Raw genomic sequence first — 47,555 nt, 5'->3', positions numbered from 1 at the left:
CTGCCAGGGGGGAGTCAGACCCAGTCCCAGGGCGAAGATATCTTCTGTACGCATTTTGAGCCTCCGAGAGGGTCGCTACCCCTCGCCGGAGGATAAGGTCAATTCCATTTCAAGCGTCGAAGAACCGTACATTGCCGGCCTGCTGGTCGATCTCGAGGGCATGCAGCTCATCTGGATCATTGCCTGCATCGTGGCCTTAAACATCTTCCTCACGGAAGTGACCTCCAACACCGCCGTGGCCACGCTGATGATTCCGGTCATGGGGGCCATTGCCGTGGGCATGAAGATCAACCCCCTTGGTCCCATCGTGGCCGCCTGTATCGCCTGTTCCTATGCCTTCATGCTGCCTGTGGCCACGCCGCCAAACGCCGTGGTTTTCGGCTCCGGTGCGGTGACCATCCGGCAGATGGCCCGCACGGGTCTGTGGCTCAACATCCTGGGAATCATCCAGATCACCCTGGTGGTCTATTTCCTCATGCCCTGGGCCTGGGGCGTGGACCTGTCCGTGCTGCCCGACTGGGCCATTCCGAAGAAATAGTCCCGGTCGCCGTAGTCCCGCCGCCGGCCGGCGGCGGGAGACAAGACATGGCCGGCGCGCCGACTGCAAACCAGTAGCCACCGCGCCGGCCGCATACGGAGTGCGACTATGGGAACGGTGTTCTACCTTTCGTTTCTGTTGCTGATCTATTGCCTGTCCCGCGCCGCCAGGGGGCAGACAGGGGATGACGAGGCCGCGCTGGACCCGGGGTCTGTCCCGGATTCGGTGCGTCGGGCCATTGGCCGGGCGGCCCGGGGCATCGTTGTCACCGACGTGCGCGTGGCCCTGCACGGCACCGCTGGCGTGCGCTATCAGGTCTGCGGCATCATGCCCAATGGTCGGGTGGTGGAATTGGACGTGCACGGCGATGGAACGGTGTACCGGCGTGACCGGGGAGAGGCGTCGCAGCAATTGCCCGCAGCCGTCAGCCAACGGCTGCGCCGCAGCCTGCCGTCATTTCGGCTCAAGGCCGAGACCGTGCGCTTCGTCAGCGACGAGGCCGCCGTCTGGTACGAAATGGACGGGCTGGTGTCCGGGGACCAGCCGGCCAGCCTGAAGATCTCCCCCGATGGCAAAGCCTATCACCTGGAGTTGACCCGCTTTCGGGGACAGATCCTCCCCTGAGGCCTGGAACGCAGCTTTTCCGACCGTGCAGCGTTCCCGGCGTCCCCGTCTTTGCAAAGACCACAAGGAGTATGCTCGTATGAAGGTCTCCACCATCATGCACACGGATCTGGCCACGGTCGGTCCGAATGAAACCTTGATCGGACTGTTGTGCAGCATGCGGGGCAAGGCTTCACGCCTGCTCTACGTGATCGATGCCGCCGGCCGGCTTTTGGGCGTGATCTCCAGCTACGATCTGCTCAAGGTGCTCACGCCCTTTTATCTCGACTCCAACATGGCCCGGGCCATGGGCGAAGATGAAAACTTTGCGGCCCGGATTCTGGAGGAGAACAAAGGAACAGTCGCCAAAGACATCATGGTTTCCCGGTGCGTCACCCTGTTTGAGGACGCCCATTTTGTGGAAGCCGAAGTCCTTTTCACGGAAAAGGGCGTCAACGCCCTGCCTGTCCTGGCAAACGACGGCAGGCTGCTTGGTGAAGTCGATCGCGGGGCCATGGTGGCCGAACTGATATGCCTCTTCGGGCGGATCTGCCCGGAGCTTCGCTAAGGAGTCCCCATGTTCTGGGTAGCTGTCGGCATTTTTTTCACCGCCTATGCGGTCATTGTCTCGGAAAAAATACACAAGACCAAAGTGGCCCTGTTCGGAGCGGCCCTGACCCTTTTGACCAAAGTGCTGACCCAGCATGACGCGCTGCACGACATCGATCTCGGCGTGGACTGGAACGTCATCTTCCTCTTGATCTCCATGATGATCATGGTCAACATCATGACCAAGACCGGGGTGTTTCAGTACGTGGCCATCAAAGCCGCCAAAGTGGCCAAGGGCGACCCGTTCCGGGTCATGCTCATCTTCGCCGTGGTCACTGCCGTGGCCTCGGCCCTGCTTGATAACGTGACCACGGTGCTTTTGCTGGCGCCGGTCACCCTGCTCATCGCCAAGGAGCTGGAGGTGGACCCGGTGCCCTACCTCATCACCGAGGCCCTGGCATCCAACATCGGCGGCACGGCCACGCTCATCGGCGATCCGCCCAACATCATGATCGCCTCCAAAGCCGGCCTCGACTTCATGGCGTTTATCTACAACCTTGCTCCGGCCATCATCATCTCCATGGTGGTGTGGCTGTTTGTCTGGAAGCTCATCTTTGGCAAACGCCTGCAGGTGCGCGAGGATCTCAAGGCCCGCATTATGGCCATGAATGAAAAAGTCCTGATCAAAGATCCGGGACTACTCAAAAAATCCGGGGCGGTCATGGGCCTGACCATCCTCGGCTTCATGTTTCACGGAGTCCTGCATTTTGAGCCGGCCACGGTGGCCCTTGGCGGCGCGGCCCTGCTGCTGCTGCTGTCTGACGAAGATCCGCACCACGTCCTGGCCGAGGTGGAATGGTCCACCATCTTTTTCTTTATCGGCCTTTTCATCATCATCGGCGGCACGGTGAAGGTGGGCTTTATCGAACTGCTTTCAAGCAAAATGATCGCGTTGACCGGCCCCACCCCGGAAAGCATGCTGACACTCACCATGGTCATGGTCTGGTTTGCGGGCATCGCCTCGGCCATTGTGGACAACATTCCGTTTGTCGCCACCATGAATCCGCTGCTGGTGGATATGGCCGAAAAGATTCTCGGCCCCTCCACCGGCCTGAAAGGGTTTGATCTGCTCCAACATCCCACCATGATGCCGGTGTGGTGGTCCCTGGCGCTCGGGGCCTGCCTTGGCGGCAACGGCACGGCCATCGGGGCTTCAGCCAACGTCATCGTGGTTGGCCTGAGCGAGAAGGCCGGCAACAAGATCACGTTTTTGCGCTTCATGAAATACGGCGTGCCGGTCATGTTCATGACCGTGGCCATTTCCATGGCGTATCTGTACCTGCGCTATTATGTGCTGCACTGGTAGCCATCGCCGGGAAGGCGAGGGGTGTTGCCGCGGGTGATGCGCGTTGGGGTGGCGCACAGTCGGCAAAGGAGCAGGCCGCGGCCCTTGTCCAGCCCGCACGGGGGCGCGGGGAGCAGTCGGGCGGCTCAGGCCTGGGGCGGCGAAACGGCCTGATCCGAGGTGTCGGCCAGACGCACGATGTTGCCCAGGGCCACCTTGCCGTCGCCCATGACCAGGGCTGTGGCGTCGCCCGACGCGCAGCGCACCACCGAGGCCATGGCCACCGGCAGGCCGGATTCGTCATGCACAGCCACGGGCGCGCCGGTGGCGAGTCCCTGGTCTGTGCCCAGGCCAAAGGAAATGAGCAGTCCGTCCGGGGTCTTTTTGGTCATGTAGACCACGGCCTTGCCGGCAGCAGTCCACAGGGCTTCCAGGCGGCGGGTGGTCAGGTAGACGCACAGGCCGGCCAGACAGGCAAAGATCAGGCAGTAGGCGGCCACGGCCATGGGCGAGAGGCCGAGCAGGCGGATGCTGTTGGAATTGGAGGCGGCGTTAAGGGCTATCTGGTCCGGGTAGACCTGGATGATAAAGGCCTGGACCGGAGAGGCGCTCTCGCCGGCCGGGCTGCGCAAAATGACGGTGGCCGGGCCGGGTTTGGCGTCCGGGGCGACGGTCAGGACACCCTGCCACATGCGGTTGCCCATCCAGAAGCCTTGCTGCTGGGTGGTGATGTCAAAGGTCAGGCCGGGCCGGTCGATGGTTACGACCATGGACGCGGCGTCGGCCGCTTCGACGGGCAGGGGGCCGGATAAGCTTTCCGTGCCGCCGGCCACGACGGCAAAGGTGTTGGGTCCGGTGCGGAAGCTGTTGACGAAGCTGTCGGCCAGACCCATGGCGGCGCACAGGCAAAAGGCGGCGGCGATCCAGCCAAGGATTTCCCGCAGCCGCAGGAGCCGCAGTTCGCTCACGCTTCGACTCCGGCGTCAGGGGCGCTGCGGTCACGGAAGCGGCGGATGGCGAAAATGCCGGCGGCCAGGGTGGGGATGAGCATGGAGAAAAACACCTTCATGAAAACCGGCGTGAATTCGTCGGGTTGCTTGGAGGCTAAATAGACGGAAACGGTGACTTCGGCAAGCATGGCCACATCCATGGCGACGACGGCCCAGCGCTGGCGGGCGTTGAGTTCCGGGGCAGGGCTGGAAGAGCGTTCGAAGATCATGGCAGGCTCCTTTTAAGGGCCGTCCCGGCCCGAGCGGGCGGACCGGAACGGCTTGGCGGGGTGTGGGGTTGCGGATTCCTTACTTCTTAAAGATGTTGGTCTTGGTAACGTTCATCAGGCGCAAAGCCTTGCCGTCTTCCTTGTAGTAGACGCGCACTTCGTCGCCGGAATCCCAGGCCGTGGCGGGCAGGGCGGCGTATTCCTCAGGGACGATGAAGGTGACCAGCAGCTTCTGGCGGCCGGAGTAGATGGTGACGGTCTTCTTATCCTTGTCCAGGGCCGGGAACACCTTGGCCTTGTCAGCGGCTACATCGTAGACAAGCGGGTGCTTGCCATCGATGCCTTCCTGCTTGTCCACGATCTGGATGGCAATGGTCTCGAAGTTCTGCTTTTTGGGATCGTACAGCACGATCTGGCTCTTGTCGGCATCCATCTTCATCCGCAGACCGGCCTTGGGGATTTCGCCCATTTCCGCCGGCACAGTGGGGAAACTGTAGGTCAGGGCCGGCAGATAGGTGTAGTCGGGCTTTTGCCAGTCGTTGGCCTTGTCGCGGATGAAGGTGACGGTCTTTTTGTCCTTGTCCACGGCCACGGTGCGGCCCTGGTCTACCTTGCCGTATTCCACGCAGCCGGCCAGGAAGACGACGGGCAGGGCGGCCAGCAGCATTTTCTTGAGTATGGTACGCATGGCGTTCTCCTTTCCTTTGGCTGTTGCGCGCTTAGGCCTTGGCCTTCTTCATGGCTATTTCCCGCTTCGCTCCCTGGACCATCTTGATCGTAATGTAGAGCGCCATGCCGGACACCAGACCCAGAATGAGGTAGGTGGCGATGATGTCGCAGACGCCGGCGACGGAGGGAATATAGACCCCGAGGAGCTTTAAGAAGATCGAGATGCCGCAGCCGATAACGGCCAGTCCGAAGACGTAGCGGATGCCGTAGCCCTTGATGTACTTGGTGGCCACAGCGCCGACCTGGGCACCCATGGCCGCGCCGATGAGCATGATGATGGCGGCCACGAGTTCGGTGCGTCCCTTGTAGGTGTAGGAGGCAGCGCCATAGAGGCCGGAGATGGCGACTTCAAAGAGGTCGGTGCCGACGGCGACGTGGGTCGGGCAGCCGACAAGGTAGATCAGGGCGGGCATGCGGATCAGACCGCCGCCGATGCCGAGGATACCAGCCAACCAGCCGGTGAAGAAGCTGACGGCAATGGGCAGCCAGGCGGAGCAGTAGATGCCGGCCACGTTTAAGTGCACCATGGGCGGGATCTTGATCTTGTGCAGGGTCTTGTGCCACTCAAGACCCGTGGCATTCTTGTCCACTTCCTGGCCGGAGGCGATGGCAGCGCGGTCCTTGGCCTTGCGGCGGGCGATGTCGGTAAAGACCATCCAGGTGATAAAGGCCAGTAACCCCAGGTAGATCCAGCGCACGACCATATCGACTTTGCCGATACGCTCGAGCCACATAATCATCTGGGCACCGACTTCGAAGCCGACGATGGTTCCGACAAGCATGATGAAGCCGAGCTTGTAATCGACGTTGCCGAACTTGCCGTGGCGCATGGTGGAAATAAGCGATTTTCCGGCCATGTGGGCGATGTCGGTGCCGATGGCAAAGGCCATGGGGAAGCCGAGGATGTTAAGGCCCGGGGTGACCATCCAGGCTCCGCCCATGCCGAAGAAGCCGCCGATGACGCCGACGCCGATGCCCAGGATGATAAGGCCCGGCCAGAAGATTTTAACGCCCGCGATGGGCATGAGGATGTAAAGCCATTCCATGTGGATTCTCCTTTTTGCCTAGCGGTCCGGTTTAATGTTCGGCCAGGTCGCGGGACTTCAAGTCAATGCCGATGAAGTGCATGATGATGTCGGCCAGCACGCCGAAGATCACGCCAATCAGCGGAATGAGAATGACGGTCAGGATGGTGAAGTAGAGGTGGGACTCGTTGTAGAGGTTGGCCCACCAGGCCATAATGCCGGTCAGTTTGCGGGTGTCGGCCACCATGACGATGGGTGCGCCGCCGCCGCCGGCGGCAAAGGCCATTGCCGGAGCCAGGAGCGCAAAAGTTACGACGCAGGCGAACAGAGCCTTGGTTTTCGTGAACATGTCTTCCCCCTTCTTAAGTTAACGAATCACGAGGACCGAGCAGGGCGCATGGGACACGACGCGGGCAGCCACGCTGCCGATCAGATATTTTGACAGGCCTTTTTTCCCTTGGTGGCCCATGACGATCATGTCGATAGCCTTGTTTTCGGCGTGGGCGATGATCAGATCCGCCGGGGAAACCCCCTGTTCAACCACAACCTCGGCATCAATGCCGGAAGCCTTGGCGAGGTCGCCGTACTTTTGGGCGTCGGCCTTGGTCGCCGCAAAAATTTTATCAGTCACGGAAACGACGTCCAGGTAGTCACCCAGATCGAAGAAATCCTCAGCCACGGTCATGATGGACAGGGTCGCGCCTTGGGTTTTGGCCAGAGCGATGGCTTTTTCCAGCACGGTCACCGCAAACGGGGACTGATCGAGAGCTACGAGAATCCGCATCACAACACCTCCTTTTTGAATCGACGCGTTTGGCTGCGTCGCCTTCGCGCTTCTTTTAGCAAGGGGTGTGCCGGCGTGTTTTGTAAGTTGAATTGTATGGATAAATTTAAATAGTGAAAAAAAGCGCTTGACAGAATGGCGGGATATTTGCGCATTGATAGCGCCAGTTGGCCTGGATAGCGCAAAACGCGCCAAAGACTGAAAGCCTTCAGGAGTGCCCATGCTGCGCCTGCTGCGTCGCTCAAGCCACACCGGTCCCTCCCCAGCCTATATCAAGGGTCTCTCTGATTGGAGCATTCGCAAAAAACTGCTGGTTTTTCTCATCCCGCCAGTCATCGCCGTCCTTGGCGTAACGGGCCTCGTTCTCAATATTTTTTCCAATCGCTACATAGACTTGGCCCTGGGGCGCAGTTCCCTGACCCTGACCCTGGCCCAGGCCCACGAGATCGAAACCCTGCTGGAAGGCTGCCGCGAGGACATCGTGGCCCTGGCCCATCGCCCCATGACCCGGGAACGCTTGCGGAACTTCATGGAATCCTCAGCCATTGCCCGGGGGGAGATCTATGCCGAAGCGGCCTATGTGGGCGAGGGGACGGAGAACCAATACGCGTTTCTCAAAGACGGGAACCGGGTGGAGGAAGTGCCGCCGGAGGTGGCCCTGCAAGCCAAAAACAGCCCCTTTGTCGTGTCGCGCAAAGCTGTCGGCCTGGGGCGGGGGCAGGTCACCCTGTCCGATCTGATCGAAGTCTATTATCCGCCCACCGGGTTTGGAGCCCAGCCCCGCCATCGCGATCTGAGCCTGCTGCGCCTGACAACCCCGGTGCTGGAAAGCGACGGCCGTCTGGCCGGGTATCTCGTCCTCTCCGTGGATGCCCGGCAACTGCGCAACGTCTTGTCGCTTTACAATTCACCACGCTCGCCGCTGCTGGGGTATAACCGCACAGCGGAAAACCGGTTGAGCCTGTTCCTGGACGAGCGCGGTTGGATTCTCTTTCAGTCTGAAAACATCGAAGAACCCTTGCACCAGCTTTCAGTGGAAACGGCCAAGACCGGATTTTCCGGCGATCATGGCAAACCCGGCTACGATGACGCCTTTCGCCCCGGACCGCGCCACGAGACCTTCTGGCGCATGGTGTCGGCCCTGCAGCAGGGCCATTCCGGCATGGAGCGTGGCGAACCCGATTTTGGACCGTCCAAACTGGCCTCCAGCGAGGATTTCATCGGCTATGCGCCGGTGCGGTTTCGCAGTTCCGGCAACGGGGAACGAGAGATCATCGGCGGCATCATTTACATTGATCGCAGCCTGCTGCCCCGGGCCGCAGAATTCGGGCAGTTCAACATCCTTTTCGTCACAACCGTTGGCGCGATTTTAACCATGGCGGGATGCATTCTCGTCCTGGCCCGCTTGATCACCAAGCCGATCCTTCGTCTGGCCGAAGAAGTCCGCTCCATGCGAAAAGAAGGCGAACTCCACGAGATTGATCTCCCGGACAGCGACCTGGACACCGCCACCCTCAAACGGGCCATCAACAATCTGGTGGCAGCGCTTTTATCCAAAGAAATGGAAATAAAAGCCAGGGATGAGCGATTGCGCTCGGTTCGCGCCAGAGAAAAAGTGCAACTTGTCGCGCCAACTTCGCGCCAAGGGCTCCAGGCCGAAGCCTTGGAAGATCTCGTCGGCGAAAGCCGGGCCATGGATATGCTGTTGACCCGGATTCAAAAAATAGCCGCCACAGATGCTGACGTCCTGATTATCGGCGAAACCGGCACCGGCAAGGAGCTGACCGCCGACGCCATCCATCGCCTCAGCCGCCGAAAGGCAATGCCCTTTATTTCCATCAATTGCGGCGCACTGGATGAGAATTTACTCATGGATGCCCTGTTCGGCCATGTCAAAGGGGCTTTTTCCGAGGCTAAAAGCGATCGCAAGGGCGCGTTTTTGGCAGCTGATGGCGGCACGCTGTTACTCGACGAAATCGGCAACGCCTCGCCCCGGGTCCAGCAGGCGCTGTTGCGGGCCCTCTCCGTGCGGCGCATCAGTCCCCTGGGGAGCGATGACGAACAACCCTTCGACGCCAGGGTCATTGCCGCCACCAACGTCAATTTAAAGGATCTGGTGGCCTCTGGGGAATTTCGGGAGGATCTCTTTTACCGCTTGCAGGTGTTGGCCGTCACTACACCGGCTTTGCGGGAGCGCCAGGACGACATCCCGGTGCTGGCCGGCTATTTTCTCAAACTGGCCGGCCGGCGGATGGGCAAAGGAGAGCTGGCCTTGTCGCGTGGGGCCTTGGACAAGCTGCTGCAGCATGTCTGGCCCGGCAATGTGCGGGAACTGAAAAACTGCATCATCCGGGCCGCCGCTCTGGCCGAACGGGAGTTGATCCTGGCCGAGGAGATTCATTTTGAAGATGAGGAACCGGGCAGTGCTGTGTCACACCACGGGAGCAGTCCTGTCCCAGCCCTGGACGGCGAAGCGCCGGTGTTGGACAGCCCCCTGTCCAGCCGCCAACGCAAGGCCTTGCGCAGCCTTCTGGACCGGCCGACCTTTACCCGCCAGGACTATCAGGATGCCGGCGGGAGCGATGTGCCCCAGCGAACGGCCCAGCATGATTTGCAGGATTTGGTGACGCGCGGCATTGTGCGCAAGGAAGGGCGGGGGCCGGCCACCCGCTATCGTCTGGCGGGTCAGCGAAACGAGTGACAGCCCGGATCGGTTACGCCCCGGACAAGAAGCGAACCGCGGCCACAAGACCCATGCCAAGAGCCACCGGACCGAAAAAGCCCTTGGTGCGCAGGGCCAGGGCAAAGGCGGCCAAGCCGGCCCAGAGGATGGCATTGTCCAGGCTCATGTCAAACTGGCCTTGCGGGCGCAGCAGGGCCGGTGCTGCCAGGGCGGCCAGGACCGCCGCCGGCACGTGGGCCAGAAAGCGGATGGCTGAGGGTGCCAGGGTGCGCCCGGCCAGAAAAAGCAGCGGTCCCGAGCGGGTGGCGTAGGTCACCGCAGCCATGCCGGCAATGGTTACAAATGTCGTCGCGTCATCCATTTTTCCACTCCAAGACCACAGCCGGCGCCGGCCAACCCGGCCGCCAGCGCGCCAAAGCCGGTGATGCCAAGCCCGCACGCGGCCAATGACAAGCCCGCCCCGACCACAGCCGCCGCCACCTGTGACCGGCTGCCCACCTGTCCGGCAAGCAAAGCCAGAAACATACCCGGCAAAGCAAAATCCAAGGCAAAAGCCCGGCCGTCGCCCAAGACGTCGCCAAGAGCCACGCCAAGGGCCGTTCCGGCCACCCAGGAAGCCTGGGCCAGGACATTGATAGAGAGGGTCAGCTCTTTGCCCCGGTCGCCCCGGCCAAACCGGGCTGCGTGCAGGGCAAAGCTCTCATCCGTCAGTTCAAAGGCAAACGCCGCCAGTTCCCGCTTGCGCCAGCCCGACAGCAGCGGGGCCATGGCCGCTGAAAACAGCACATGGCGCAGATTGACGGCCACGGTCGTGGCCACGATGGCCGCGCCCGAAGCGCCGGCGGCAAACAGGCCAACGGCCACCAGCTGGGCCGAACCGGCATAGACCAGGACGGACATGAGCAGCACATTGACCGCCGACAACCCGGCCTTGCCGGCCAGCACACCGTAGGCCATGCCCACCGGCACATAGCCAAGAGTAATGGGCAGGGTCTGGGACAGGGCTTTGTTCCAAAGTGTGCCGCGAGCGGGCGGCGGCGACTGGGACTGCTGCATGGTGTGTGTGGTGCTGCGTGCGGGCGGGCGGGGCAGGTGCTCGGCTTGGAACAAAAAAACCGGCCGTGGCCGGGAACCAGGACTGCCGCCTCGGATGCGACCGGGCTTAGTCGTCTTCGTCGGCCTCGTCGTTTGAGCCAAGTCGCTCCTGATGCCGGTCGAGGGTGATGGAGAAGGCCACCGAATAGAAATGGTGGAAAAAATCAACGTATTCGACGTAGATATCGGCCGGCACGGTGAGCATGGCCGGAGAATAGTTGATAATCCCTTTGACACCGGCTTCAATCAGGAAATTGGCCGCCCGCTGGGCCCGGTTGACCGGCGTGGTAATCAGCCCGATCTCGATGCCCAGTTCTTTGACCGCGTCTTTGAGCCGACGGGTGCAGACCACTTCCAGACCGGAAATTTCCTCACCGATTTTAAACGGATCGCAGTCGAATGCGCCGACGATGTCAAAGCCGCGAAACTTGAAATCCTGATGCCGCAGCAAGGCTTTGCCCAGGTTGCCAACGCCGACCAGGGCGCATTTCCAGACCCGGTCAACGCCGAGGGAATGTTTGATGGAGTAGATGAGATCCTGGACATGGTAGCCCACGCCACGCACGCCGAATTCACCGAAATAGGCCAGATCTTTACGGATCTGGGAGGGATTGACAGAGCATGTACGGGCAAGGAGTTCCGAGGAGACGACTTGCGAGCCTTCGCGCTTGAGCGTTTCGAGCACTTGCACGTACATGGCCAGGCGCTTAATCGTGGCCTTGGGGATGTGTTCGCTTTTCAAGGCGCGGCATCCTTTGGTGCGTGCAGGGTTTATGGAAAAAAAAAGGAGGCCGGGGCTGCCGGCCTCCTTTCGGGTCAAACCGTCATTAGCCGGTGATGATCTTCGCGAACGGGTGGGCGAAGAGCAGGATCAGGCAGACGACCAGGGCGTAAATGGCCAGGGACTCGATGAAGGCCAGGCCGAGGATCAGGGTGACGGTGATTTTTCCGCCAGCCTCGGGGTTACGGGCGGTGCCTTCGCAGGCAGCCTTGAGGCCCAGACCCTGACCCAGACCGCAGCCGGCAGCAGCCAGGCCCATGCCGATGGCAGTGGCCCAGGAGATGGTGCCGATGGCAGCCATGGCATCGCCAGCGGCGAAGGCAGCGGAAGCCAGGGACAGCAGGGCAGCGGTCGAGAAGATGGTCATAAAAGCTTTACGCATGTCGATCCTCCTGAAAATCAGGTGTTTAAAGTTACGGTCCTAAGGACCATTTCCCCCGAATTCTAGTGCGCGTGTTCCAGCGAGCCCTTGAGGTAGATCATGGCCAGCATGAAGAACACGAAAGCCTGGATGCAGTCGGCCAGCGAGAACAGGAAGTACATCGGGAAGGTGCCGACCACCGGAGCCAGGGCGAACAGGAGCACCAGGACGATTTCCTCACCGCGCACGTTGCCGAACAGACGCAGGGTGAGCGACAGCGGACGGGCCAGGTGCGAAATGATTTCGATGGGCAGCATGAGTGGCACCAGCCACCAGAACGGTCCCATGAAGTGCTTGATGTAGCCGGCACCCCACATGCGGATGCCCCAGAAGTTGTAGTAGGCGAACACGGTCAAGGCCATGGCGGCGTTGGTGTTCACGTTGTTGGTCGGGGAATCGAGGCCGGGAACCAGACCGATCAGGTTGCCGGTGATGATGAACAGGAACAGGGCGCACAGGAACGGAAAAACCTTGCGTCCCTTTTCGCCGATGTTTTCGACGACGAAGGACTCGAGTCCGCCGACGACGACTTCGAAAAAGTTCTGCAACCCGCTCGGCACCATGGCGAGCTTGCGGGTGGCCAGCATGCCCAAAATGATGAGCAGGCCCATGGCAAACCAGGCGTAAATGACGTTGGTGTCGATGACCTGGGCGTGGAAGACGTCGTTGAGCTTATACAGCCCAACGTTCTTCGCGACCTCGTCGACGAGCAGAATCGGATGCGGCAACCCACCAGCCATGTCCTATGCCTCCTTTCCCGTAAGCGTTTGGTGCGTCTTGGAGCCGGCATGGCGCGCGACGCCCCAGACGAGGAAGTTAACCACCACCGTCGTAATGCCGGCCAAAAGCGGCAACGGCGAAGCCCCGAACCAGACAATCAAACCAAAGAGCACGAAACCAGTCAGCGCCAGCCGAAAATAAAACCGGACCAGCACCGCCGCGATGGCCTCGCGCTTGTTCCCATATCCCGTAATCTGCTGGCCGAATTTGGCCAGCGAGCAAAAGTTCAAACTGATAATGAGCGTGCCCGCAGCCAGGGACCAGGCGGCCGTGGAAACAGCGGAAAACGGCAGACAGGCGGCACAGACCAGGGCCGTGAGCACCACCTGGTTGCGCACCAGTTCGCGCACCTCGGGGTGGACGTAGCCACGGCGAAACAGCCACCGCTCCAGTCCGTCCTTAAGGTTTCGCATCAGTGTCGCCATGTTCTTCGTGTTCCTCGGCGTCAGCCTTTTGGATTCTCTTGACCTCAACCACCACGTTTTTAAAACCTGCGGCAATGCCCAAAATCAAAAACGTCAGCAGAAGCCAGGGCTTGGTATCAAGCCAGCGGTCCAACCACCAGCCCATGAGCAGGCCCACAAAGGTGGCTGAAACCAGATTGAGCCCGATCACTGAAGCCGAAGCAATGGCTTCGCGAACGGTTCTGTCCTTGATCAACTTGCCAAGCATGGTCAGGGCTCCTGCCTTGGGAAAGGCGTCGGGCTCCACGGCCCCCAAGGGCCGGCGCTCGTGCACAAGTTCACAAGTCGCGAAGGCCTAGCACGGTCCCTCGAGAAAAGTCAACGGGGACATCCCAATTTCAAGCGGTTTCAATTCCGTCCGGCAACCGGTTTTCTCTACCTGAAAATCATGACAACGACCAGGATTTGTTGTAACACCCAGGATAGCGGAAAACCGTTTCCGCAAGGAGGGAACCCCGTATGAAACGTCTGTGCATCACGTTTTTCGTCCTGGGCCTGCTGCTCGCCACTGCCGCCGTCGCTAGCGCCCAAACCCAGCTCTACTGTGTCAAGCCCGATGGCATGCCTGTGGCCGCCATTGTCATGCCCAACGGGTCCAATCACGACCCCAGTGTGGTCTGTAACGCCGTGGCTCCCCAGTGCTACCTGACCTGCGGCGCGGTCATGCAGATTCAAAACGGCGTGGTTGTGGCCCCCAATCTGCCCACGATCCAGGTGACCCAGCAGATGCTCGCCACGCTCGGCAACCCCGCCCCTGAAACGCCGCAGCAATGCGCCCAGCAGCACCAGGCCTGCGTTGCCAAGTGCCGCGGCGACAAGGCCTGCGTCGCCTACTGCCAGTCGGTGCGTTCCGGCTGCGGCACCGGCGGCCGGTAGACCCGCAGCGTCCCACGCTCGTGCGCCCGGAGAGGCATCGCCTCTCCGGGCTGCCGTCCCCATTCCCCCTCTTTGGGGCTGGGAGCAGCAGCACCGGTGGTATCCCGTCAAGTGTCCTCTTCGGCTGTCCCAGTCCACAGCCGACCACAGTCCCCACCAGCGCCGATAACCCCCTTCCCTACTTCTCCTATCAAGGGGGTCCGGGGGGGATTATCCCCCCCGGCCGCCGGAGGCACTCTTTTCCGTAAATTCCCCTCACTTTTTCTCATTTTCAAACAACCGGCCGCGGATGATGGCCTGGCGGCCGAATTTGTCGCGGATGGTGTCGAGGGCGGCGTCGATTTTGCCGTTGTGTTGGTGTTCGGTCTGGACCGGGTCGGGCAACAGCGAAAGTTGTCGCGGCGGGTCGCCAAAATGGGAGACGCCGACGCCGATCAGGCGCAGGGGGCTGGGGAGCGGTTCGGCGTCGAGCAGTTCCCGGGCGGTCTCAAAAATGGCGGCGTCGGAATCGGTGGCCCGGGGCAGGGTGCGGCTGCGGGTGATTTGTTTGAAGGTATTGAATTTGAGTTTGATGGTGATAGTGCGGCCGCGCAGATTTTCCTGGCGCAGTTCGCGCCCGATGCGTTCGGCCTGGCGCAGAAGCCAGGCGGCGAGGATGTGCCGGTCGGCGGTATCGGTGTGGAAGGTGTTTTCGGCGCTGACGGATTTGGCTTCGCGGTCGGTGACCAGGGTGGCGTTGCCTCTGGCGTGGGCTTTTTCGTAGAGCGCCGGGCCGTAGGAACCGCAGTGCCGGGCCAGGAATTCCGGGGTGTGGCGGCGCAGGTCGGCGATGGTACGGATGCCCAGGCGGCCAAGGATCGCTTCGGCACGTTTGCCGACCCCGGGGATTTTGCCAACGGGCAGGGGGGCGAGGAAATCCAGGGCGTTTTCGGGCGTGACAATGGTCAGGCCGTCGGGTTTGTCATAGTCCGAGGCGATTTTGGCGATAAATTTGACCGGAGCCACGCCGACAGAGCAGGCCAGGCCCGTGGCGGCGCGCACGGCGTCCTTGATGCTCCGGGCCAGAGTTTCGACCGGGCCGAAAAGCGTTTGCGTGCCGGTGATATCAACATAAGCCTCGTCGATGGAGGCGGGTTCAACAAGCGGCGAGAACTGTCCCAGGGTGTGCATGACGACCCGGGAGACTTCACTGTAGCGGCGGCGGTTGCCAGGCAAAAAGACGCCTTGCGGGCAGCGCCGGCGCGCTTCGGACACGGGCATGGCCGAGCGCACACCAAAGGCGCGGGCCTCGTAGGAAGCAGCGGAGACGACACCGCGATGGTCATGCCCGATGATGACGGGCAGCCCTTTGAGGGCGGGGTCGTCGTGTTGTTCGACGGAGGCAAAAAACGCGTCCATGTCGAGGTGGAGGATGGTGGGAATGGGGATGTGATTATGCATTGACAATATATAATTCTATATGTATGAATGTGTCGACGCGGTGAGTTTTAATAATTCTCCCGCGCACAGGTAATGAAAAAAATCTAGGCCGTCTAGGCGGAGGATCTCATGGAGAGCGATGCTTCAAGAGAGGACCGGGGTGTTGCAAGTACAAGTTATGATGATGCAGAAGCGTATTGTAAGGACCATTGCGATGATTGGAGAACATTACTAAATAAAGTTGAGTCGGCAATTATTAAGGCTCGAGATGAAAAAGAAGTGCCAGTCTACTCAACTAAGTGTAGAATAAAAACTCCAGAAAGCGTATATCTCAAAACAAAAAGAAGAGGGGTGTCGCTTGATTCTATCGAAGACTTTTCTGGGCTGCGTATTTTGTGTTTGTTTGAAGAAGACATTGTGAAAGTTCACGATGCTATCCTGGAAATAATATCAACTACAAATATTGAGCTTATAAAGTTTAAAGTATACAATTTTAACGAAGAGTGGTTTTTGAGCGATATTAGAAGCTCTTTTGAGAAGTATTTTAAGCAAAAAAATGATTTTAAACCTGCAACAAAGCTGTCAGGCTATAAGTCGATCCATTATATCGTGCATGGAAATTATAACGGTTATGCGTGCCCACTAGAGATACAGTTGCGAACATTGCTTCAGGATGTCTGGGGTGAACTCGAGCATGCGTTGTCGTATAAAAGAGGCATGATTCATCCCCATATTAAAAAGAGTTTTACTTTGTTGGCGAAGGATATTGAAACAAGTGATATCCTTATGAGTCATTTGAAGAGCATTCATAATAAGGAGACATCGAAGGACCAGTATGGAATTAAAAAAAGTGGCCTTAAGCGCTATTTTCAGTACGAGAATGAAATTTATCCGGAGCCTTTGAAGGCTGACGGTGTAACGGGACTGTGTGAAGCGTATGTTAAAAAATTTAGTTATTTGGTAAAGAATAAACACTCCATTGAGGATTTGAGTTTTGAAGAGGCTCAAAAAAGCTTCGATGCTCTAAAAGATGAAATTTACAGGCTGTTTGGGGCAAAAGTTACTACGGACAGGCGGCTAAATTATTGGCTCGAAATGGAAGAAGCGCTGCTTTTGTCGATGAATAATAATTACGATGAAGCTTTAGCCAAGTATGAGAAGCTTCTGCCAGATCACAATGAGCGGTACGTATTGCATTTTAGAATTGGAGAAATATTTCTTATAAAAGGATCGATTCCGAAGGCGCTTCGATCATTTGACAGAAGCGAATTAATGCTCAAGAAGGCAATGAGTAGTCAAGGTGACTCGTCAGTATTTAGTCAGAATTTAGTGTGGATAAAGCGAAAGCTCGCGTATACGTATTGGATGCTTGGTGAAGAATATATTAATAAGTCAATCGAATTGACTTTTGATGTTGAAGTCCTCTTGAAGGATAAGAAACTTCATTTTGAAAACTATCAAGAGGAGTTTTCGAACCATTGCAATAATGTGTGCTGGTTTATGACAGAGAAGTGGCAGTTGGAGAGGCGGAGGTTTTCTGGCGATGTCACTAAAGATGATATCGATAAAAATGAATGTTATCAGGCGGCGCGTGAAGATGCAAAACGCGCATATGAAGATCTTGTCGCTGCCATGGATCAGAATAAAGCGAAAAAAATTGAAATTCCAAGCAACCTTCTCGATACTGCAGGCTACTATTGCTATTGCGCATATATGGAAAGCCGTGAACCAACGTATAAAGAATTGGCCAAAAAATATGCAGCGGACTGTGATCGAGGAACAAATTACGCTACGCTAAGTCTGACAAGCCTCTCCATTCAGATCAATCACATCACAGATATAATGAGTCTAGGGTAGACCAGTACAATTTGGGGCGAACAATGAAAAAGGGGAGGCTGGACAGCCTCCCCTTTCCCGTTAGTCAATCGGGTCAAAGCTCATAGAAATCTCCCTCTTGCAGTGGACTCATTCCTCGAAAAAACATATACGATTTCATATAAACACTGAATCGACCATGACAGAGATTTTTTAGGAAATCAAAGAAAATTTTATAATGGAATAGCAATAATTTTAACAGCCTGGAAATAACTAATCACTGTGTGCCAAAAAGCAAGAGGCGCAACCGACGCCAATCGGCCGCGCCCCCGCGCTCGTTATCCAACCCGTATCGCTAGACGCCGACGTCAATCTGGGTGCCCTTGCCCATGCCGGCGAGGACTTTGGTCTGAAAATCGTGGTCAGGGTTGACCTTGCCGTTGGAATCCGTGTTCATCTTATTGATGGTTTCCGTCACCACCTGCGCGCCCAACGTCTGATTTTGTATGGCCGAGGCCGCTGCCCCGGCAGTGCTGCCGCCAATCGCGTCCATATGTCCTCCTAAAGGGTGAAAATTCCCTTCTATCGTAACCTATCGGCCAAGGACGCGGCGTAGTTTAGCGCTGCGGTTGGACAGCGGGAATCTTTTTTTGCTAGGGTGCGGCCAGTCTCGCGCCCCGTCCCAAGGAGGTCTTCATGCCTGTTGACAGTTGCCCGTTGCACAGCCTCGACACCGGCGACATTTCCTGTTCCATCCGGGAACACGTCACCCATTCCCTCGGCAAACCTTGTCGGGAGGCCAGCCAACGCGATGTGGCCACGGCGCTCTCCCTGACCCTGCGCGACCGTCTTGTGGACAAAATGCTCGAGACACGCGACCGCTACCGCGAGTCCCGGGCCAAGCGCATGTATTACCTGTCCATCGAATATCTGCTGGGCCGCTGCCTGGGCAATAACATCTATAATCTGAAGATCCAGGGGGAGATGGGCGCGCTGTTGCACGGTTGGGGCTACGAACTGGAGGATATCCGCGAGTTCGAGCGCGACCCGGCCCTTGGCAACGGCGGGCTTGGCCGACTGGCCGCCTGTTTTCTCGATTCCCTGGCCACCCTCGACATGCCCGGCTGCGGCTACGGTATTCATTACGAATACGGACTGTTTAAACAGTCCATCGAAAACGACCGCCAGGTGGAGCGCCCGGACTACTGGATGGCCGAGGGCATGCCCTTGCAACTGGAGCGGCGCGATCAATCCGTTATCGTGCCCCTCTACGGCCGGGTGGAAAACCATCAGACCCCGGACGGCAGCTATCTGCCCTTGTGGGTGGACTGGCAGGATCTGGTGGGCGTTCCCTACGACATCCCCATCGCCGGCTTCGGCGGCCAGACCGTCAATTATCTGCGTCTTTTTGCCGCCCACTCCACCGACAGTTTCAACATGGAGATCTTTGACCAGGGCGACTACATCAAGGCCGTGCATCAAAAAATCTATTCCGAGCTTATCTCCAAAATTCTCTACCCCAACGAGTCCATCTCCTTTGGCAAGGAATTGCGGCTGGTGCAGGAATATTTCCTGGTCTTTTGCTCCCTGCGCGACATCACCCGGCGCTTTCTCAAGCAAAACCGCAACATCGAAGAGCTGCCGGAATATACGGCCATCCAGCTCAACGACACCCATCCGGCATTGACCGTGGCCGAACTCATGCGTCTTTTGGTGGACGAACGCCGCGTGCCCTGGGACCGGGCCTGGAACATCACCACCAGCACCCTGGCCTTTACCAACCATACGCTGATGCCCGAAGCCCTGGAGATGTGGTCGGTGGAGCTGCTGGAAAAGGTGCTGCCGCGCCATTTGCAAATCATCTATGAGATCAACCGGCGGTTTCTGGATTCCATCCGCCAGTCCGGTCCGGTGGATGACGCCAAAATCCGGCGCATGTCGCTGATTGACGAGAACCACGGCAAGCAGGTCCGCATGGCCCATCTGGCCGTGGTCGGCTCCCATTCGGTCAACGGCGTGTCCAAGCTCCATTCCGAACTGGTCAAAACGGTGCTGTTCCCGGATTACGCAGCTCTTTGGCCGGGAAAATTCAACAACAAGACCAACGGCGTCACCCCCAGGCGCTGGCTGTACAAGGCCAACCCCGGTCTGGCCGGCCTCATCACCGAAGCCATCGGCGAAACGTGGATCACCGATCTCGACGAACTGCAAAAGCTCGTCCCCCTGGCCGAGGACGCCGCCTTCCGGGAGCGCTTCGCCGCCGTCAAACGCAATGCCAAGGTCCGTTTGGCCGGCTTCGTGGCCAAAACCACGGGCATCGTCATCTCCCCCGATGCACTCTACGACATGCAGGCCAAGCGCATCCACGAATACAAGCGCCAGCTTTTAAACGTCATGCACGTCATCCACGACTATCTGCGCATCACCGAGGACGGCTATCTGCCGCCGACCCCGCGCGTCTATGTGTTCGCCGGCAAGGCCGCGCCCGGCTATTTCGAAGCCAAGGAGATCATCCATCTCATCTGCCGCCTGGCCCGGGTCATTAACGCCGACAAGCGGGCCAGCGAGCATCTCAAGGTGGTCTTTGCCGCCGACTACCGCGTGTCCCTGGCGGAAAAACTCATTCCGGCAGCGGATGTCAGCGAACAAATCTCCACCGCCGGCACCGAAGCCTCGGGCACGGGCAACATGAAGTTCTCCCTCAACGGCGCGCTGACCATCGGCACCCTGGACGGAGCCAATATCGAAATCCGCGAGGCCGTGGGCGAGGAAAACTTCTACCTCTTCGGCCTGACCACCCCCGAAGTGGAACGGCATCTGGCCGAAGGCAGCTACGATCCCTGGGAATACTACCGCAAACACCCGGAAATCCGCCGGGTGCTGGACAGCATCTCCGCCGGGCGCTTCAGCCCCGACGAACCCACCGCCTTCCACTGGATTTTCGAGAAGCTGCTGGCCAAAAACGAACGCTACCTCCACTTGGCCGATTTCATGTCCTACATCGAGGCCCACGAACGCATCGGCATGGAATACGCGCGGCCCGACGTCTGGATGCGCAAAGCCGTGCTCAATACCGCCCGCATGGGCTATTTCTCCTCAGACCGCACCATCCGCGAATACGCCAAGGATATCTGGGGCATAAAGCCCATTCCGCCCCGAGGGGCGTGAGAAGAAAAGGCAGAAGATGCCTCCGGCGGCCGGGGGGGATAATCCCCCCCGGACCCCCTTGATGGGAGAAGTATTTCAAGGGGGGCTGGGCCTTGGCAGGCAATCTGATCGGCAGCGGACCGGGGCAAGCAGGAGATGGCGCTTGACGGGAACCGCCGTCGCTGCGGCGGCCGGAGGGAGCGAGAGAGGCAAGAGAGACGAGCCCCCGGCCCCTTGCGACAGAATTCCTCCTTCAAACGATCTCTTCTCGGAGACTTCCTGTTTGGGGGGCCTTGTCCGGGGCAGTGCTCTGACTGCCCCGGACAAGGCCCCCCAGACTGGGAGGGTCCGGGAGGGGGCAACCCCCTCCCGGCCGCCGGAGGCATTCTTCTCTTCTCTTTTCTTTCTTCTTTTTCATTTCTCCACGGCGCGGGGGCGGAACCGGCCGGTTTTTTCTCGCTGCCGGCCCCTACCGCCTGCCGGCAAAATGTATTATAGGCCCTTCCCACCCATCGAACAAAGGACCTGCAATGATCGGCATATCCAAGCTTTACTGCGGCGGGGTGGAAGCTTCCGACGCCCTGCGTTACGGTCGCCATTCCGGGAAACTCCCGTCGCATTTGCTGCAATTTTCCAAGGACAAAAAGCCCGTTGTGGTCTGGAACATGACCCGGCGGTGCAATTTGAAGTGTGTGCACTGCTACGCCAAGGCCGTGGACCCCGAAGGCAAGGACGACATCGGCACGGTCGAGGCCAAGGCCATGATCGACGATCTGGCCGCTTACGGCGCGCCGGTGATGCTGTTTTCCGGCGGCGAACCGCTGGTGCGCAAGGATTTGACCGAGCTGGCCTCCCATGCCGTGTCGCGCGGCATGCGGGCGGTCATCTCCACCAATGGCACGCTCATCACGCGCGACAAGGCCCGGGAGCTCAAGTCCGTGGGTCTGTCCTACGTCGGCATCTCGTTGGATGGCGGCGAAGCGGTCCACGACCTCTTTCGCGGCGTGCCCGGCTCGTATCAAAAGGCTTTGCAAGGCATTGAGAACTGCCAGAACGAAGGCCTCAAGGTCGGGCTGCGCTTTACCATTAACAAGCGCAATATCTCGGAAGTGCCGCTGCTTTTTGAGTTGCTGCGCGAACGCGAAGTGCCGCGCATCTGCTTTTACCATCTGGTCTATTCCGGCCGCGGTTCGGAACTCATCAATGAGGATCTGGACCACGCCGGCACCAGGGCTGTTGTGGATCTCATCATGGACCACACCCGGGCGCTGCACGACGCCGGGATGCCCAAGGAAGTCCTGACGGTTGATAACCATGCCGACGGTCCCTACGTCTACAACCGTCTGCTGCGCGAAGACCCGACCCGGGCCGCCGACGTGCTGGAGCTGCTTTCCTTTAATGAGGGCAACAATTCCGGCCGGGGCATTGGCTGCATTTCCTGGGACGGCAAGGTCCATCCCGACCAGTTCTGGCGGCACCACGTTTTTGGGAATGTCCGCGAGCGGCCGTTCTCCCAGATCTGGGACGACCCCACGATTGAACTGCTGGCCAAGCTCAAGGACAAAAAGAGCCATGTGAAGGGGCGCTGCGCCACCTGCCGCTATCTGAACATCTGCGGCGGCAACTTCCGGGCCAGGGCCGAGGCGGTCTACGACGACGTCTGGGCACCAGATCCGGCCTGCTACTTAAGCGACGACGAAATCCGGCCAGACGAATAGGCGACGACGACAGGAAAAAGGGCCGAAGGATGCGTCTTTCGGCCCTTTTTTATTGGCGCGTCCGGTCACTTTTGGCGAGACGGCCGGGCTCGCTTCCCCACGGGTGGCAAAGCTGGTGCATTCGGACAAGAGTGCTGGAACTGGTGCACCAGGGACGCTGGCCTGGTTTCAGGAGCGTCGCGCGCCGAATCCCGCTGTCAGCCAACCACAGCACAAACAGCGGAACCGGTGGGTTCCGCTGTGCTTTGCGTGCAGCTTGCAGGCTTGCGGTCGTGTGTGGCCGTCCCTGGGGAACGGGAGACTAATGGCGGGGAGCGCTGGCGGCGGCCTCGATGCGGGCCAGGGCCACTTCGGCCCGGCGGCGCATACGGAAAAGCGCCCGCATACAGGTCAGGTCGTTTTCTGCCACGATGGCGGTCAGGGCTTCAACGGCCACAGCCAGTTGGTCTGCGGCACTCAGTTCCTCGACCGGGGCCATGTCTTCAATTTTCTTGGTCTTTTCAGAAACAGCAGCCGTCGCGTTCATGACGAATCCCCCGTGCCCGTGCGGGCGTGATTTACCCGGCGGCTTCTTACGCCCCAGGCGCGCCGCTGTAAAGCGTCTTGGGCGGTTGACCACGCACCGGGAATAGGAATAGTATAAAAGTAAGTCTGGCCGCCCGTTCGGCAGGGGCGGTCGCGAAGGGGGATATCGTGGCTTGGTTGCCCGTGGACGCCCTGGAATCCGGCATGACACTGGCCGCCGACCTCAAGGGGCCGGACGGCTCGATGCTGTTGCCCAAGGGCGTTGTCCTTTCCGAGAGCCATATTGCGAGCCTTCGCCGTCGTGGGGTGACCCGGGCGGACGTGGGGAGCGATGCGGCCGACGGCCCGGCCGGCGTTGCCAGCCTCGACCCGGCCCTGGTCGAAGCCAGCCTGCCGTCCGTGTCCCGACGCTTTGCGGTCAACGATACGGACCATCCGGCTGTGGCGGCCCTGTTCGAGGCCGCCGTGCTGCAGCAGGCCCGGTCTCTGGCCGCCGGCGGTTCCCTGCCGCCTGATTTTTTTCCCAATCCCCGCGCCGAATCCTTAAACGACCTGTTTTTCCGTGAGGAGGGCAGCGTCAAGGATCTGGTGGCCAGCGAGGTCAAACTGGCCTCGTTCCCCGACATCTATTTCAAGATCCGCCAGGTGCTGGATTCGCCGGTGAGTTCGCCCTCCCAGGTGGCCGATGTGGTCATCAAGGACACCAGCCTCTCGGCCAAGCTTTTAAAGCTCGTCAACAGTCCGTTTTACGGTCTGCCCCAGCGCATTGATTCCATTTCCCGGGCCGTCCTGGTCATTGGCGGCCAGGAAATTTCCACCCTGGTCCTTGGCATCTCGGCCATGAACGCCTTTAAGGACATCCCGCCGGAACTGATCAACATGCGCACGTTCTGGGAGCATTCCGTCGCCGTTGGCGTCTTTGCCCGGCTGCTCGGGGCGGAGGTCGTCCAGGGTGGGGCCGAACGGCTGTTTGTGGCCGGTATTCTCCACGACATCGGCCGGTTGGTGCTGTATAAAAAGATGCCCCATGCGGCGGCCGAAGCCATCTACTACGCCCAGTCCAACGGCATTCCGCTGTACGCGGCCGAAGAGGAAGTCATGGGTTTTTCCCACCCGCTGGTGGGCGGCCTGCTGCTGCGGGCCTGGAAATTCCCCGACGCCCTGGTGTCCTGCGTGGCCTGCCACCACAAGCCGGCCAGTTGCAAGGGCAGTCTGGAGCCGGCCATCCTCCATGTGGCCGATACCGTGGCCGTGGCCCTGGGGCTGGCTCCGCCGGCTTCGTCCATCGTGCCTATTCTTGATGCGGCGGCCTGGGACCGGCTTGGCCTTGCGCCCGAGCGTCTGATGGCGCTGGTCGAGGAAGGCCTGGGTCAGGTTGACGATATCGTCAACGCCTTTTTCCCTGTCCGCAAGCAGTAAAGCATTCCCAAAAGCGAGGTTGTATCGTGAACATCGGTGACTTTCACCGTGGCCGACGGCTGCGGCGTACGGCTCCCCTGCGTGAGATGGTCCGCGAGACCGAGTTGCGGCCGGCGGATCTGATCCAGGGCTATTTCGTGGTCGATACCCCGGACGCGGGGTTTGAAAAGCCCATCGGCTCCATGCCCGGCCAGTCCCAGTTTTCGGTGGAACGGCTGGTTGTCCGGGTAGGCAAAGCCATGGACCTGGGGTTGCGCTCGGCCATTGTTTTTGGCCTGCCGCAGAAAAAAGATCCTGCCGGCACCGGGGCCTACGCCGACGAGGGCATCGTGCAGCGGGCGGTTCGGCGTCTTAAGGAAACCTATCCCGAGCTGGTGGTGGTCACGGACGTGTGCCTGTGCGAGTACACCAGCCACGGCCATTGCGGGCTGCTCAACGATCACGGCGAGGTCTTAAACGACCCGACCCTGGAGCTTTTGGCCAAGACGGCGCTGAGCCACGTCCGGGCCGGGGCCGACATCGTGGCCCCCTCGGACATGATGGACGGCCGGGTCGGGGCCATCCGGGTGGCCCTGGACGCGGCCGGCTTTTCCCACATCCCCATCATGAGCTATGCCGTCAAATACGCCTCGGCTTTTTACGGCCCGTTTCGCGAGGCTGCCGACAGCGCCCCGGCCTTTGGCGACCGGCGCGGCTACCAGATGGACCCGGCCAATACCCGCGAAGCCCTGCGCGAAGCGGCAGCGGATTTCGCCGAAGGGGCCGACATCCTCATGGTCAAGCCGGCCATGCCCTATCTCGATATCCTGCGCCTTTTGCGCGACAATTTCGACACGCCCATCGCCGCCTATCAGGTGAGCGGGGAATACGCCATGCTCAAAGCGGCCATCGCCAACGGCTGGCTCGACCCCAAACGCGCGGTTCTGGAATCCCTTATCGGCATCAAACGGGCCGGTGCCGATATGATTATCACCTATTTTGCGGAAGAAGTGCTGCCCTGGCTTAAGTAGGCGGGGAGGACGGCGCGCGCTTGTTGCATGGATGAAGGCTGTGGCGGCTTCCGGCTTTACCGGGAGCGGCTACAGCCTTATTTTCTGGGCAAGGTTTAGCCAAGTCCCATGACAAAGGCGAGGGCTCGGTTGAGGTTGTCCATGCTGTCATTGGCCTCAGTCTCCGGCATCCACCAGCGATTCCAGGAAGTCCATGGTCAGGGCCTCGTCGGCCAACCCGGCTAAAAGTCGGGATTCCCGCTTGGCTTCGGCTCGGATTGCGGCCAACGACGTATCAGGCACCCAGAGTGCAATGCGGCGCAACCCCAGCGACTGCATGCGCAGGCGCAAACGCCGCGACCGATCACGGCGCAGCAACCGGACGGCAGCCTTGAACGGCTGGGACGATGGACAGGCGTTTCTCATAAAAAAGCCATAGCCACTTGGACGCGGGTGGGCAAGAGGGAAACCCTGTCTTGCCTCGCCCCGGCCAACCATTATATCAAGCGAATCGCCGCCGAAACAGGTGCGGCGAAATCCCGACCAAGGAGGATGCCGGGACGTCTGTCCCGGCCCATGCCATATGCAGCATCCCCATGCCCAAAATCCCGGCCACCCCGGCGGCGGCCATCCCCTGGGGCACCCCGGCGGCCACCCCCAGACAGCCGGTCCGGCCGGCGCGCCACCGCTTCGCCTCATCGCCTGGGAAGTCACCCGGGCCTGCAATCTGGCCTGTAAACACTGCCGGGCCGAAGCCTGCCTCGATCCATGGCCCGGCGAATTCGATACCAAAGACGCCAAGGCGCTCATTGACACCTTCCCGGAAACCGGCAGCCCCATCATCATTTTCACCGGCGGCGAACCGCTCCTGCGTCCGGATATCTTCGAGCTGGTGCGCCATGCCCGAAGCCATGATCTGCGCTGCGTCATGGCCCCCAACGGCACGCTGATTACCCCGGAAAACGCCCGGGAGATCAAAGCCAGCGGGATTGCCCGCTGCTCCATCTCCATCGACGCCCCCACAGCCGCCGACCACGACGATTTTCGGGGCGTGCCCGGGGCCTTTGAAGGAGCCCTTCGCGGCATCGAATACTTGAAATCGGCCGGGATGGAGTTTCAGATCAATACCACGGTCACCCGGCACAACATGGGGAATTTCAAAGAGATATTCAAGCTGGCCGAAAAGCTCGGGGCCGCTGCCTGGCATATCTTTCTGCTGGTGCCCACCGGCCGGGCCGCCCAGCTTGGGGCCGAGATCATAACGGCCAAGGAATACGAGGAAGTGCTCAACTGGTTTTACGACTTCCGCAAAACCACCAACATGCACTTAAAAGCCACCTGCGCCCCGCATTATTACCGGATCATGCGCCAGCGGGCCAAAGCCGAGGGCGTGGCCGTGACCCCGGACACCTTCGGCATGGACGCCATGACGCGCGGGTGCCTGGGCGGCACGGGTTTTTGCTTTATTTCGGCCATTGGCCAGGTGCAGCCCTGCGGCTATCTTGATCTCGACTGCGGCCAGGTGCGTGAAAAGCCCTTCCCGGAAATCTGGCGCACCTCGCGGCAATTCCTGCAATTTCGCAATAAGGATGATTACGAAGGCAAATGCGGCGTGTGCCAGTACCACCGCGTTTGCGGCGGCTGCCGGGCCAGGGCGCAGACGATGTCGGGCAACTACATGGCCCCGGAACCGCTGTGCGACTATACCCCGCCCAAGGCTGCATCAGACGCGGACGCGTAGCGAAGCGGGCAGCGGGGAAGGAAAGCCTGCGACGGGCTGGGAGAGGACTCCCACCCGTTGCAGGACTTTTTTTTGCAGCATCCCCCGCGCCGCATCATGTGCGTTTTGACCTGCGCCACCAAACTCCCGCGCCGAGAAGCCCCCACAGCCCTGCCCCGGCCACGGACCAGCCCCTGCCCCAGGTCACGGTTGGCGCGATGTAGGATGTCGTCTCCGGGGCCAGGGTCAGGCGCACCGGCATGATGAGCCAGGCGAGCACCGCTCCCGGGCCGGGTTCGGCCGAGGGCACGGCCCGGGAGGCGCGCACGCTGTCGTCACCGCCGGCCGGGCGGCGGACGGCGGTGACGACGGCGGCGTCGTCGAACACGCAGGTGTCGCCAAACGGATCAATGACGACCTTGAGCCAGTGGCGGGCCGGGTCGTAGCCCTGGCAGGGGAGCGGGCGCAGGGACAGGTCGGCACCGAGCAGGCGGACGTCGCCGTCGGTGGTGACGAGCAGTCCGGCGGCTTGCCGGCCGGGGTCTTCCTGAACCTGGACATGGGCCGTCCGCGTTCCGGCCGGCAGTGGGACGGGCTCGGCCAGGGGCTGGTCGTAGAGCCGGCGCAGGCGAAACAGCGATCCGGCGGCGTCGGTGAGAAACCAGCCAGCGTCCCAGGGCTTGAGGATGGTGTCGCGGCCGTAGGCGGCCTGAACCGGAAAGACAAAGCCGGCTACAGCCAGGGCGGCGTTGACGGCCCGGGTCATGGTCGTATCCGGGGCGTTGTGGTCGGCGTTTATGAATTCGAGGTTGCCGCGCAGCCGGAAGCGGTCTTCGGGAAAGACGAGGTTGACCCGGTCGGGACGTGCATCGAGGAGGGCATAAAGCCCCGTGTCCAGGCGGGCCGCGCCCACGTCGGCCGGCCGGATGCCGAGGATGAGCCGGCCCTGGCGCAGGCCGTCGGCATCAAAGGTCCGGCCCTGTATGGTCAGGGGCAGCAATCCTCGGACGCGGAGGCTTTCGGCGTACTGGAAGGGCAGGGCGTTCTCAAAGGCCTCGCGGCTCATGGCCTGGCCGTTGGCGCTCCGGTGGATCAGGCCATGCTCCAGGCTGGCGGTTGCCGCCGCCGGCAGGACGGCCTCCTGCCAGGGGGGCAGGTACTCGCGAAAGACGAAGTCATTGGCGACCGGACTGAAAAGGACAATGGTGCGCACGACGCGCAGGTCGAGGATGGCGTCGAGACCGAGCGGCACCCAGATGGCGGCCAGCAGGCCGGTGAGCGCCAACAGCGCCCCGCGGGCGAGGGCAACGGACATGCGAGCCGCCTTATTGGTTTTTGCCGGTGTGGCGTTGGCGCGACACGGCCTGGAAAGGAATGACGGCCAGGGCGGCCAGGATGCCCGAGGCAAGGGCTGCGGCACCGGGATGACCCCAGGCTCCGGGCGCGGCCGGGACCAGGAAAACGGCCGCCGCCATGGCCGTGACGAGCAGCAGATGCACGCGGCCGCCGGTGGACGGCTCGAACAGGATACAGGTTGCGCCGAGATAGGCGGCCAGTCCGGCCGCTTCCCAGGGGATCAGGGTGGCAAGTTGGGCCGTGGCGATCTCCAGGGGAAACCGGCTCAGGGCGCAGACAAACACCACCCCGGCGTCGAACAGCCCCAACAGCGCGGTCAGGCCCAGACCCAGGCCCAGGGCGCAGCTCAGGGCCCGTTCCATGGACACCGGCAGATGCAGCGTCAGGCGCAGGCGATTGCCCCGGGTTTCGGGCAGATGCTGGGCGCAGGCCAGGGCCAGCCCGCCGGCCCAGGGCAGATGGCGCAACACGTCAAAGGACGTGTTGCCAAGCACCGCCGCCTGGTACCATACGGATTCCGGGTGTACCCCGGCAAAGGCCGCCCGCAAGGCCACCACGGCCCAGGCTCCGGCGGCCAGATGGGCCACGGCCAGGGCCGCAAACACCCTTCGGACTTTGAGCCATTCCTTCCAGAAAAGCGCCGCAAGCATTTTCAATACCGTCCCGTATAGCCCACGAAGGCGTCTTCCAGGCTCATGGGCTCGGGGCAAAGACCGGCCGGCGACCAGCCTCCCGCCGCCAGGGACTGGGCCACCCGGGCCTCGTCCTCGAAGCTGAAAATCTCGAAGCGGTCCCCGGCGGCCCGTTCGACATTGTGGATCACCCCGCCTGCGGCCGGTGCCTCCCGCCCCAGGCACGGCAGGGAGTAGCAGCGAAAGCGTTGCCGGAATTCGGCCAACCCGAGCCGTCTGGCCTCGCCTCCGGTCCGCAGCAGCACCAGATCGTCCGCCAGCCGCTCCATGTCCTCGATGACATGGGAGGTGAGAAAGACCGTGCGTCGTCCTTCCCGAGTGAAATCAGCCAGATAGTCCACGAATAGCCGGCGGTAGCCGGCGTCAAGGCCCATGGCGTAATCGTCGAGGATGAGCAGATCCGGTTCCTGGGCAAACAGCAGGCCGAGCACGACCTGCGACCGCTGCCCTTCGGACATATGGCGGATGCGGTGGTGGCCCGGCAGTCCCAGGCGGACCATGAGGTCGCGAAACCGCTCCGGATTCCAGCCGGCGTAGAACCGGGCGTAGAATCGTTCAATCTGGTCGATAGTCATGAAATCGTAGGCCAGATGCCCTTCGAAAAGCAGTCCCACGCGGCTTTTGGCGTGTGGCGACAGGTTGTGGGACGGTTCGCCAAAGACCAGACAGCTCCCGGCGGCCGGCCGCAAAAATCCCATGAGGATATTGATCAGCGTGGTCTTGCCTACCCCGTTTTTGCCGAGCAGGCCCACCACCTTGCCGCGGGCCACGTCGAGATCCAGCCCCTGGTGGATGATCCGGCCGTCGTAGCTGTGTCGCAAGCCGCGAATCTCGATGACGTTTTCCTGTACGGCAGATTTCATTGTTGATCTCGATAATCAACTTCAATTGAGGTGTCAAGGCCTGTCCCCGGCACCAGGGCAAGACCACCTTGTCAGCGTGTCCCGGGCATGGAATAGAGGATCTCTTGGGCTGTGGGGCAACGGTTGCGGGCGGGCCGGAACCAGGGCCGGCAGCTGGATGGGCTTGCGAACAGGAGGGACCATGCGGCGCGCGAACAGAACCGGACGGCAGGGAAGATACGGGTATGGGCAGGGCTGGCGACAGGCGGGGATTCGGTTTTTCCGGGCAGCCCTGTGGGCGCTGTGCCTGACGCTGGCTGCGGGGTGGGTCCAGGCCGGTCCGGCCGCTGGAAGCGAACAGTGCCCGAGCGGCCCGGCGGCCTCCTTTACGCCGTCCAGCCCCGGCACGGCCGGGACGTTCCTGCTCTTTTCCGACGTGCACCTGAATCCCTTTGCCGCGCCGGCCCTGGTCCCGGCTTTGGTTGCGGCCCCGGTCGAAGGCTGGCGCGACATCCTGGCCAAGGGGCCGGCCGGCTTTTCGCCCTACGGCCAGGACACCAACAATGCACTTTTCCAGTCATTTCTGGACGCCATGGTTGCGGCCTCGCCCAAGCCGGATTTCATCCTTTTCCCCGGCGATCTGCTGTGCCACCACTTTTGGGCGCTCTATCCCAAGCTGAGCGGAGACGCCTCCCAGGCCGGGCTGGAGGCCTTTATCCAAAAGACCGTGGAGTATTTTTTTAGCGAGGTCAGCCGACGCTTTCCCGGTGTCCCGGTCTATGTGGCCCTTGGCAACAACGACAGCACGGAAGGCGACTACCGCATCCAGCCGGCCAGCCCCTATCTGGCCGCAACGGCCCAGACACTGGCCCGGATGCTGCCGACCGAAGCCTCCCGCTCGGATTTTCTGAGCACCTATTCCCACTACGGCTGTTATGCCGTGACCCTGCCCGAGGCCGGCGGGGTGCGGCTGGTGGTTGTTAACGACATCTTCTGGTCGGTGAAATACCCCGACGCCGGCCTGGGCGAGCCGGTGGCGGCCTTTTTGGAGCGCGAATTGACAGCCTCCCGCGCCCGTGGCGAGAAAGTCTGGCTCATGACCCACATCCCCCTTGGCGACGACACCTTTAAAAGCGCGCACAAATCAAGCGGCCAGGGAACCCCCCGTTTCGAGCCGCTCCTGGTTGAAAGCCAGAACAACACCTTCGCCCGGTTGGTGATGGAATTCGCACCGACCATTACGGCCGCGTTTGCCGGCCATGTCCACCGCGATGATTTCCGGTCGTTCTCCGACGCAGCCGGCAAACCGGTTGGCGGCATGCGTCTGGCCCCGTCGATTTCGCCGGTGACGGGCAACAATCCCGGCTTCCAGGTGTACGCCTATGACCGGGAAGGACCGGCCATCCTGGACGAGACGACGTATTCTCTCAATCTGGCCGCGCCGGCCGGGGGCTGGCGGCAGGAATACGTCTATTCGGCGACCTACGGCCGGGGGCTGCGCGGGCCGGCCGACTGGCAGGCGACCTACCGCGATCTGGGAACCTGCCCTCCTCGCCGTTTGGCCTATGGCACGAACTACGATCTGGGCAGCGCGCATGTCGACGACGTGACCGAGACGACATTCCCGACCTACTGGCGGGCCATGGCCGCCCCGACCAAATCGGTCTGGGAGGTCTGGAGCGCCCCGGTGGAGTTGGTGCGGTAGCGCAGAGCGCCGCTGTGTTGCGATTGACGGGGATGGGCCACGCTTGTATGGGCGTGTTGTGCTCGTGTGCGTAGAATGATCGGCCGGCAACGGTTGTGCCTGACCGCAACCGTTGCCGGCCGCGCTCTTGTCCAGGCCGACGGCGCGCACTTTGCGTTCGTAACCGTTTTTTTGGCGCGCCCGACGCAACGCACGTGGTCGCGTCGGCATCTTCCCTGGCTGGTTTTGCGGCCTGGCCGTCGCGAGACGCCATCTTTTTTTGGAGAACTCCCTTGCAGCACGCTTTTTTTTCGACCCGGACCCTGGCGCCGAGCTTTGGCCCCATTGACGCCGACGTGTCGGCGCGTATCGACGTATTGCGCATTGTCCTTATCGCGCTGATTGTTATTTGCCACGGCGGCCGGTTCCTCGGCTCCGTCATCCCCTTTGCCGGGCCGGGCGTGGCCTTTGCCCTGACGGCCTTTAATCGCGGGCTGGCCTGTCTGGCCGTGCCGCTGTTTTTTTGCATCTCCGGCTATCTGCTGCTGCGCAAACTGGAATTGACACCGGCCGGCTATGTCGGGCTCTTGCGCAAAAAGCTTGTGGCCATCGGCGTGCCGTTTCTGCTCTTTAACGGCATTTGGATTGTGTGGCTGCTCACGGTCGGCAGCATCGAGCAGTTCGGTTCCCGGGGATTTTTATTGCAAAGCGGCATTGTGGCCAAGCTGTTCGGCTTCGGGACCACGCCGATGAATTACCCGCTGTGGTTTTTGCGCGATCTGTTGACAATTTTCGCCATGACTCCGCTGTTCCTCTTTCTGTTTTGGCGCTTGCCAACGCTTGGGCTGCTTGGGCTGCTGGCCGTGTGGTTTGCGGTCAGTCCGGCGAACGAATACGGCCTGGGCGGCTTTGCTTTTTGCTTTTATCTGGGCGGCTGGCTGGCCCGCAGCCGCATTGATCTGGCCCAGACGGCCGGCTGGGACCGCTGGGTGCTGCCGCTCTTTGTGGCGGGCACCGTGCTGGTCGGTCTGGCCCCGCAGTTGGACCTTGGCCCTAACACCTATGCGGCCATGAAAAAGGGCTATCAGATCCTGGGGATGGCGGCCCTGTGGTGCCTGAGCCGCCAGGGTTGGATCAAAAACAGTGGCCTGTTGCACCGGTTGGCCACGTTCAGTTTCTTCATCTTTTTGACCCACGAGCCCACGGTGTCGGTGGTGCAGTCGCGGCTGTTGGCGTTGTGGCAGCCGGCCGGCGGCGCGGCCCAGTTGGTGGCTTTTTTCGTGCCGGGTCTGGTGTCCATCACTGGTTTGTACTGGCTTGGCCGGGGGCTGGCGCGGTTTACGCCCCGGCTCTACGCGGTGGCCACAGGCGCGCCGCTGCGCTTGTCCCGGCCGGCGGGCGCTCCCGCTCGCACTCCCGCCGCATAACGCCCCCCATTCTCGCCGCTGCAACGCAAAAAAGCCGGGAGGACATCCGTCCTCCCGGCTTTTGCAATCTCTCGCGACCAACCCGTTTCTCCTGGCTCCCCACCAACCAATTAGCCAGTCTACTCCCGCAACCCCTTAAAAAACTTCTCCCTTTCAGGGGGTCCGGGGGGGATGTTCCCCCCCGGCCGCCGCCTCTTCTGCCTTCTCTTCTCGTCTCATCTCCCTCTCACCCTTCACCCCTTGCCGTGGCCTCGCAGATCGTCGAACTGGCGGCGGATGGCTTCCAGGCGGGCGCGGTAGCCTTCGGCGTCGCCGTATTCGAGGAAGAAACGGTAGCGGGAGTGCACGGCCTTGGGGGTGCGGGCATGGCGGATGGGGCACCAGTATTGTTCGGTGCGCGCGGCCACTTCGCGCACGAAACCGAGCAGGCCGTTGAAATAGCCGCAATAGACGCAGCTCAGTTTTTCCATCCAGTTGAGATACGACAACGCGTGGCGGTCGATGACGATATAGTCACTGCGCCGCACTTTGGGGATGCCGTAGATAGGAAAGCAGATGAACTGATAAAAAGTGATGCAGATGTCCATGAACAGGGCCGGTATGACGGCTCCCCAGATGATGGGCATGCTCAGCGTCCTGATGAATCCGGATTCACGGACGTACACCGACCATTTTGTGGCCAACAGTTTGTGCTGCTGCTTCACGTCTTCGGTAAAACGGACTTTTTTACGCTCAATGGTGTAGCGAACTTCGGCCCCAACCCGTTCGAATTCCTCGGCCAATTCCTTTTCCAACGCTTCCATGCGGCCAATAATGTCGTCGATTTTACTCAAAATGCCCTCGTATGGAGTTGGAAAGAATGAAGAAGAGAAAAAAGAATGCCTCCGGCGGCCGGGAGGGACTCAGCCCCTCCCGGACCCTCCCGAAAGGGGGGGCGAGGGGACAAGAGCATGTGCCTTGAAGCGATTGAGCGCGTTCGCGTGCGATTGCGCTGGTTTTCCTGTCTGCGGCCGCCCACTTTGCCAGCCATAACCCCCTGAAAAAACTTCTTCTATCAAGGGGGTCCGGGGGGGATTATCCCCCCCGGCCGCCGGAGGCTTCTTCGTCTTTTCAGACAATCAACCGCACTTGGTATAGCCGCAGTTTTTGCAGGCGTGGCAACCTTCTTCAAAGACGAGTTCCGAGCCGCAGTCCGGGCATTGGGGGTGGCCGAGTGTGCCGGTGTCGTCGCGCACGGTTCTGCCTTGCAGGTAGCGGTTTTCCAGCACCCAGGACACGGCGTCGGGGATGGAGAGGAGCAGGCCCTTTTTCTGGAACACCGGGTTTTCGCCGCCGATGCCTTTGAGCTGGCCCACAATGTCGTCCACGCTGACCCCGGAGCGCAGGGCCAGGGAGACCAGCCGGCCGATGGCTTCGGCCTTGGCGGTGACCGAACGGCCGGATTTGCCGATGGTGGCGAAGACCTCGAAGGGCTTGCCGTCGATCTCGTTGACGGTGAGGTAGAGTTCGCCCATGCCGGTTTTGACCTTCTGGGTGAAGCCGAAAACGATATCCGGGCGGGTGCGCACTTTGCTTGGCGCTTTGATGGCCGGATCGGCTGGCGCGCCGTCGCCGGTGCACAGCACCTGATTGGCCTTGCAGCCGTCGCGGTAGACGGTGACGCCCTTGCAGCCCAGTTCGTAGGCCAGCCAATAAATGCCCCGGATGTCTTCCTGGGTGGCGCTGCCGGGCAGATTGACGGTTTTGGACACGGCGTTGTCGGTATATTTCTGGAAGGCGGCCTGCATCTTGAGGTGCCAGACCGGTTCGATGTCCATGGCGGTGACAAAGACGTCGCGCAGGCTTTCGGGCAAAAGGCCGATATGGGCGATGGAGCCTTTGCGGGTGACCTCTTCCATGAGCGCGTCGGAGTAGGCTCCGGCCGCTTTGAGGGCGGCCACGAAATGGGGGTTGGCTTCCACGAGCTTCTCGCCGTCCATGACATGGCGGGCAAAGGACAGGGCGAACAGCGGTTCGACGCCCGACGAGCAGCCGGCGATGATCGACAGGGTGCCGGTCGGGGCGATGGTCGTTGTGGTGGCGTTTCGATAGGGGCCGAGGTTGCGTTTGCCGTAGATGGAATCGGGATAGGCCGGGAAGGGGCCGCGTTCGGCGGCCAGGGCCTTGGAGGCGGACCGGGCCTCGGCCTGGATGGTTTCCATGAGCTTTTCGGCCAGGGCCAGGCCCTCGGTGCTGTCGTAGGGGACGCTAAGCAGATAGAGCAGATCGGCAAAGCCCATGACGCCCAGGCCGATTTTGCGGTTGGCGTGGACCATTTCGGTGATCTGCTCGAAGGGATAGCGCGAGGCGTCGATGACGTTATCGAGGAAGCGCACGGCCAGATGCACGGTTTCGGTGAGGGCCTTCCAGTCCACGCCGTCCTTGGCCTTTTCGTCGTAAAACACGGATAAATTGATGGAACCGAGGTTGCAGGCTTCAAACGGAAGCAGCGGTTGTTCGCCGCATGGATTTGTGGACTCGATATCCCCCAGGGCCGGGGTGGGGTTGTCGCGGTTGATGCGGTCGAGAAAAACGATGCCGGGATCGCCGGATTCCCAGGCCTTGCGCACGAGCAGGGCAAAGACCTCGCTGGCCGAGAGACGGCTGCGCACCAAGCCGTCGCGGGGATCGATCAGGTCGTAATCCTCGCCTTTTTCCACGGCCTGCATGAAGCGTTCGGTCAGGGCCACCGAGATGTTGAAATTTTGCAGTTCGTTTTCGCGTTCCTTGCAGGAAATAAAGTCCAAAATGTCGGGATGATCCACGCGCAGGATGCCCATGTTGGCCCCGCGCCTTGTGCCGCCCTGTTTGACCTGCTCGGTTGCGGTATTAAAAATCCGCATAAAGGACACCGGCCCGGAGGCCACGCCGCCGGTCGAGCCGACGCGGCTTTTTTTGGGGCGCAGCCGCGAAAAGGAAAAGCCCGTGCCGCCGCCGGATTTGTGGATAAGCGCGGCGAATTTCACGGCGTCGAAAATCTCGTCCATGGAATCGCCGACCGGCAGCACGAAGCAGGCGGCCAATTGTCCCAGCGGCGTGCCGGCGTTCATCAGCGTCGGGGAATTGGGCAGAAAGCGCATGCCGACCATGAGGTCGTAGAATTTGCGGGCCAGGGCTTCGGGTTTCCAGGTGGAATCAGGGTAGTTGGCCTCTTGGGCGGCAATGGCTGCTGCCACGCGCCAAAAAAGTCCCCGGACGTCTTCTTCGGGCGAGCCGTCGGGATTTTTTTTGAGGTAGCGCTTGGACAGGACCACCATGGCGTTGTCGTTGACAAGGGCCTCGGGCAGGTCGGCGGGCAGGGGCAGGTTGGTCATGGGGCTTGGTTCCTAAGCGTTTTCGATTGCAGAAAAAAGTGTGGCCGCCTGGGGGGCGGCTTTCAAACAATGCAACTATATCAGGCTATTGGAAATTCTATCCAAAGCCGGAAGCGGTTGATTCCCAGCCTGGGAACCTACACCACTTCGGCTCGGATTGCCACCACCATGGCGGGGTTCGTCGGTCAGCTTAGATGCGGCAGGGGGCCGGGCTGGTGCAAGGTGAAGGTGTTTTTTCCTGCTTTTTTGGAAGCATACAGCGCCGTGTCGGCGAAACAGACGACTTCGTCCAGGGAGGCGGAATCCATGGGCCAGACCGCACCGCCGATGCTGCACCCCACCCGGACGGTGTGGTCACCCACCGGTATGGGCAGGTTCACGGACTTGATGATGCGGGCGGCGGATGCCACCAGTGCGTCGGCCGCTTGCCCGGCATCGACTTGCAGGATCAGACCGAATTCGTCGCCGCCCAGCCGGTAAGCGACGTCGCCCTGGCGCAGACAGCCTTTGAGGCGGATGGCCACGGCCTGCAGCACCAGATCGCCGACCGGATGGCCCAGGGTGTCGTTGACGGGCTTAAAGCCGTCCAGATCGAGATAGAGCACCCCCACGGCCTGGGATTTTCTGGGGGCGTGGCTGGTGATGGCCTCGACGTCTTTCTGGAACGCCGCCCGGTTGGGCAGGGAGGTTAAGCGGTCGGCAAAGGCCATGACTTCCATCTGCTCTTTTTCGCGGGTGGTTTGGGTCAGATTGGCGATGAGATTACGCAGGGCCGTGGTCAGGATTTCAATGTCAGGGATGCCGATGTAGGGCGGAATGTTGGAAAGCTTGCCGGCGAGCAGTTGCCGCGAGGCGGCGACGATGTTTTGCAGGGGCCGGGTCAGATGGTGGGATACCGCCACGCCAACGGCGATGGCCGACAAAGAGACCAGCACGCCGATGAGCAGGATGGTTTTTTGCAGCTCGTGGATTTTGCGAAATGCGACGGCCGCCGGCTGTCTGGCCAGCACGGTCCAGCCCAGGCCTGGATATTCGAGGTAGCCGCCGCCGTAGGCTGCGCCGGTCAGATATTCCGCGCCGTCGGGCCACAAAAGCGTCTGATGCTGCGCCGTCTGGCCTTTGGCCGCTGCGATGAGGGGCAGGGCAAGCGGTTGCCCGATCAAACCCGTGGGGCCAAGAAGAACCAGCCCGTCGGCCGAAACGATGAACACTTCGATCCCGGCTTTCTCATAGAGGGGCGAAAAATAGATCTGCTCGATTTCGCGCACCCATTGCCAGCTCAGGTGGGCGGCCAGCACGCCTATGAACTGCTCGTGGGCGTCGAAGAGGGGCGAACTGAGATCGACGAACTTCATGGGTTCGCCGCTGGGGTTGGGCAGGAGCTTGGCCAGCAGCACGGCGTCGTGGACATCGCCCACGAAGGGCTTCTCCCGGGCCTGGGAAAAGACCGGACGTTTGGAAAGATCCTGGCCGACCAGCACCCGGCCTGTGGCGGCCAGGACCAGGCCTTGGGCATCGGTGAAACCGATCCAGGAAAACGACGGGATGGCCCGGGTCAGATCGTCGATGGCCGTTTGCACGGCTTCGATGTTGCCCTCGAAGTTGAAGGTATTGAGCTTTTTAAAGACGTCCAATTCCCGCGAACGCGCCCACATATCCTTGTCCAGGCGGTCGCTGAGCTGCAAAGCGGTTTCGGCCAGGGAGTTCCCGACTTCCGTGCTGATCTGCCGGCTGGCGTCGCGCTGGACGAAATAAAGCAGCAGGCCGGTATTGACCAACAGGACAACGACCAGGGTCAGGGCGAACCGGGTGGCGATGGGCAATTTGAGCGTCATAACAACTCCAGGCCGGGGCAACGCTGCGACCGGACCAGCGTTCCTGATGGTAGAATAAAAAGGGATGAAATGCACCCCCCTGAAGCAGTGGCAAGGGGAGAGCGCGGCGACGCAAAAGGGTGGCGCGAGCAACAGATGCAGAAGGCACGCCAGAGTCCAAGAATGTCGCGGCCGGAGCCGGCCGGTGCTTCGCAGCCGTTGCTCCCGGGCCGGGCCTCGGCTACTGTGGGCCTATGCAAAGAGCCGGCTTTTCCTTTCTGATCTGTCCTGACCCGGAGATCATCCGGGAACGTGTGGAGCGCCTCTTGGCCGATGCCGGCCAGCCGTTTGCCCGGGAAGTGTTCTGGGGCGACGAGGAGCTTGGCGCGCCGTTTTGGAGCGCGCTGACCGTGGCCAGCCTGTTTGCCGGCCGCCGGGCCGTAGTGGTGCGCCGGGCCGAGGCTTTGCCCCCGGAATTTTGGCCCAAACTGGCTTCGGCGCTCAAAGGCTTTAACGACTCGGTCTGGCCGTTTTTCTGCCTGGAAGGCCCCTTTGATCGCAAAGGCGGGCCGAAACTGCCCAAGGGGCTGGCCGAGCAGCCGTATTTCAAGGTGGCGGAAAAACGCAAATGGGTGTTCGTCTCGCCGGGCCTGACCCGTCGGGATATGGGGCCGCGCCTGGCCGACTGGGCCGCCCGGCGCGGGCTGGTGCTTGGGCCGGGGGTGGCCGAGGCCCTGGCCGCCGCCTTGCCGGGGCAGCTCGCCCATGCCGACAACGAACTGGCCAAGCTGGAACTGTCCCTGGGGCATCGCACCAGCCTGGAACTGGCCGATTTGAGCCTGTTGTCCCACCACGAGGGCATGGACGGCTTTGCCTTTCTCGATGCCCTAGCCGGCGGGCGCGAGCCGACCCTGGTGTGGCGCGAAATTTTTGACAAGGAACTGGCCGGCGAGGAGATGATTTTCCCCTTTCTTGGCCTGCTGTTGTACGAGGCCCGGATGATGTGGCGGCTGGCCGTGGGCGAGGCCGACGACGTGCGCCTGCCGTCCCAGGTGCGCCAGAAAAAGGAGGCCATGGCCCGCCGGCTGGGTGCGGCCGGCCTGACCCGGATCTTTGAGGCGGCCTTTGCAGCCGAGGCCGGCATCAAAACCGGGGCGCGAAAGCCGGATCAGGCCATGGAATTTCTCACGGCCGAGTTGTACCGGCTTTTTGGCGGCCCAATGCGGGTTCCCGGCCGGGTTTCGCCATGACCCTGCCGATTTTTCCCCGATTTTTGCCCCGAACCTGCCCGGTCTGCGCAATTTGCCGGCTCAAACGCCTTGCCCGGATCAATAACCATGCTTACTAAGAAAGAACCGCCGCATTACCTCGGGCACCGCCGCCGGCTCAAGGATCGGTTGATGGACAATCCGCGCGCTTTGGCGGACTACGAGGTGTTGGAAATCGTTCTGGGCTACGTCAACGTGCGCCGCGACAACAAACCGCTGGCCAAAGAGCTTTTGCGACGCTTCGGCAACGTGCGCGGCGTCTTGACGGCCCGGCTCGAGGAAATGCGCGACATCCCGGGGTTTGGCCCGGGAGCCGAGGAATTTTTGACCCTGTGGCGCGAGGTCTGGGCCAGATTCCACGAGCAGCCGTTGCGCGACCGGGTGGTGCTTAACAGCCCCGAGATCGTGGCCGAAATGGCCCGCTCGCGCATTGGCGTGAAAGAGCACGAGGAATTCTGGATGGCCCTGGTGGACAACAAGAACCGGCTGGTCGGCTGGGAACAGGTGAGCAAGGGCACGGTGGATCAGGCGGCCGTCTATCCCCGGGAGGTCATAAGCATCGCCCTGCGCCACAAGGCCGGCGGGGTGATCCTGGTGCACAACCATCCCGGAGCCGATCCCAGACCCTCGGTGCAGGACGTGGAACTGACCCGGCGCATTGTCAGTGCTGCCCGGGAAATGGACATCCGGGTGCTCGACCATCTGGTTATCACCGAAAATCGCTTTTATAGTTTTCAATCCGAAGGGATGTTATAAGGTCCGGGTGCCGGGCCACGGCAACGCCCCGCCGGTTTTTTGCCTGATGGCAGGCGCAACCCCCAAGGAGCCCCCCCCATGACGGACCACCTGACGCCAAGTCTGCATGCCACTATTTCCGGCAAGGTCCAGGGTGTGTATTTTCGGGCCTGGGTCTACGATCAGGCGGCCAGCCTGGGGCTTGTGGGCTGGGTGCGCAATCTGGCCGACGGCAAGGTGGAAGTGCTGGCCCAGGGAACACCCGAGGCGCTGGCCGCGTTCAAGGAGCGCCTGCCCCAGGGCTCGCCGCTGTCCCGGGTGGACACGGTTGCGGCAGCGATGATCGAATACGACAACGCCTACACGGCTTTTGCCATTCGCAGCTAGAGCCGCGTTCACAAAAAACATTTATGTTTTTTGTGAATAAAAATAATAAATTTACCGTGTTAATGCTTGGTTGACCATAACGCCAATTAGCGAACGCCACACGAGAGCCGCCGCCGGGCAGGCGGCAGCCCGGAATCAAGGCCCGCCCGCGCGCACGCGCCATGTCCCTGAGAGGGAGATTTGGCGCTTGAGAAAAAGAACCGCCCGGCCCGCGCGCGCACGCCATGTCCTGGCCCTGCGCCGCTATGGACGCACAGAAGAGGAGTCATTGCACCATGGAAAAAGAAATCGACCAGCAAGCGGCCCCCGAGGCCCAGGCTCCCGAAGCCGACGCGACCCCGGTGGCTGCCGGGCCTGAGACCGAGGACACCAGCCAACCCGATATCCCGTCTGAACTGCCGGTGTTGCCCGTGCGCGACATCGTGGTCTTTAATTATATGATCCTGCCGCTGTTTGTCGGCCGCGACAAGTCGGTCCAGGCCGTGGACGCGGCCTTAAACGGTTCGCGCTACATCCTGGTCCTCACCCAGAAGGACGAAAAGATCGACGAGCCCGGGGCCGACGACCTCTACCGGGTCGGCACCGTGGGCATGATCATGCGCATGCTCAAAATGCCCGACGGTCGGCTTAAGGTGCTGGTGCAGGGCCTGACCCGCGCCCGGGTGACGGATTTCGTTTCGTCTGATCCGTATCTTTTGGCCAAGGTGGAAGTGCTGGCCGAGCGCGACCCCAAGGAAGCGACCCTGGAGCAGGAAGCCATGATGCGGGCTGCCCGGGAGCAGAGCGAGAAGATTCTGTCGCTTCGCGGCATGGCCTCGGCTGACATCATGGCTGTGTTAAACAGCGTCAACGAACCGGGCCGGCTGGCCGATCTGGTGGCCTCGAACCTGCGCATGCGGGTGGAGGAAGCCCAGCGGCTGCTGGAATGCGAAGACCCGGTGGAGCGGTTGCGCTTGGTCAACGACCAGCTTGTCAAGGAAGCCGAAGTGGCGACCATGCAGGCCAAGATCCAAAACATGGCCAAAGAGGGCATGGACAAGGCCCAAAAGGACTTTTTCCTGCGCGAGCAGATGAAGGCCATTCGCCGGGAACTGGGCGAGGGCGGCGAGGAGTCCGACGACCTTGAGGAGCTCAAAGAAGCCCTGGACAAGGTGGGCATGCCCAAAGAGGTGAAAAAGGAGACAGACAAGCAGCTCAAGCGCCTTGTCTCCATGCACCCCGATTCCTCCGAAGCCGGGGTCATCCGCACCTATCTCGACTGGATGGTGGAGCTGCCCTGGAAGAAAATGTCCAAGGATCGGCTCGACATCAAGGAAGCCAAGCGCATCCTCGACGAGGACCATTTCGACCTGGAAAAGGTCAAGGAACGCATCCTTGAATACCTGTCGGTGCGCAAGCTCAATCCTGCGATGAAAGGCCCGATCCTGTGCTTTGTGGGGCCTCCGGGCGTGGGCAAGACGTCGCTTGGCCGCTCCATTGCCCGGGCGCTGGGGCGCAAGTTCGTGCGCATGTCGCTGGGCGGTATGCGCGACGAGGCGGAAATTCGGGGCCATCGGCGCACCTACATCGGCTCCATGCCCGGCCGGGTCATTCAGAGCATAAAGCAAGCCGGCACGCGCAATCCGGTCATCATGCTGGACGAAATCGACAAGGTCGGCTCGGACTTTCGGGGCGATCCGTCGTCGGCCCTTTTGGAGGTGCTTGATCCCGAGCAGAACAACACCTTTTCCGACCACTATTTAAACGTGCCCTTTGATTTGTCCAAGGTGATGTTTATCTGTACGGCCAACATGTTGGACACCATCCCGGCCCCGCTGCTGGACCGCATGGAACTGATCCGCCTGCCGGGCTACACCGAGCAGGAGAAGGTCAAGATCGGCCGGCGCTACATCCTGCCGCGCCAGATTGAGGAAAACGGGCTGGCCCCGGCCGACGTGTCCATTTCCGATCTGGTGCTGGCCCGGGTGATCCGCGACTACACCCGCGAGGCCGGGCTGCGCAATTTCGAGCGCGAGGTCGGTTCGGTGTGCCGCAAGCTGGCCCGGCGCAAGGCCGAGGGCGAGGAACCGCCATTTCGGGTGACGGCGGCGGCGCTGGAAAAGCTGTTGGGACCGGCCCGGTTCATGGACGACGAGCGCGAGGCCGATCTGCCGCCGGGCGTGGCTGTCGGGCTGGCCTGGACGCCGGTGGGCGGGGTGCTGCTGCACATCGAGGCAGCCACCACGCCGGGCAAGGGCGCGCTGCATCTGACGGGCAAACTTGGCGAGGTGATGAAGGAGTCGGCGCAAGCGGCCATGACCTACGCCAAATCCCGGGCCAAGGAGCTGGGCATCAATTCCGATGCCTTTGAGAAAAACGACATCCACATCCACGTGCCGGCCGGGGCCACGCCCAAGGACGGTCCGTCAGCCGGTGTGACGCTGGTCACGGCGCTCATTTCGCTTTTGACCAACACGCCGGTGTGTAACGACTTGGCCATGACCGGCGAGATCACGCTGCGCGGCCGGGTGCTGCCGGTGGGTGGCATCAAGGAAAAGATCCTGGCGGCGGTTGCCGCCGGCATGAAGCAGGTCATCATCCCGGCCAAGAACATGAAGGATCTGCTCGATATCCCGAAGGATTTGCGCGGTCGCATCAAGGTCATGCCGGTGGAGCGCATCGACGAGGTCTGGCCCCTGGCCTGCGCCAAGCCCGAAGTGGCGGCGGCAGCGGCTGCGGCCATTGACGCCACGCCCGAGCCGGCGGCCAAGCCGCACTAGTCCGGGTGGCACTGGCGAGAAAATGACAAAGGCCGCAGCGGAGACGCTGCGGCCTTAACTTTTGCAATTTTGCGGGGCCGGCACCGCCCGGCTATTTCTTCCCAATCAGCGCAATGACGGCCTGGAAGCATTCGGCCAAGGTCTGGCTCTCGGCCACGGCCTGGCGCAGGAAGGTGTTGATCGGGCCGATCATGTCGATGGCCCGGTCGATCTCGGGGTTGGCCCCCCGGGAATAGGCCCCGATGTTGACCATGTCTTCCACCCGGCGATAGGTGGCCAGCAGGCGGATCAGTTCGCGGGAAGCGGTCAGGGCGTCGGCAGGCGTGACATCGGAACGCAGACGGCTGATGCTTTTGAGCACATCAATGGCCGGGAAATGGCCCTGGTCGGCCAGATCGCGGGTCAAAACGATATGCCCGTCAAGAATCGAACGCACGGCGTCGGCAATGGGCTCGTTGAAATCGTCGCCGTCAACCAGCACGGTGTAGATGCCGGTGATGCTGCCAAGGGCGTTGCGCCCGGCCCGCTCCAAGAGCTTGGGCAACTGGGCGAACACCGAAGGCGTATAGCCGCGCGTGGTCGGCGGCTCGCCAGCGGCCAGACCGACCTCGCGCCCGGCCATGGCGAAACGGGTGACCGAGTCCATCATCAAAATGACGTCAGCCCCCTCGTCGCGGAAAAATTCGGCCATGGACGTGGCCGCATAGGCGGCGCGCATGCGGATGAGCGGACTTTGATCCGAGGTGGCCACCACCACAACCGATCGGGCCATGCCCTCGGGGCCGAGATCTTTTTCGATAAATTCGCGCAGTTCGCGGCCGCGCTCGCCAACCAGGCCGATGACGTTGATGTCGGCCTTGGTGTTGCGGGCGATCATACCCATAAGCGTCGATTTTCCGACGCCCGAACCGGCCATGATGCCCACCCGCTGGCCTTTGCCAAGGGTTAAGCAGCCGTTAATGGCGCGCACGCCCACGTCCATGGGGTCGCAGATGCGCGGCCGTTCCATGGGCGGCGGGGCCGGGGCGAAAATCGGATTGAAGCGGCGCGGGGCAATGGGCTCGCCGTTGTCGATGGGGTTGCCAAAGGCGTCGATGACCCGGCCCAGATAACGCCGGCCGACAGGAAACAGCGGCGGGGTGCTGGTGTTGCGGATAAGCGTCCCGGGCGCGATGCCGCGCAGATCGCCGTAGGGCATAAACAGGCAGGCGCCGTCGCGAAACCCCACCACCTCGGCCGGCACTTCGCTCCCCGGGGAGCCGTCGCCCGGCAGCATGTGGCACACCGCCCCGACCGGGGCGCGAATGCCGCGCCCTTCGGCAATAAGCCCGACGACCTTGGACACCTTGCCGTAGGTCTTCATGGGCTGCATGGCCTCAAGGAGTGCTATGCCCCCGGCGGCGTCAACCGTTGCCATGGCCGTCCCCGGGGAGGCCTTCGGGGCCGTCTTCGCCGGACGCTTCGGCAGCGTTTAGATGGGCGAACACGGTCTCGACCTCGGCAAACCGGCTGGCGATGGTGTTGTCAACCAACCCTTCGGGATATTCGAGATAGAGGCTGCCTGGAATGAAGGCGGGATTAACCCGCACCGACACCCGATGCAGATTAGGCCGTTCGGCCTTGGCCCGCACGAGCAGTTCGCGCAAAAGCGCTTCGTCTTCGGGATGGACGGTCAGCGTGGGTTCGGCCTTGGCGTCAATGGCTTCCAGGGCCTCATGGAGCAGATTGGCCAGGATCTCCTGGCGGCGAAAGTCGATGCTGACATTGACGGTGCGCTCCACCGCCAGACGCAGCAGTGTCAAAAATTCCTCGCGCTGGAGATGCCACAGGCGGTCGCGTTCGCCGGCCAGTGTTTCGACCATGCCGCCAAAAGAGGCGGCCATGCGGGCCATCTCGGCCTCGGCCGCAGCCTCGGCGGCTTCGGTTGCGGCGGCATGGCCCTCGGCGTGGCCCTGGGCGTAGCCGTCGGCCTGGGCTTGCACCCGCAGGCGCTCGGCCTCGGCCAGGGCTTCGGCAATGATGGCTTGGGCCTTGGCCGAAGCCCTGGTCCGCAGGCGATCCCAGAAGCGGGCCTCGACTTTTTCCAGCTCTTCGGGCGACCGGTGGGCTTCCAGCTCGGCCACGGTGGTTTCGCCCGGACCGGCCAGACCCGGTCCGAGAATGACCCGTCCGGTGAGGACGGCGGTTTGCTCCCCGTCAGACGAAGACATCCCCGCCTCCGCGACCGATGGCGATCTTGCCCTCGGCCTCCAGACGCCGCACGGTCTTGACCACATTCTGCTGGGCGCCTTCCACTTCGGCCAAGCGGATGGGGCCCATGATTTCCAGGTCTTCCTGGATCATGTTGGCGGCGCGTTCGGACAGGTTTTTAAAGAACTTGTCGCGTAATTCTTCGGAAGCACCCTTTAGGGCCTGGGTCAGCTCCTCGTTGGAGACTTCCTTGAGCAGTTCGCGGATAGCCCGGTCGTCCAGGGCCTTTATATCCTCGAAGACGAACATGAGGTTGCGGATGTCCTCGGCCGTCTGGGCGGATTCTTCCTCGATCTCGGAGAGCACTTCTTCTTCGGTGGCCCGGTCCACGGCGTTGAGGATTTCGGCCACGGCCGTTATGCCGCCGACCTTCTTGCCTTCCTTGCCGCCCATGGCGATGAGCTGGTTTTGCAGCACCTTGTCCACTTCCATGAGCATATCTTCGGCCACGGCTTCGAGCTTGGACAGGCGCATGAGCACCTCGGCCCGAACACCGGAGGGCAGATTCTGGAGCAGCTCGGCCGCCTGCTCGGGGTGCAGATGCCCGAGAATAAGGGCCAGGGTCTGGGGATGCTCGTTGCGAAGGATCTGGGCCAGGATGCGCGGGGAGACGTTGCCCAGTTCCTGGAAGGGGGTCGGGCCGGTGTCGAGTTCCAGCGACTCCATGATATATTTGGCCGTGTCGGAATCAAGGGTCTTGGACAACAGCCGGCGCACCTGATCCGGGCCGCCCGTGACCATGTCGCGGCTGACCTGCAAGGCGTCGTTGAATTCGTAGACCACCGCCTCGACCTGTTCCTTGGGCACGGTCTCGATGTCCATCATGGCCTTGGAGATGGTGGCGATTTCGCGACGGTCCAGGCGTTTGAACACCTCGCCGGCGAACTTTTCACCAAGGGCCAGACACAGTACGGCGGTCTTTTGCGGACCGGTCATCGTGGAGGGCATGCGGGTTTAGGCCTCCTGCTTGAGCCAGGACTTGAGCAGCGAGATGGACTGCTCCATGTTTTCTTCAAAAAGTTGCAGCGCCTGGTGCTTGGCCAGTTCGAACTGCCGACCCGGCTCCAACAGGGCTGCCGCGTCCTCGCTTTCCTCGGCCTCGGCCAGAGCCAGCCGGGCTTCACCTTCGGGCAGACGTTCCAAGGTTTCGATCTCCTCTTCAGTGACCCGGGGCCGGATCAGCGCCAGCACCACCGGCCGTACGACCAGGATAAGGAACAGAAAGATCAGCAGGCCGTTGATGAAAGGCTTGCCCAGACGCTGGGCGTATTCCATCATGGTCTGGAGCAGGCTCGGTTCCAGCGAGGCGTCGGGCGGGCCGAACTCGAAGCTCGACACCTGGATCTCGTCGCCGCGCGCGCTGTCCAGGCCGCAGGCCCGGGACACGATCTGCTTGATGCGCTCCAGTTCTTCGGCCGGGCGGGGAATATACTTGTACGTGCCCGAACCTTCAACCTTCTCGTACGTCCCGTCAACGATAACCGCAATGGACTGCCGCTTCATCTCGCCAACCGGGTTGACGATGTTTTGTTCTTCCTTGTTTATCTCGTAGTTGGTGGTCTTGTTTTCCCGGCTGGACTTCTGGGTGGATTCGGTACCGGAATAGCCTTCGCCCCGGAAATTGGTGTTGGGCACGGCCTGGCCGCCGCCGCGCGGGGTGGTGGTGGCACCCGAGGCGTCCACGGCAGCGGAACCGGAGGTGGATTCATCGCTTTTTTGCTCACTGCGCACCACGGTGGCGTTGGGGTCATACATTTCCTTGCGGGTGGTGCGCTGGGCAAAATCCAGTTCCACATTGACCTTGGCCAAAGACCGGCCCGGGCCGAGGATGGGGGTGAGAATCTGTTCGAGGCGGTTTTCCAGGTTGGATTCGACCGTGTTTTTGTATTCGAACTGGGTGGTGGTCATCCCGTCCAGGCCGCCTTCGCCACGCGGCTGGTACAGGGACTGGCCGGTGGTGTCGGTGACGGTGATGTGTTCCGGGGTGAGGCCTTCCACGGACATGGCCACCAGATTGACGATGCCCAGCAATTGCTTGGCGTCAAGTTTTTGGCCCTTGCGCAGGGTCAGGACCACCGAGGCCGTGGCCTTTTTCTGCTCTTCGATAAAAAGGCTCTTCTGGGGCAGCACCAGATGGACGCGGGTCTTTTCCACCTGGGGAAATTCGCTGATGGTGCGGGACAGTTCGCCTTGCAGGGCGCGCGTGTAGTTGATGCGCTGCACGAAGTCGGTCTGGCCCACTTTGAGTTCGTCAAAAAGCTCGAAGCCGATGCCCTGGCCGCGCATGACGCCTTCGCCGGCCACCTTGAGGCGCTGTTCGTACACGGCCTCGGCCGGCACCAGC

45 protein-coding genes (1 of these 45 only partly in view) are annotated in these 47,555 nt (G+C 61.4%); 18 read left to right on the top strand and 27 right to left on the bottom strand.

The window, feature by feature from the left end:
- From GTA51_RS09105 to GTA51_RS09090, 4 genes are all read left to right on the top strand, one after another.
- Positions 1–538, top strand: a 538-nt coding sequence (locus GTA51_RS09105; protein WP_246198061.1) for an SLC13 family permease, incomplete at its 5' end; no start/stop codon positions are given.
- Between the two features lie 108 nt (positions 539–646).
- The gene (locus GTA51_RS20715) at positions 647–1,162 is read left to right on the top strand and encodes a hypothetical protein (RefSeq protein WP_211922499.1); all 516 of its coding nucleotides are present in this window, start codon (positions 647–649) and stop codon (positions 1,160–1,162) included.
- 79 nt (positions 1,163–1,241) lie between these two features.
- Positions 1,242–1,709: a CBS domain-containing protein gene (locus GTA51_RS09095; protein ID WP_160960453.1), complete on the top strand. Its 468-nt coding sequence runs from the start codon at positions 1,242–1,244 to the stop codon at positions 1,707–1,709.
- Positions 1,710–1,718: 9 nt separating this feature from the next.
- Positions 1,719–3,056: an ArsB/NhaD family transporter gene (locus tag GTA51_RS09090; protein WP_160960452.1), complete on the top strand. Its 1,338-nt coding sequence runs from the start codon at positions 1,719–1,721 to the stop codon at positions 3,054–3,056.
- A gap of 125 nt (positions 3,057–3,181) precedes the next feature.
- On the opposite strand, the gene GTA51_RS09085 is transcribed toward GTA51_RS09090, so the two are convergent.
- The 6 genes from GTA51_RS09085 to GTA51_RS09060 form a co-directional block, all read right to left on the bottom strand.
- Positions 3,182–4,003, bottom strand: coding sequence for a hypothetical protein (locus tag GTA51_RS09085; protein WP_160960450.1), 822 nt, complete (start codon positions 4,001–4,003; stop codon positions 3,182–3,184).
- Complete coding sequence (locus tag GTA51_RS09080; protein WP_160960449.1) at positions 4,000–4,254, bottom strand: hypothetical protein; 255 nt, start codon at positions 4,252–4,254, stop codon at positions 4,000–4,002. The genes GTA51_RS09085 and GTA51_RS09080 overlap by 4 nt, the downstream gene beginning before the upstream one ends.
- A gap of 79 nt (positions 4,255–4,333) precedes the next feature.
- Positions 4,334–4,942, bottom strand: a complete 609-nt coding sequence (locus GTA51_RS09075; RefSeq protein WP_160960447.1) for a DUF4881 domain-containing protein — start codon at positions 4,940–4,942, stop codon at positions 4,334–4,336.
- Positions 4,943–4,973: 31 nt separating this feature from the next.
- Positions 4,974–6,029 carry a sulfite exporter TauE/SafE family protein gene (locus GTA51_RS09070; RefSeq protein WP_160960446.1) on the bottom strand — a complete coding sequence of 352 codons (1,056 nt, stop codon included), beginning with the start codon at positions 6,027–6,029 and terminating at the stop codon, positions 4,974–4,976.
- A gap of 31 nt (positions 6,030–6,060) precedes the next feature.
- Positions 6,061–6,357, bottom strand: coding sequence for a DVU0150 family protein (locus tag GTA51_RS09065; RefSeq protein ID WP_160960444.1), 297 nt, complete (start codon positions 6,355–6,357; stop codon positions 6,061–6,063).
- A gap of 18 nt (positions 6,358–6,375) precedes the next feature.
- Complete coding sequence (locus GTA51_RS09060; RefSeq protein ID WP_246198060.1) at positions 6,376–7,014, bottom strand: universal stress protein; 639 nt, start codon at positions 7,012–7,014, stop codon at positions 6,376–6,378.
- Here GTA51_RS09060 and GTA51_RS09055 point away from each other — a divergent pair.
- Entirely contained in the window at positions 7,013–9,493 is a 2,481-nt protein-coding gene (locus GTA51_RS09055) for a sigma 54-interacting transcriptional regulator (protein ID WP_160960443.1), read from the top strand. The genes GTA51_RS09060 and GTA51_RS09055 overlap by 2 nt on opposite strands.
- 13 nt (positions 9,494–9,506) lie before the next feature.
- Here the strand turns inward: GTA51_RS09055 and GTA51_RS09050 are convergent, their stop codons facing one another.
- The 7 genes from GTA51_RS09050 to GTA51_RS09020 all read right to left on the bottom strand — a co-directional run bounded on the left by GTA51_RS09050 (position 9,507) and on the right by GTA51_RS09020 (position 13,224).
- Complete coding sequence (locus GTA51_RS09050) at positions 9,507–9,836, bottom strand: AzlD domain-containing protein (RefSeq protein WP_160960441.1); 330 nt, start codon at positions 9,834–9,836, stop codon at positions 9,507–9,509.
- Complete coding sequence (locus GTA51_RS09045) at positions 9,812–10,531, bottom strand: AzlC family ABC transporter permease (protein WP_160960440.1); 720 nt, start codon at positions 10,529–10,531, stop codon at positions 9,812–9,814. Before GTA51_RS09045 ends, GTA51_RS09050 begins: the two co-directional genes overlap by 25 nt.
- Positions 10,532–10,637: 106 nt before the next feature.
- On the bottom strand, positions 10,638–11,312 hold the full coding sequence (locus GTA51_RS09040; protein WP_160960438.1) for a redox-sensing transcriptional repressor Rex: 675 nt from the start codon (positions 11,310–11,312) through the stop codon (positions 10,638–10,640).
- Between the two features lie 85 nt (positions 11,313–11,397).
- The gene (gene atpE, locus GTA51_RS09035; protein ID WP_160960437.1) at positions 11,398–11,733 is read right to left on the bottom strand and encodes an ATP synthase F0 subunit C; all 336 of its coding nucleotides are present in this window, start codon (positions 11,731–11,733) and stop codon (positions 11,398–11,400) included.
- A 62-nt stretch (positions 11,734–11,795) separates the two neighbouring features.
- Positions 11,796–12,512, bottom strand: coding sequence for a F0F1 ATP synthase subunit A (gene atpB / locus GTA51_RS09030; RefSeq protein WP_043635196.1), 717 nt, complete (start codon positions 12,510–12,512; stop codon positions 11,796–11,798).
- Between the two features lie 3 nt (positions 12,513–12,515).
- Positions 12,516–12,965, bottom strand: coding sequence for an ATP synthase subunit I (locus tag GTA51_RS09025; protein WP_439333321.1), 450 nt, complete (start codon positions 12,963–12,965; stop codon positions 12,516–12,518).
- The gene (locus GTA51_RS09020; RefSeq protein WP_160960434.1) at positions 12,952–13,224 is read right to left on the bottom strand and encodes an AtpZ/AtpI family protein; all 273 of its coding nucleotides are present in this window, start codon (positions 13,222–13,224) and stop codon (positions 12,952–12,954) included. Before GTA51_RS09020 ends, GTA51_RS09025 begins: the two co-directional genes overlap by 14 nt.
- Positions 13,225–13,475: 251 nt before the next feature.
- Between GTA51_RS09020 and GTA51_RS09015 the strand changes: the two genes are divergently transcribed.
- Entirely contained in the window at positions 13,476–13,892 is a 417-nt protein-coding gene (locus GTA51_RS09015) for a hypothetical protein (protein ID WP_160960432.1), read from the top strand.
- Positions 13,893–14,147: 255 nt separating this feature from the next.
- Here the strand turns inward: GTA51_RS09015 and GTA51_RS09010 are convergent, their stop codons facing one another.
- Positions 14,148–15,332: a DNA polymerase IV gene (locus GTA51_RS09010; RefSeq protein WP_160960431.1), complete on the bottom strand. Its 1,185-nt coding sequence runs from the start codon at positions 15,330–15,332 to the stop codon at positions 14,148–14,150.
- Between the two features lie 108 nt (positions 15,333–15,440).
- Here GTA51_RS09010 and GTA51_RS09005 point away from each other — a divergent pair, with 108 nt between their 5' ends.
- Complete coding sequence (locus tag GTA51_RS09005) at positions 15,441–17,168, top strand: RelA/SpoT-related domain-containing protein (protein WP_160960429.1); 1,728 nt, start codon at positions 15,441–15,443, stop codon at positions 17,166–17,168.
- Positions 17,169–17,481: 313 nt separating this feature from the next.
- Here the strand turns inward: GTA51_RS09005 and GTA51_RS09000 are convergent, their stop codons facing one another.
- Positions 17,482–17,679, bottom strand: a complete 198-nt coding sequence (locus tag GTA51_RS09000) for a hypothetical protein (RefSeq protein WP_160960428.1) — start codon at positions 17,677–17,679, stop codon at positions 17,482–17,484.
- Positions 17,680–17,822: 143 nt separating this feature from the next.
- Here GTA51_RS09000 and GTA51_RS08995 point away from each other — a divergent pair, with 143 nt between their 5' ends.
- Positions 17,823–20,294, top strand: a complete 2,472-nt coding sequence (locus GTA51_RS08995; protein ID WP_160960426.1) for a glycogen/starch/alpha-glucan phosphorylase — start codon at positions 17,823–17,825, stop codon at positions 20,292–20,294.
- 509 nt (positions 20,295–20,803) lie between these two features.
- The gene (gene ahbC, locus GTA51_RS08990; protein WP_160960425.1) at positions 20,804–21,991 is read left to right on the top strand and encodes a 12,18-didecarboxysiroheme deacetylase; all 1,188 of its coding nucleotides are present in this window, start codon (positions 20,804–20,806) and stop codon (positions 21,989–21,991) included.
- Between the two features lie 301 nt (positions 21,992–22,292).
- On the opposite strand, the gene GTA51_RS08985 is transcribed toward ahbC, so the two are convergent.
- Complete coding sequence (locus tag GTA51_RS08985) at positions 22,293–22,517, bottom strand: hypothetical protein (RefSeq protein ID WP_160960423.1); 225 nt, start codon at positions 22,515–22,517, stop codon at positions 22,293–22,295.
- A gap of 167 nt (positions 22,518–22,684) precedes the next feature.
- On the opposite strand from GTA51_RS08985, the gene GTA51_RS08980 reads away from it, so the two are divergent.
- Both GTA51_RS08980 and hemB read left to right on the top strand, forming a co-directional pair.
- The gene (locus GTA51_RS08980) at positions 22,685–23,935 is read left to right on the top strand and encodes an HDOD domain-containing protein (protein ID WP_160960422.1); all 1,251 of its coding nucleotides are present in this window, start codon (positions 22,685–22,687) and stop codon (positions 23,933–23,935) included.
- Positions 23,936–23,961: 26 nt separating this feature from the next.
- Positions 23,962–24,945: a porphobilinogen synthase gene (gene hemB, locus GTA51_RS08975; protein WP_160960420.1), complete on the top strand. Its 984-nt coding sequence runs from the start codon at positions 23,962–23,964 to the stop codon at positions 24,943–24,945.
- Positions 24,946–25,101: 156 nt separating this feature from the next.
- On the opposite strand, the gene GTA51_RS08970 is transcribed toward hemB, so the two are convergent.
- Positions 25,102–25,350: an antitoxin MazE-like protein gene (locus tag GTA51_RS08970; protein ID WP_160960418.1), complete on the bottom strand. Its 249-nt coding sequence runs from the start codon at positions 25,348–25,350 to the stop codon at positions 25,102–25,104.
- Between the two features lie 157 nt (positions 25,351–25,507).
- Between GTA51_RS08970 and ahbD the strand changes: the two genes are divergently transcribed.
- Entirely contained in the window at positions 25,508–26,665 is a 1,158-nt protein-coding gene (gene ahbD / locus GTA51_RS08965; RefSeq protein ID WP_160960417.1) for a heme b synthase, read from the top strand.
- A gap of 94 nt (positions 26,666–26,759) precedes the next feature.
- Here the strand turns inward: ahbD and GTA51_RS08960 are convergent, their stop codons facing one another.
- From GTA51_RS08960 to GTA51_RS08950, 3 genes are read right to left on the bottom strand one after another with little or no spacing between them, the layout of a single operon-like run.
- A complete protein-coding gene (locus GTA51_RS08960; RefSeq protein ID WP_160960415.1) occupies positions 26,760–27,959 on the bottom strand; it encodes a DUF4857 domain-containing protein in 1,200 nt (399 codons plus the stop codon).
- Between the two features lie 10 nt (positions 27,960–27,969).
- A complete protein-coding gene (locus tag GTA51_RS08955; RefSeq protein ID WP_160960414.1) occupies positions 27,970–28,650 on the bottom strand; it encodes a hypothetical protein in 681 nt (226 codons plus the stop codon).
- 2 nt (positions 28,651–28,652) lie between these two features.
- Positions 28,653–29,555 carry an ABC transporter ATP-binding protein gene (locus GTA51_RS08950; RefSeq protein ID WP_160960412.1) on the bottom strand — a complete coding sequence of 301 codons (903 nt, stop codon included), beginning with the start codon at positions 29,553–29,555 and terminating at the stop codon, positions 28,653–28,655.
- A gap of 181 nt (positions 29,556–29,736) precedes the next feature.
- Here GTA51_RS08950 and GTA51_RS08945 point away from each other — a divergent pair, with 181 nt between their 5' ends.
- Both GTA51_RS08945 and GTA51_RS08940 read left to right on the top strand, forming a co-directional pair.
- Positions 29,737–31,239 carry a metallophosphoesterase gene (locus GTA51_RS08945; protein WP_246198059.1) on the top strand — a complete coding sequence of 501 codons (1,503 nt, stop codon included), beginning with the start codon at positions 29,737–29,739 and terminating at the stop codon, positions 31,237–31,239.
- 272 nt (positions 31,240–31,511) lie between these two features.
- Positions 31,512–32,645 (top strand): acyltransferase family protein, encoded by a 1,134-nt coding sequence (locus GTA51_RS08940; RefSeq protein ID WP_160960409.1) that lies wholly within the window; start codon positions 31,512–31,514, stop codon positions 32,643–32,645.
- Positions 32,646–32,878: 233 nt separating this feature from the next.
- On the opposite strand, the gene GTA51_RS08935 is transcribed toward GTA51_RS08940, so the two are convergent.
- The 3 genes from GTA51_RS08935 to GTA51_RS08925 all read right to left on the bottom strand — a co-directional run bounded on the left by GTA51_RS08935 (position 32,879) and on the right by GTA51_RS08925 (position 37,833).
- Positions 32,879–33,478: a hypothetical protein gene (locus tag GTA51_RS08935; protein WP_160960407.1), complete on the bottom strand. Its 600-nt coding sequence runs from the start codon at positions 33,476–33,478 to the stop codon at positions 32,879–32,881.
- Between the two features lie 285 nt (positions 33,479–33,763).
- Complete coding sequence (locus GTA51_RS08930) at positions 33,764–35,998, bottom strand: vitamin B12-dependent ribonucleotide reductase (protein WP_160960406.1); 2,235 nt, start codon at positions 35,996–35,998, stop codon at positions 33,764–33,766.
- A 185-nt stretch (positions 35,999–36,183) separates the two neighbouring features.
- The gene (locus tag GTA51_RS08925; protein WP_160960404.1) at positions 36,184–37,833 is read right to left on the bottom strand and encodes a sensor domain-containing diguanylate cyclase; all 1,650 of its coding nucleotides are present in this window, start codon (positions 37,831–37,833) and stop codon (positions 36,184–36,186) included.
- Positions 37,834–38,066: 233 nt separating this feature from the next.
- On the opposite strand from GTA51_RS08925, the gene GTA51_RS08920 reads away from it, so the two are divergent.
- The 4 genes from GTA51_RS08920 to lon all read left to right on the top strand — a co-directional run bounded on the left by GTA51_RS08920 (position 38,067) and on the right by lon (position 42,961).
- Positions 38,067–39,062: a DNA polymerase III subunit delta gene (locus tag GTA51_RS08920; protein WP_160960397.1), complete on the top strand. Its 996-nt coding sequence runs from the start codon at positions 38,067–38,069 to the stop codon at positions 39,060–39,062.
- A gap of 87 nt (positions 39,063–39,149) precedes the next feature.
- On the top strand, positions 39,150–39,836 hold the full coding sequence (gene radC, locus GTA51_RS08915; protein ID WP_160960395.1) for a RadC family protein: 687 nt from the start codon (positions 39,150–39,152) through the stop codon (positions 39,834–39,836).
- Positions 39,837–39,914: 78 nt separating this feature from the next.
- Complete coding sequence (locus GTA51_RS08910; RefSeq protein WP_160960394.1) at positions 39,915–40,202, top strand: acylphosphatase; 288 nt, start codon at positions 39,915–39,917, stop codon at positions 40,200–40,202.
- Between the two features lie 275 nt (positions 40,203–40,477).
- Positions 40,478–42,961, top strand: a complete 2,484-nt coding sequence (gene lon, locus GTA51_RS08905; protein WP_160960392.1) for an endopeptidase La — start codon at positions 40,478–40,480, stop codon at positions 42,959–42,961.
- Between the two features lie 91 nt (positions 42,962–43,052).
- Here the strand turns inward: lon and GTA51_RS08900 are convergent, their stop codons facing one another.
- The 4 genes in view from GTA51_RS08900 to fliF are tightly spaced (at most 6 nt apart) and all read right to left on the bottom strand, a layout consistent with a single transcriptional unit that may run on beyond the window.
- Positions 43,053–44,378 (bottom strand): FliI/YscN family ATPase, encoded by a 1,326-nt coding sequence (locus GTA51_RS08900; RefSeq protein ID WP_160960391.1) that lies wholly within the window; start codon positions 44,376–44,378, stop codon positions 43,053–43,055.
- The gene (locus GTA51_RS08895; RefSeq protein ID WP_160960389.1) at positions 44,365–45,171 is read right to left on the bottom strand and encodes a FliH/SctL family protein; all 807 of its coding nucleotides are present in this window, start codon (positions 45,169–45,171) and stop codon (positions 44,365–44,367) included. Before GTA51_RS08895 ends, GTA51_RS08900 begins: the two co-directional genes overlap by 14 nt.
- Positions 45,158–46,159, bottom strand: coding sequence for a flagellar motor switch protein FliG (fliG, locus tag GTA51_RS08890; RefSeq protein ID WP_160960388.1), 1,002 nt, complete (start codon positions 46,157–46,159; stop codon positions 45,158–45,160). The genes GTA51_RS08895 and fliG overlap by 14 nt, the downstream gene beginning before the upstream one ends.
- Before the next feature lie 6 nt (positions 46,160–46,165).
- Positions 46,166–47,555: the 3' portion of a flagellar basal-body MS-ring/collar protein FliF gene (gene fliF, locus GTA51_RS08885; protein WP_160960386.1), read on the bottom strand. It continues 254 nt past the right edge of the window; the window shows 1,390 of its 1,644 coding nt (coding positions 255–1,644); the start codon falls outside the window, past its right edge — the gene reads right to left on this strand; the stop codon is at positions 46,166–46,168.

This window comes from Solidesulfovibrio aerotolerans, assembly GCF_009856865.1.
In the GTDB taxonomy this organism is placed as follows: Bacteria; Desulfobacterota; Desulfovibrionia; order Desulfovibrionales; family Desulfovibrionaceae; genus Solidesulfovibrio; species Solidesulfovibrio aerotolerans.
This window is presented reverse-complemented; position numbering and strand designations above follow the sequence as displayed.

Bases quoted from the DNA above. Each gene is read 5' to 3' on its own strand.
- GTA51_RS20715 (WP_211922499.1), top strand. From the start codon at position 647: ATGGGAACGGTGTTCTACCTTTCGTTTCTGTTGCTGATCTATTGCCTG.
- GTA51_RS09095 (WP_160960453.1), top strand. From the start codon at position 1,242: ATGAAGGTCTCCACCATCATGCACACGGATCTGGCCACGGTCGGTCCG.
- GTA51_RS09090 (WP_160960452.1), top strand. From the start codon at position 1,719: ATGTTCTGGGTAGCTGTCGGCATTTTTTTCACCGCCTATGCGGTCATT.
- GTA51_RS09080 (WP_160960449.1), bottom strand. From the start codon at position 4,254: ATGATCTTCGAACGCTCTTCCAGCCCTGCCCCGGAACTCAACGCCCGC.
- GTA51_RS09075 (WP_160960447.1), bottom strand. From the start codon at position 4,942: ATGCGTACCATACTCAAGAAAATGCTGCTGGCCGCCCTGCCCGTCGTC.
- GTA51_RS09070 (WP_160960446.1), bottom strand. From the start codon at position 6,029: ATGGAATGGCTTTACATCCTCATGCCCATCGCGGGCGTTAAAATCTTC.
- GTA51_RS09065 (WP_160960444.1), bottom strand. From the start codon at position 6,357: ATGTTCACGAAAACCAAGGCTCTGTTCGCCTGCGTCGTAACTTTTGCG.
- GTA51_RS09055 (WP_160960443.1), top strand. From the start codon at position 7,013: ATGCTGCGCCTGCTGCGTCGCTCAAGCCACACCGGTCCCTCCCCAGCC.
- GTA51_RS09060 (WP_246198060.1), bottom strand. From the start codon at position 7,014: ATGGGCACTCCTGAAGGCTTTCAGTCTTTGGCGCGTTTTGCGCTATCC.
- GTA51_RS09050 (WP_160960441.1), bottom strand. From the start codon at position 9,836: ATGGATGACGCGACGACATTTGTAACCATTGCCGGCATGGCTGCGGTG.
- GTA51_RS09045 (WP_160960440.1), bottom strand. From the start codon at position 10,531: ATGCAGCAGTCCCAGTCGCCGCCGCCCGCTCGCGGCACACTTTGGAAC.
- atpE (WP_160960437.1), bottom strand. From the start codon at position 11,733: ATGCGTAAAGCTTTTATGACCATCTTCTCGACCGCTGCCCTGCTGTCC.
- atpB (WP_043635196.1), bottom strand. From the start codon at position 12,512: ATGGCTGGTGGGTTGCCGCATCCGATTCTGCTCGTCGACGAGGTCGCG.
- GTA51_RS09025 (WP_439333321.1), bottom strand. From the start codon at position 12,965: ATGCGAAACCTTAAGGACGGACTGGAGCGGTGGCTGTTTCGCCGTGGC.
- GTA51_RS09020 (WP_160960434.1), bottom strand. From the start codon at position 13,224: ATGCTTGGCAAGTTGATCAAGGACAGAACCGTTCGCGAAGCCATTGCT.
- GTA51_RS09015 (WP_160960432.1), top strand. From the start codon at position 13,476: ATGAAACGTCTGTGCATCACGTTTTTCGTCCTGGGCCTGCTGCTCGCC.
- GTA51_RS09010 (WP_160960431.1), bottom strand. From the start codon at position 15,332: ATGCATAATCACATCCCCATTCCCACCATCCTCCACCTCGACATGGAC.
- GTA51_RS09005 (WP_160960429.1), top strand. From the start codon at position 15,441: ATGGAGAGCGATGCTTCAAGAGAGGACCGGGGTGTTGCAAGTACAAGT.
- GTA51_RS09000 (WP_160960428.1), bottom strand. From the start codon at position 17,679: ATGGACGCGATTGGCGGCAGCACTGCCGGGGCAGCGGCCTCGGCCATA.
- GTA51_RS08995 (WP_160960426.1), top strand. From the start codon at position 17,823: ATGCCTGTTGACAGTTGCCCGTTGCACAGCCTCGACACCGGCGACATT.
- ahbC (WP_160960425.1), top strand. From the start codon at position 20,804: ATGATCGGCATATCCAAGCTTTACTGCGGCGGGGTGGAAGCTTCCGAC.
- GTA51_RS08985 (WP_160960423.1), bottom strand. From the start codon at position 22,517: ATGAACGCGACGGCTGCTGTTTCTGAAAAGACCAAGAAAATTGAAGAC.
- GTA51_RS08970 (WP_160960418.1), bottom strand. From the start codon at position 25,350: ATGAGAAACGCCTGTCCATCGTCCCAGCCGTTCAAGGCTGCCGTCCGG.
- ahbD (WP_160960417.1), top strand. From the start codon at position 25,508: ATGCAGCATCCCCATGCCCAAAATCCCGGCCACCCCGGCGGCGGCCAT.
- GTA51_RS08960 (WP_160960415.1), bottom strand. From the start codon at position 27,959: ATGTCCGTTGCCCTCGCCCGCGGGGCGCTGTTGGCGCTCACCGGCCTG.
- GTA51_RS08955 (WP_160960414.1), bottom strand. From the start codon at position 28,650: ATGCTTGCGGCGCTTTTCTGGAAGGAATGGCTCAAAGTCCGAAGGGTG.
- GTA51_RS08950 (WP_160960412.1), bottom strand. From the start codon at position 29,555: ATGAAATCTGCCGTACAGGAAAACGTCATCGAGATTCGCGGCTTGCGA.
- GTA51_RS08945 (WP_246198059.1), top strand. From the start codon at position 29,737: ATGCGGCGCGCGAACAGAACCGGACGGCAGGGAAGATACGGGTATGGG.
- GTA51_RS08930 (WP_160960406.1), bottom strand. From the start codon at position 35,998: ATGACCAACCTGCCCCTGCCCGCCGACCTGCCCGAGGCCCTTGTCAAC.
- GTA51_RS08925 (WP_160960404.1), bottom strand. From the start codon at position 37,833: ATGACGCTCAAATTGCCCATCGCCACCCGGTTCGCCCTGACCCTGGTC.
- GTA51_RS08920 (WP_160960397.1), top strand. From the start codon at position 38,067: ATGCAAAGAGCCGGCTTTTCCTTTCTGATCTGTCCTGACCCGGAGATC.
- radC (WP_160960395.1), top strand. From the start codon at position 39,150: ATGCTTACTAAGAAAGAACCGCCGCATTACCTCGGGCACCGCCGCCGG.
- GTA51_RS08910 (WP_160960394.1), top strand. From the start codon at position 39,915: ATGACGGACCACCTGACGCCAAGTCTGCATGCCACTATTTCCGGCAAG.
- lon (WP_160960392.1), top strand. From the start codon at position 40,478: ATGGAAAAAGAAATCGACCAGCAAGCGGCCCCCGAGGCCCAGGCTCCC.
- GTA51_RS08900 (WP_160960391.1), bottom strand. From the start codon at position 44,378: ATGGCAACGGTTGACGCCGCCGGGGGCATAGCACTCCTTGAGGCCATG.
- GTA51_RS08895 (WP_160960389.1), bottom strand. From the start codon at position 45,171: ATGTCTTCGTCTGACGGGGAGCAAACCGCCGTCCTCACCGGACGGGTC.
- fliG (WP_160960388.1), bottom strand. From the start codon at position 46,159: ATGCCCTCCACGATGACCGGTCCGCAAAAGACCGCCGTACTGTGTCTG.